Source organism: Legionella stuttgartensis, assembly GCF_977063405.2.
In genome coordinates, this window is the sequence record NZ_CDRUHA020000064.1 from 1 (window position 1) to 44,627 (window position 44,627).

Sequence of the window (44,627 nt, forward strand, 5' to 3'; positions counted from 1 at the left end):
ATATCTTTAGAGAGGAGCCCCCATTTTAGCTTTAAGGTAAATGTCAGATCAAAGTGTGTACTTTGCGCGTACTTTGATCAATTTAAGCCTGCGCCATATTTCCGCGGTTTTATACCCCTGTCAACAAGCCGTTTATACCATGCCAGAGTTACTGGGTTAAGGTACGCTTTTCCCTGATTCAGAATATGTAAAGTTCCATTTTTTATATAAGGTTCTGCGAATTCTTTGGTTAGTACTCCATAACCAAACTCGGCAATAAATAATTGAGCAATACTTTCTGTATTATTCACAAAATGTCGTTCCGACTGAATTCCATCGGATAACCTAAATTTCTTTAGATAAGAAAAAGTCATTTGATCCGAACTATCAAAATCGATTATTTTTTCATTACGAATAATTTCAGATAATTTGCGATGCTTCCAGTTTGAAGAGCAAACTAATAAATAATGCTCTGGGGATAAAGGCTTACTTTCCATTTCTTGAGTAACTTGTTCTGGCCTTATTAAAACAAAATCCACTGTACCAGATTTCAAAGCAGGGGTAAGATCAAAAGCATCATCGATTAAAAATGACCAATGCAACTTGGCGTAATTTTTTAAAATAGGTTGGCATTGGGGAATAATTCTTGAGCGGATGATACTGGAAGGTCCAGCAATCTTTATCCGCAAATCAGATAAGATACCAGCCCCCTGGATGTTGGCAAGCACCACGCTTCCCATTTCAATGATTCTCTGGCAATAACGGTGCAACTGCTCACCCTCTGAAGTTAACAGCATGCCTCGGCGACTGCGGATAAAAAGAGTAGTTTTCATTTTTTGTTCCAAGAGACGCAAACGTTGCGTTACTGCAGTTTGCGTTAAAGAAAGTGATTCTGCAGCAGCATGAACTGTCCCTTTGCTAACAATTGCTTCAAAAGCCACTAATTGGGGGTCAAGTAATATCAAAATAATTCATCAAAGATAAAATATAATAAATTATACGAATCATCATATCTCCTTTACAATATTTAAAGAGAACAAATGTAACCTTTATATTTTTTATGTCGAAAAGGTTCAAAAGCAGGAGTAGATTATGTCTAAGCTGAAATACGCAAGTAGTCCAAATTACGCAAACGCGCACTCGGTTTTATTCAGCGTAAATACAAAGTGCGCGGGAACCGCACCTACATTTTCATCAACATCGGATCGAAATGTATTTTCTGCGGATTTTATCCGAGAGGTTGATAACAGATTATATTCACTTCCAGAAAATTTTAAATCAGGTAACCAACTTTGGGATGAAGGTCACTTGGCCATACCGGAACCTGTTCTTTCTGAAGAAATCAAATTGGTTTGTTCAAAATTTGGTACGCTGATAAAAAATAATAAAAAGCCCATTTGCCTTGGTGGGGATCATATTATCAAATTTGCTGCATTGAAGGCATTAGATGAAATTCTACCAGGTCAGTTTGGCGTTATTTATCTTGATGCCCATCCTGATTGTGAAGCCCAAGATGAACTATCCTATAGCTCCATTCTACATCATGGCTTCTTGTTGCCTTCATTAACTCCGCGCCAGGTGATGCTCATGGGTATAAGACAATTCACTGAAAGTGAAGCTGCTTCTTTAGCTACATACAAACCAAATATAGGCATTATCAGAGGTAGTGAATTTGCGCACGCTAATCTTAAAACGATGACCAAAAAAATTATCACGCAATTCGCTGGTCTTAAGTATCTTTATTTTTCAATCGATCTTGATGGATTAAGCCCCTCTTGTGCGCCAGCGGTCGAAAGCCCTTATCCTGGAGGCCCTAGTGTAAATCAAGTGATCTATTTAATTCATCAATTAAGGAAGCATTTCAGTTATATCGGTATGGATATTTGTGAATTGATTCCAAAACTAGATCATAATCATATTACAGCTTTATCAGCGGCACGGATAATTAAAGAATTCTATAGTGTTGCTTGCTGATTAATCCTAAAACTAGCCTTTATATCATTACTAAACGTTCTGATTGGAGACAAGATCTCTGTTATATTTGCTTGAATAATAATAGCTTAGAGAGGATTCATGAAAAGGGACGAGGAAATATTAGATGAGTTCTTTAAATATTATGAAGAACAAAATAGTAGAGATAGAAACTATTGTATACCTAAGTTTTCAGAATCAAAAACTAAAAATGGTCTTTATCATGGATTAAACCAAAATGAGTTAGAGACTTTACTAAAACAATTACTAAATTAGTTAATCTATTGGTTGTTGTAAGAGAGCTCGTAAAGGGAAGGGCGAGACAATTATATTAAGTCTGATTACTGCGAATACTAGACATTCGACTTAGCATAACAAGAATAGCTGAACATTCTATTAGAATATCAAAGGGGTTTTTGCGGGTTTATTTACCGACAATTAATGACAACTAAAGACAAAAAATTGCAATTGCCGATCTACATTTAGCCTAGATTTTATATGGTGTTTCATAGTCTTTCATTGTTTTTACGGATCTGCCATAACTCCTAGTATCGGGTTCGATTCCCGACGCCCTACCAATTAAATTCCTGATATTGTATAAATAACTATCTTATCCTCTTTATAAAAAGTTTATCCGGTCTTATTTATCAGTTTAATTAATAATAAACGTAGTCATTAACGAGTCAATTAGATTTATTAACCCGCTATAACTCTATTTTTCATATTCATTTGATAATTCAATGAGCTTTCTAGCCTATAATTAATCATCTGGTTTTTTTTAATCGATTTAAAGTGCGATTAAAAATTATGGGAGCGTATTTTGTTAAAAAAACATGAAGATACCTCTTTGAACGAGGATAGTAAAAGCTTACCGAAGGTGAACTATTTATGGATAGGTCCCCCAAAAATTGATCCTTCAGGAGAAAATAAGTTGGGATCTGATGTTGCGGATGTTATTGAGGTCTCAAAAAAATGCGCGAATAAGATTTACTATTATTGTCTTGATGAACATGTTCAACATTATCAGGATTTATTCAAAAAAAAGGATTGCACCGTAGAAGTTAGATCAATAGATCAATACATAGCCAGGATGCAAAAAAATGATGATCCTTATATTATTAAAATAGCAAATAAAATGGCGGAAGTTAGAAGAGAGCTTTTAACGGAACCTCGCAATCGAATTGTAGATAGAGTGGCCTTTAAAGATGCTTTCTCCTTATTCTTACTCGCAATTGAAGGCGGATATACTTTAGATACAAGCGTCGGACTTGCTGACAAAATAACTCACGTTACCTTTCCACTGGAAGATAATTTTAAAGCACCTGTTGGTAGGGATTACGAATCATGGATGTTATATGCATCACCTACTAAGTTAGATCAACCCAGAGTCGCACTTGATAGTTATTTATCAAGATGGGATTCTGTACAACAGATAATACGTGAAAATTTGGATGATATTCACAGAATTGCTACATTTCATCATAATAATGCATCCTTAATAATTGATTCCATTACAAAGGGATTACATTCAATACCCAGTAATAATTTGGATAAATGGAGATTTCAATTTGATAAAACCAATACGAGTTTAGCCAGATTATCTGGTTTCCCTCTTACAAAAATGTATGGTAATAGCCATAGACCATATCTTGAAATTAGAGAAATCTTATTGAAAAGGGTCACGGAGTATCTTAAACAACCTCGTGAGCATCAAGAAAATCGGAATGAACTCATTTCTAACATAGAAAAAGAGCTCGATAACCTCAGAAATACAAATGGTGATGACTATCGAAAGATGGTTAGCTTAAATGCAAAAATACATCAGGTTTTCGAAGCATTAAAAGAACTAGACCGCTGTTTTGAAAAATTACCCAAGGACAATAGCAAAATTAGGGATCATGTGGACAAAGGATATCATCAATTAAAAAATTACTTGCAAGAAAAAAACCAAAGCTCAGATGAAAATCCACAAATGATTATGGACCAGTTTAGAAAAAATATACGACAAGTTTCCCCAGATGTTAAAAAACAATTAGACAATATTCTTTTGGCAAAGGCTCATGAAGATTTAGCCAGTAAAAGAGACATAAATCATATTGATGAGAATGGTATGTCTTTAATCCACTTGGCTGTTTTAGCTGAAAGACCAGCTATGATTAAAGCACTTTTACAAAAGAAAGCGGATCCGGACAAATTAGATAATGCTGGAAAAAGCGCACTTCATCTCGCAGTCAACAGCGGCCATCCTGATCTTCTCAGAGCCCTCTTACCTAAAATAAATGGCGCTAATCCTAATGTAATGGATGGTGATGGGATGGTCCCCTTGCATTATGCTATTCAATTGAAGAAACATAAAATTGTCGGTTTTCTTTTGAAGCGACATGCTAATCCTGATATGCAAGACAAACAAGGACTTACTCCCTTACATTACGCGATAAATTCAGGTGATATGCAACTCTTTAACGAAATAATCGATGCGCTAATTAAAGAAGGACGAGGGCTTAATACTCCCGATCAAAACGGGTGGCCACCCTTAGTATATGCATTAAAAAAAGGCAATCGTGAAATGCTTGAAACCCTTTTAAAAAAAGGTGCGAACCCGAATTTTGAAGATAAAAGTAACTTAACCATTTTCCAACATGCAATTAAATCAAATCAATTGGATTTTTTCAAAACACTGGTTGAGTTCGGGGCAGATCCTAATATGTCAGGAAAAGGAATGTCTCCATTACATTATGCGGTTTTCTTCGGTTCTCTTGCTTCAGTAACATCCCTATTAGACGTGGGGGCTGATCCTAATACTCGCAGTAAAGATAATAGAACTCCCTTGCATGTAGCCGCATCCCTTGGAAAAGAAGAGGTCGCAGAATTGCTGGTAAGGAGAGGAGCTAAAATAGATGTTATTGATAATAATAAGAAATCTCCAGTAAATTATGCAAACTCCAAAGGATTTACGTCTATAGCTGAAATGCTTATTAAATTTCAAGAACAAAAAAATGAAACTCCAGTTATTTCTGAGCAAGAAAAGTCAAAAGATTCAGCTGCTGTTGTTCTAACTACTGTATCTCAAAGTCAAAAAGGTTTTTTTCATCATTCACAAGAGCAAATAAGCTCCAATCCAATACAAGAAGTTAAATTGAGAGAAGAGCCTAAAAAGTAATTGAACTAATGACCTTTAAGGCTGATTATTGCAACAAGTAGACTTTAAGCAGAAAACTGACGCGAAGAAGTTCAACATTTGAAAAATTAATTTTGTAGTCTCATAGATAGCAGTGTTCGCATATTAAGCGAAAGTTGAGGAAGAATCTTGAGTTATGCTATCGCTACCCAGGCTTGTCAGAGTGAATTCGTCAGTTCAATTTCCTTGGCCTCGGGCTTTTTACTATCCGAGGAAAATAATTGAAAAAAGCGCCCATATTGCTGCATGCTTGTTGCCATTCTATTGGAGGCTTCATGACAAAGAAGAGCAGTCAATAGGCAGATAGCCAAGCTGAGGTTTACCTTGCGACTCATTAGAAAAGCAAAGAAGCCAGTGAACATTCCTAGGACAATACAAGTAGATGCGCTCGTTTTTTTAATAGATTTAGTGGCGATCTGCTCCTGCCTAACAAGACTTGATTTTGTAGACTGTTGTCCATGAGGCTGGCCAATTAAATAACTCAGGTTGATTGCCATTAATGGGCTTGGTACCGTTTTGATTTCCCAATCAAAGTTATTATCTTTTAATTTAAAAATAATTTTTCTTAAATCCTTCTCGGAATAGGTACGTAAATTGGAGACCAAACCGTCCCAAAAATAAATAATTGGTACCACAGGAATGACGTAGGTCCAAAATAATCGAGTTAAAGAAAAAGGTTTAATAAAGGGAGTCACTGCCAATAGATGTAAGGTACCTGGGAGCATACAAAATACCCTAAACCAAGTTCGCTCGGTAAACTCCAGAGCTGCGATCGGCTGATTATTATCCAAAGCATTTTGGAGAATTGCCTGTACTTGTTGCGGTTTGAAATGATGTAAAGATGCAAATAGAGTTCTTAACCCCTTTAAGTCCTGCGGAAGCTCCGTTGCATCAATGGATTTAGTTAAATATTTTACCTCAGCTAAGTTCTTATTAACCCTTTGAGCATTCGCTTGATGAGGAAATTTATCCGTTAAATCTAGAGGAATAGGATAACCTTGCTCTTCTAGATACTCCCTCAGCAAGATCGCCGGCACCCCGCTTCCTGTGCAGAGGTCGACGATTTTTTCGCAATGATGGGTCTCTATTACGTCCTTAATGACAGGAAAACTGGGATTATAAATACCCATTCTGGCAATAAAACCTAAATAATCTCGCATAAGATCATGAAAAATACCAGGAATCGCTAAATCGCCAAATTCGAATAAATCAAGACGTGGAATGGAGATAAAATCCTCAAATTTGCTTCGCATTTATTTTTTCTCTCTGAGATTTGGTATGGGAGAAAAAATACAAGAAATAAGCTGGGAGCAATTAGGGGAATTATTCCCCTATTTTAATTGAGGATTCAAAGATTTTTTCTTTCAGCTGAGCAAGTGAATGACAATCTAATTTTTCGCGAACAGCTTCAAGATAATGTTCAACAGTACGCGGAGAAAGCTGTAAAACCCGAGCGATTTGTTTGATAGATAGTCCCTTCGATAAATAAAAAAGACATTCTTTCTGACGCTTTGTAAGCTGGGAAATAGGAATGGAATTAGTCAATGAATCCGTGGGAATTTCCATTTGATTAAACTCAATGGCGATGCCAATAATCCCTGTAACTTCACGGGTTGATGCTGAGCGCAAGGGTAATTTATAACTAATCGCTTTACCTAGATCGCCATTAAGTAACTTACCTGTTTCGATAATTATTTTAGGTTTTTCATATTTAATAACCTGTAAATCATTTAAGCGAAAATCAGGGGCAGAATCGGACCAACATAAATCAAAATCGGTGCATCCAAGGACCTTTTGACTCTTATCAAAACCTACACGCTGAGCAAAAGAATCATTACATCCTAAATATTCACCTTTTTTGTCCTTCCAAAAAAAGAGAGTAGAGAAATTGCTTAGCCCTTCATATTTCCACTCATAAAGTTGTTCTGGATCAACGACTGACATAAATTGTTGAAACAGCATTAACATTATCTCTACCTCCTTATAGCCAAGGTCTAAAGTTTTAATTTAAGATTGACAAATTTGCAAGCGAATAGCTAAGCCTGATTTGTTGTCATCCCTACTTCAATAGCATACTCAGCTTAAATTTTTCTTACACCTCGAGTCGTAAATGGTTTTTTCTATTTGATTCAGATAAATAGAGAGCACCATTTGCAATAGGGTGTCAATATCGTTACTCATGGAGTTATAGCCTATTGAAATGCTGTCATTAGTCACGCATGTTTGCTGAAAGTCTAGCCTTATCTGGCACAAGCTGTTCATTATAGCTCTTTATCTCAACACTAACCGTTTGAGTGTTCGCGCTAAAAAAGTTTAAAGCTTGTGATGGATAAGATTATTTCATTGGCGTTCCTTGATGAAAAATCATACGCCATTGGTTATCTCTTAAGCGCCAAATAGATGATCTGGCAGCGTATTTAATTTCAGAATTTGGTGTATCTTTAATGGCACTAATATAGGTGAGTAAAATCAGGTCATCAGAAATTTGATGAGTTTTGAATGAAGAACCTGAGCGTTTAGATTGATCATTGCTCTTAAGCCAGTCCACGACCGCTGTCTTATTATACTCATTTGCACTACTTCCAATTTCAATAAACTCATCATCAATCAGATCAATCAAGGTTGATAAGGTGTCAGTCTTATCTAACAGTTTTTTTTCTTGTTGAATAATTTTATTAATTATTGAATCTTCCATATCTATTCAGATTATTAAAGGATGACGTACTCCATAGTAACATAGAAATTTCTTAGGTTAATGTTCCCGAATGTGCAGATGATTTTGTTAAATGGTTAAATAAGAAGTAATTCTCCAAGAATTAATTTTCAAAAATCCGAGTTTCCTAAAAAAGTTCGGATTAAGTCTAAAATAACCACCGTTTTGTGAACGCTTAAAATGTGTTCTAATTTTGAACTTTAATGTGTTTTCTCAGTTTAATAAACAGTTTCAATAAATTGTTGTTCATTTGAGCCCTATTGATGGTGTAAATTGAACTGAGTAATTAAGTTCTCATAAATCAGAATTTCTCTAGTGAAATTGATGAGTTCGGTTTGTATTTGGGGGTGACGAGCAAATGTACCGAAAAGGAACTCTAAGCATTTTGTTAATTGCACATAAAATAATTAACATTTAAGTTAGGTGAAAGTTGATTAGACAAAAACGGCTCTTCAATGTTCCAAAAAAGAATTGATGCACCTAAGTATTCTTTTGAAAAAGAATAGAAATCATAAAAATTATAAAAATCACCTGTTTGTGGGTTTTTATAAGTATAATCAGGCTCTTGAATTGCTATAGCCGTTAATACTTTACCATTATATTTATGAAAAAAAGGATAGCTATTCTTCATCTGCGAATCTTTATAAGGTACAACATCTGGACCACCTAAACCGATGTGATACTTCATTGCGAAAGTAAATAACCTACTCATATAAAGATGATCATCATTCCATTCTCCTGGAAAAAAATTGACATATTGGATAACCCTGCTTTTTTTAAAGGATTTTTTTAAGTAACGAATATTATTAATTACTGAGTAAAAATATTTATCAGATGTGAAGTCCTTTGGCATATGGTTTGGGTCAAAATCAGCTGATGTTTCTGGTAAGTTGATACCGTAAACTCTTCCATCAAATTGAGATGCTAATTTTCGTATTAATAATTGAAAACGATTTCTTACGGCAGGATCCCATGTGCGTGCAACCCACCCTGTAGTAATGGGTTTTCCTTCACCTGGAAAATCATACTGCATTTCTACTCCACCATGATACACACTTTCTTCGCGGATATAGTCAGGAACGTTAAATACGTCTGGAGTAAAGGATCGGTCTTGTATTTGGATAAAAAGTTTTTTATGTTCTTTATTAAGAAACTTTAAATCCTTTTCAATTTTGGAAAAATCATAAAAACCTTTTTTAGGTTCTAATTGTTTCCAAGAATAAATTATTTGTACTCCATTTATGCAATTATTTTTTAGTATGTGTTCAGATGAACTTGCCTCGTTTCCTCCTAAAAACAAAAATAATTGCGGCAAGTCATCTTGTGCTAAAATGGTGCCACTAGACAATGATAAAAACAAAACAAGTAAAATCTTTTTCATTCTCTGAGTACTACCTTAAATCAAAGTTGTACTATTTTATCCTTCAAAGATAAGGTCGATCAAAGCTTTATTTTGAGTACATTCTATTGATAGAAAACATTACCCTTAAAACGTTTCTATACAACTGTATTTAGTCGAACGTTTGCAGAAGGGTTACTGCTTAGAGTGTTTTGTTCGGAATTAATATTATTTTCAGATGCAAAAAGCCCACCAGCATATAAGTATGCAGTCACATTTTTGAGCGCTTCTTGTGGAGATGGTGCACTAGACATGCGTCGCATGATGTCGATACTAGTTGAAGATTTCTGTCGGATTTGTTCCATTGATTGATTACAACATTGGCTTAATTGATAAGAAATTTGAGAGATACTGTGTTTATTATCATGGATTGCTCCTTCTACTCTTGCTGCAATTTCATTAACAAGAATGTCTCCCGGAGCTCTTATAAAAATCCGTACTGCCATGCTAAATACAGCATTAGATAATCTACTTATCGCATGTCCGATACGGGTTAAATCTTTAATTATTTTATTTTTCAATTCATCCCAAGGTCGAGAAGAAAACGTTATAGGACTCAAAAGACAGCGTGCCACTAATGGAATGTAATCGAAGATAATGGTTAACGTTTGATTTAAAGAAGTCTTTTTTGTAGGGGGATAGAGTAAGCAGGATAATCCTTTTATAAAATTTTCTTTATCTTTGATGTCATTAAATAATTCTTCAATCGCCATCATGAGCAAACGTTTTTCTCGATATGATAAAGATTGAAGTACATCTTGTCTTGTTAAGAGAAGTTGAAGCGCCTTTACTTGTAAAAATAGCTGAGGTGTCTTATTTTGCCTTAGGTTTTGCTCTGGTAGATGAGACTTAAAAGAGTCAATTTTTTTTATAGGCAAATCAGTGCCTAAAGGTTGATTAATACCGATTATATTTTCAAGCATTTGAGTGACTTGAAGGTATTTAACCATATCATTATTCATTATCAGGGTTGATGTATTTAAAACAGGCTGAGGAATAATAGTAATTACTGTATTTTGTAAAAGGGAAAATATTTGGGTGTATATTTGGGTTACCAGTGGCATTGCTGTTGGAGCGAGGATGGAAAGCACGGCTCCAAGCTGTAATACCAAAATTAGATTTGTTTTAATGGGATCTTTTGCGAGAGCAAAAGTAACTCCCTCATCCAAGACTGTTTTTACTTTATCAAAGATTACATTTACTAGGTCATGCCATTCTCCCGAGCTAAGATGGTAGGGGGCACAGGCGACGTCAGGACTTGTTATTACTATAGGCCTAGTATTTTGAGAGCAGTTTTTTTGAGCTTTTATGATGCTCTTTTCTTGTGTTATCAAAGAATCAAGTTGTTTTATGTTTTCTTGCTTTATTGCTGTAAGAGAATCGCTAATATCCGATAAAATTGCTTGGCATTGAGTCGTTCGATTGCTTTTTTTGAACTGTATTTTTGCATCTAAAAAAAGGTCATAAAAACCAAAACCTAAACGGTAAAGTATACCTAAGAATGTATTACCTACATCTTTTAATAAATTAACCGCTAATAAAGCGAGTTTTCGTCCACTATTCGACCCAAAACTGGTTTGCTTAAATGAACAAGACTCGAGAAGTTCTTTAACTAATGGTATTGTACTATTTTGGTTCTTTTGAGGAAAAAGTAATGTACTTAATGAAGCAATTTTTAGAAGGTCAAAAGAGAAAAGGGCAGTAAGGAAAGAGATAGGTAAATCTATAATTAAATTTATAAGGAAAGATGCTACTCCAAAGATAGCTTGCTTGAGTACAACTAAAGTCCCGCGGAAAATATCTTTAAATACATTAGATAAAGAAAAATTGTTCCATGTTGCTTTATTAGAGAGATTAGAAGGGCTTAGCTCTATTTTCCCTAATACATAGCGTTCCTCTCGTTTTTGAATACCGTGATTTGATAGTTCATTAATTGCATAAATGAGAGGTTTTATTTTTTCTTCATCAAGTCCGGAGAAATCAACAGCAAGTGTACTGCCAGTATCATTAAAGTTTCCCTGGTGCTCGAGCAAAATAGGATTGTGTGGATCCACTTCATAATTCTGAATTGCTTTGAGTGCCTCTTCGCAGGCATTATTTAAGTCACCTCTGAAAAAGGATTTTGCTTTGCGGCTGTAGGTAAGGTTTTGATTCAGTTCTTGCGTTTTTACAATAATTGCCATACCCATATCTTTTACATGAGTAAGAATGGATTCTGAGCCCGTTGGTCTTAAGAGCACTTTAAGTTCTTCAAAAGATGCATTATCAATGGTTACGGATAACGCTTCTAATCGTGTACATAGCGCCTCATAGAGCTGGTCCATTTTATTAAGTGCATTTGTATCGAATGCACATAACGGATGCAATGTATTCCGATGCTTGGCTTTATATTGAGATAATTTTATTAGGAGGTTTTTAATTGTAGACTGAATGGCTATTTTTTGATGTTCATATAGATGTTCATTTAGCGTATTAGTTACACACTCTAAGGGCTCTAAAGCCATCAATAGGTCTTGAGAAAAATCCAGTAAGGACACTTTTTCTGTATGAAGCGATGTAAGCCTATGATTTTCATAGGCTCGTTTAAGAATGATTTGGCGGTATCCACCTAATTGTTTGATGGCTTGAGAAATAGGCGTTCCAGCTGGGATGAAACCAAATCGTTTCAATTGTTCTAAAGAGGGATGCTTGACATGGCAGATAAGCGATTTAAATGAACCATTCTTTTCTATGATATGGACCGCCTCGGTAGACGAAATTTTGATTTCCTTTTTAAAATAAATATCGATGTTACCAGAATAGGTTTGCCCAGGAATTTTAGAAATTTTAGCACTAACCAATGTGCTTTTGTTTTCTCGTTTGAATTGGTTTAGTTTTTTTTGTTGTCTCATTTTCGCTAAGTTGATGGTATCACTCATATTCATGTACCTATTCAGAGTAACTAAAGTATACGATTATTGATTATGTAACAAACTAACGGTCTTGGTTTTTTACTAATGGAAGTCATAATAATCAGTATGGTATTTCATGTCCATCTCCAAATAAACCTTGGAGATAGCGATTGAGATTATAGGGCCGCAGCACCTGGAGGTGGTGGAAGTAGCACGCCAAACTTATGAAACATTTCGAATTGATTTTTTGTTAGTAATTTGGTCGTAGCAGCATTATTTGCGATTAATTTATCCATAACTGAAGAAATGTCTTCCCAATGAGCTCCGGGTGTAGCTACTAAACCCATTAACTGCATATGTAACGCGTGTTTCTCCTTCATTAATGACTGCATTTGAGCGTGCATGTCTTTGAGCATCGCTTTAAATTCAGCACGGTGTTCCTCTGGAACTAATTTTGAGATTTTAGGAGAAGAATTCTGGCATCCATGTCCAGGAGGCATATGTGCGTTTGCAACAGAAACCCCGCCCAAAGAGCTTACTAAGGCTCCAATTACTAAGTATTTTTTTAAGTTCATTTTTTTCCTATCAAGTAATTCACAAGAAATGATAGGTGCTGAATGTAACGTGACTATGACATAGGGAGTTTGTTTTGTAACAAAATTGTTACATTTGAAGCCATTCTTCCAATTGCAACCTTAAGTTAATTAAAGATCAAAAATACAGGGCATGGAGAATAGAACGGCTTTAATGTAATGAAGGGCATGACCTCTAATTAATGGGCTTCAAATAAACCATCCTTTCGAAACCAAGATATTGGTCCAGGCGGGAATGTCGATAGGTCCACAGCCTTACATGAGCAACATTCTGCCGAGGCCGATATTCGTTGAGGAGCTCTGGAAGCGCGGTATGCATCAGTATGCAGACTTGATCTGCCAGAACTTATCTGGATAGTCAACTAACCAAGCCATTAAACCCGTCCGTAGCCTTTAGCCTTGTCATTAGCTCTACGTTAAATGGTTTCTTTTGTTATGAACATCGTTAAAAGAAAGGAAAGAGTTAATTCAGAAATTGCAAGAATAATTAAGTTATGATGAGTCCAGTCGATGAATTAAGAAAGATTACCCTGAAACAATGCTCTGAAAATAGGGGTAGAACTCGCTGAGTGGCAGGTCGCGCCCTAAAATCAAATAAAAAGCATGGAATCAATGATAAACACAGCAAGCCCAGATACTGATTAAATTTAAAAGCCTAAATTAAAACAGGATGCAACTTGTTTGAGGTGTGGGTGGCTGGTTTTCAAGCAAAGAGGCACATTGATTGATTAAGCGTAAAATCATCTGCGGTTTGCTTTCAGCGGTAAAGCTAAAAAAACGCCAATTACAGCCAGATGTATTATCTAAGGCATACTTCATGCCTGCTTTGAAATCTTGCATCATCCCTGTAACAATTTCATTAAAATAACGTGTGTTGATGTTTTGTTCTGGGTTTGTGTTGGTTAGAAAAGCCAGCATATCACTTACATCGTCTTTGATCTTATTAATATCTTGTTCTGAAATAGAGGTTCTTAGTGAATCACTCTCATCATTAGAAGTAACTAAATAAGAAACTGCCCATGCTGAACTCGCTAGTACGTCGGGTTCGCGTAGAAGTGTAAATTCTATCTGGTTATGATTGGTATAGAAATACAGCACTTCATATAATTGTAATAATAAGATACCAATAGTGGCTGTTTTTTCGTTTGGATCTGATATTTTAGGCAATTCATCAAGCGCAAATACATTTATAAGATAGATTATCTTTAGAGGGTGTACTGAGTCAAAGTTTATAGTTTTTGTTCTTAGGTAGTCGGTGAAAAACTTTTGCGCTTCATTTTTGGTTACTTCTCTATCTGCTTCCAGGAAGCGTTTGCACACTAACATGCCGCGATGATTGGTAAAGCGGAGCAAATATTGCAGTGCTTCATTCGGCAAATTATCAAAAGGATTTATAGCGTCGGCTCTTAACATTCTAGTTGTTTTCATTTAGTCATCGTTCAGGAATTGTTACGGTTTTTAAAGTGGAAAATATTATCATGATGGGTTGTTATTGTACAGCATGTGTGTCTCCGTAATCTACGTTGCTTCTTAAGTGCTACTTTTGCTCATCGAACAATACAGTAGTCTAGAATTTAGACACAACTTGGTATGAAATACATACTTGTGTTTGATGTATCAAAAAGTGAGTGGGATATTGCAGAAAAGCATTTTATATCTAGTGATGAAGGGGTCAGCTTATAAGACAATTTTAGAAAAACTTACGCCAGTAAATCCCTAGTTAGCGACTTAGATGAGCTCGTTAATCCTTAAGATAATGGATCAGGCGATAGAGCGGTTTTTTTCTTTGGTGACTTAATAACTCATATTTATATGGTCGGAGTGACAGGAATTGAACCTGCGACCCCTGCCTCCCGAAGGCAGTGCTCTACCAGGCTGAGCTACACTCCGTACTGAGTAATAAGTAGCCTGGTATTGATAAATTTCTGGCTTTGACATCCCAGGTTTTGCGCAGACTACTTTATACTGAACAAATTAATAGCTTCTTTGCAAAGCAAAATGTGCCAAATTGATAAGCGCTTCTTTATATTTTGAATCGGGTAATGTCACTAAAGAGGATAATGCTTTGTCGATTTCTTGTGCTGCTATGTTTTTGGTATATTCTATTGCTTTTGTTTCTTCCAGGGCGATAAGAATTTCAGGTAAGAAATCCAGGCTTCCTTGTTTCAGACTGCTCATGATTTGCTGTTTCTGCAGTTCAGTTCCATGTTGCAATGCGTGAATTAAAGGTAACGTAGCTTTCCCATCAGCTAAGTCATCTCCTATGTTTTTGCCTATAGTTTTGGCATCAGAACAATAATCTAGAGCATCATCTATAAGTTGGAAGGCATTTCCTAGATGCAGGCCATAAGCATAGAGGCTGTCTTGTAGTTCTTTAGACGCGTTGCTGATCATGGGGCCGATACAGGCAGCAGCTGCAAATAAAAGAGCCGTCTTTGCACGAATTACATCAAAATATTCTTCAAAGGTTAATGCAGGATTATGCCGATTGGATAGTTGTTTTACTTCCCCACAGCTGATCTCGAGTGCCGTTTTAGCAAAGAGTTTGAGTACTTCTGTATTACCGGAATCAACAATAAGTTCAATCGATTGGGTAAAGAGATAATCACCAACCAGAATACTTGCTTTGCTGCCCCAGATATCGTTTGCTGTTTGACGTCCTCTTCTCAATGTAGATTCGTCAATGACGTCATCATGAAGTAAAGTGGCTGTGTGGAAAAATTCAACCATCGCAGCCAGCGTAATGTGCTCTTTACCTTGGTAACCACATGCATTACTTGCTAAAAGAACCAACAATGGCCGTAGTCTTTTGCCGCCACTTTGTATTATATGGTGGGACATATCATCAATTAAGCCAATTTGCGATTCAATTTTATTAACAATTAAGGTATTAACTGCATTAAAATCGTCACTAATTAGCGCGCGTATACTGTCAATCGCCATTGTTTGTCCTCTACGATTCAATCAACAAATGCTAAGGTTTGCACATACAAATTGTCAAGTAAAACTCGGGGTTTAACTTGAACTTATACATTAAATCGGAAATGCATTACGTCCCCGTCACAAACGATATAATCTTTGCCCTCTAGACGTAACTTTCCGGCTTCTTTAGCACCTTGTTCGCCTTTACATGCGATAAATGCATCGTATGCTATGACTTCTGCGCGGATGAATCCTTTTTCAAAATCAGTGTGGATAACACCTGCTGCTTGCGGTGCGGTAGCTCCTTTAGGAATGGTCCAGGCTCTTACTTCTTTTACTCCTGCTGTGAAATAGGTTTGTAATCCTAACAATTCATAACCTGCACGAATTACTCGATGTAATCCAGGTTCATTTAATCCTAAATCTTCCATGAATTCTTGGCGATCCGCTTCATCCAACTCGACTAATTCCGCTTCTGTTGCTGCACATAGAGCAACAATACTGGCTTTTTCTTGTAAGGCTAAGTCACGAACTTTGTCCAATAATGGATTATTTTCATAACCATTGTCATCGACATTCGCAATATAGAGCACTGGTTTGGCGGTGAGTAGAAACAGGCGGCGTACAAGAGGTTCTTCTTCAGTACTTAATTCAAGAGTACGGACAGGAAACCCTTCATCAAGGTGAGCCTTGATTTTTTCCAAGGTTTTCATTTCAAAAATTGCTTCTTTATTACCGCTACGACTATTTTTTCCAGCTTTGAGAATGGCTTTTTCAAGAGTTTCCATGTCTGCTAAGGCCAGTTCTGTATTAATTACTTCGATATCACTTAGTGGATTTACATGACCTTCTACATGCACTACATCAGTATTTTCAAAGCAACGGACTACATGAGCAATGGCATCGGTTTCGCGAATATTAGCCAAAAACTGATTCCCTAAACCTTCGCCCTTGGATGCTCCTTTTACAATCCCTGCGATATCAACAAATTGCATGGTGGCTGGGAGCACTTGCTGTGGTTTTACTATTTCGCTCAAAGCATCAAGACGGGGATCGGGAACAGTAACTATGCCTACATTGGGTTCAATAGTGCAGAAAGGATAGTTTGCTGCTTCAATACCTGCTTTGGTGAGCGCATTGAACAGAGTTGATTTACCAACATTGGGCAAGCCCACTATGCCGCATTTAAATCCCATGAGTAATACCTCTAAATGTTAAAACTAACGTGAATTTCGGCATAAAAAGTAAAAAATAATGTTCTTCTTTTTATGTCGTTAAACGAACGTTATCCCATAAAAAAATGTGACGCACTTAATATGGGATCCATTCTAAATAATTTAGTTCGATAGAAAAGAATAAATTATCTTTTATACCGAACGCACCTTAAACTAAACTAACTGCTACTCTGCCAACTTATTCAAATCGATTGGGATTAATAACTTGCAGAGAAACAGGATCTAAACGTTCAATTGATTCATTGCTCTAGCTAAATCACCAGATAAGACTAAAGGCATTACCGCGATGCCTCTATCAATTGCATCATAAATTAATTGTCTGTCTTGTGCTGAGGGTTTACCGAGCACAAATTGATGAACTAAATCTCTATGACCAGGATGACCGATTCCAATTCGTAAGCGATGAAATTCTGGGCTACCTAGTTGGGCAATTATATCTCTTAAGCCATTATGACCGCCATGACCGCCACCTGTTTTAAGTTTAATTCGTCCTGGAGGTAAATCCAATTCATCATGTATAACCAGTATTTCTTCAGGTTGAATTCTATAAAATTGACTAATGAGTCGGGTAGGCTGACCGCTGTGATTCATAAAAGATATGGGCAAAACCAATTTACCTGCATGCTGATTTAATTCCAAATCAGCCAGTTCGGCTTGCATTTTTTTTTCCAATTTGAAAAAGACACTATGTCGCTGAGCTAAGGCAGAGACTAACCATCCACCGGCATTATGACGCGTATGTTCATAGGCTGAACCGGGGTTACGCAAACCAATGATAAGTTTTATAGCCATGATATAGCTCTTTGATAGGGGTCGTAATTTTGGAGCTTATGTAGCCTGGGTAAAGTACTGCTGTACCCGGGTTAAGTTTACACAAATTTCCCGGGCTCTGCTGTCGCATTACCCAGGCTACGTTTTACATTTTTCAATCAAACTTGAAGATTACTCTTCATTTTTCTCAGCGTTAACAGTGGGTACAGCAGAGGCTGGAACTTCGGTTGCTTCAGCTTCTTCCTCTTCTGTTACGTTTCCTCTGGGCATATGAATGCTAACAACAGGTGCGTCATGACTTCCATCAGTAACATCAACAGTCAGTTGTACCCCTTTAGGTAATTTTAAATGAGATAAATGAACAACATCGTCCATTTTAACTTCTGACATATCTACTGAAATAAACTCAGGAAGATCTTTTGCTTGGCAACGAACTTCTACTTGAGTCATGGTGTGGTTAATGATACCACCTGCTTTAATACCTGGAGCTTTCTCTTCATTGATAAAGTGGATGGGTACTAATTTAATCAGAATGTCAGTTTTAGAAACGCGTTGTAAATCCATATGCATTACAACAGGTTTGTAGGGATGACGTTGTAACGCTTTTAAAATAACATGTTCAACTTTACCATCAACTGTAATATCAAAAACACTTGAATAGATACTTTCTGTTTCTAGTGCTTTAACTACTTTGTTATGTTGAAAATGAATTGACATTGGCTTTTTATCCCCACCGTAAATTACAGCAGGTACTTTATTTTCAAGACGACGTAGGCGGCGGCTCGCACCTTTCCCCATATCCGTTCTTGCTTGTGCTTCTAAAAGGATGTTTGACATTATATACTCCAAAAATTTTTATAAGTTTTTGGTAACTATTCAGCACATTCATTCAAATATGGCTTTTGCCAAGATTAGATGTGATGAATCGATACGGTTCCTTTAAAATTTAATCCGCGACCAGATTAAACACCGGATAATGAATTAAAATATCCGGAAAGGGTGGCGAAGTATACAATATTTTAAAATGAACTTGAAGTCATAGTCATAATTTCATAGAATATGCGACTTTATTGAATTTGTGATAGCCAATCAGGCGAATTGGAGAAATATTATGTATGCGGTAATCAAAACTGGCGGTAAGCAATACACCGTGAAGGAAGGTGATGTGTTAAAAATTGAATTACTGCCTGAAGATGTTGGCAATGAAATACAATTTGAAGAAGTGTTAATGTTAGCTGATGGTGATAAAATCGTTTGTGGTACACCATTAGTTGCCAAGGCAATAGTGAAAGCTGAAGTGCTTGATCATGGTCGTCACAAGAAAGTTAAAATTATCAAGTTTCGTCGTCGTAAGCACCACAGAAAGCAAATGGGGCACAGACAATATTATTCGCAAGTTAAAATTACTGCGATAAGCAAGTAAGAGAGGATAGAAATGGCTCATAAGAAAGCAGGTGGTAGTACTCGTAACGGCCGCGACTCGAATCCCAAGTATCTTGGTGTTAAGCGTTATGGCGGTCAATTTGTTAATGCGGGTGAAATAATTGTAAGACAACGTGGTACACGTTTCCATCCAGGACCTGGCGTAGGTTGTGGTCGTGATCATACCTTGTTTGCCCTAGTTGAAGGTTTGGTTCAATTTGTTGTTAAGGGTGACAAAAATCGTAAGTACGTAACTATAGTTGCAGAAGAAAAAGAAGAAGCTGCAAACTAATTCGTACAGGAAACCATTATGCCGCTCAGAGCGGCTTTGGTGTTTATAACGTATTCCGGAATATGATTGTACTTAATTCAGGATACATGTTATACCCAAATGCAATGTCGCTATTTGACCCCGGCAACGGGGTTTTTTTTTATTTTGAGGTTGGTCATGAAATTCGTTGATGAAGCAGTAATAAAAGTAGATGCGGGCAATGGTGGAAATGGTTGTCTAAGCTTCAGACGCGAAAAATTCATACCCCGTGGTGGTCCTGATGGCGGTGATGGTGGTGATGGCGGCAGCGTGTATTTTGAAGCCAGTACGGATTTAAATACCCTGATTGATTTCCGTTATATGCGTCATTATAAAGCAGGTAATGGCCAGCATGGCATGGGAGGAAATTGTACCGGAAAAAAAGGTGATGATTTAACGATAAAAGTCCCTGTCGGCACTATGATTTATGATGTAGATACTGGAGAGTTGTTGGGTGATATTAAAGAACCAGGCGTACCCGTATTGATTGCTCAAGGTGGATTTCATGGTTTAGGAAATACACGCTATAAAAGTAGTGTAAATCGTTCTCCAAGGCAAACGAGTCCAGGAAGTCCAGGCGAATCACGGCATTTACGTATGGAGTTGCGTGTTTTGGCTGATGTGGGTTTATTAGGATTGCCTAATGCCGGAAAATCTACTTTAATCCGCGCAGTATCCAGTTCAAAAGCAAAAGTAGCGGATTATCCTTTTACTACGTTGCATCCAGGTCTAGGTGTGGTGAGTGTTTCTTCACACAAAAGCTTTGTGATGGCTGATATTCCAGGTCTCATTGAAGGGGCCTCTACTGGTGCTGGGCTTGGGCATCGGTTTTTAAAACATCTTTCACGTACCTGTGTGTTACTCCATGTAATTGATGTCGCTCCATTAGACGACAGTGATCCGGTTGCCTCAGCTAAAGCAATTATTCATGAATTAGCGGAATACAATCCTGAACTGTTGCAAAAACCTCGATGGCTGGTGTTGAACAAAATAGATATGTTACCCGATGCTGAGAGTCGTGAAGAAAGAATACAGACCATAGTAAAGGGCCTGGGCTGGGAAGATAAGGTATTTGCCATTTCTGCAATCAGTGGTGAAGGAACACAACAATTATGCTATTCATTGATGCAGCTGATTGATGAGATGAAAGAGTCTGAAGCATAGCCATTCTGCAGCATGTTCAACTACTGAAACACTCCGATAGGGGATGCTATGGGTTTCACGTCCTTCTTGAGAGTGATTGCTGTAGTCAATGATTACTTGTGTTGTCCCGTTTGTGGGTTGTTGCTGCCAATATTCTGCTAGGCCACTGATATGAAAATACAGCTTATTTTGATGTAAATCACTAAAATGTAATAAATGATGTGTATTGGGCCTGGTTAGCAATAATTGCAATAATCCCCCCGTTGCTTCATCAATTATAGTTATTGGTTCATTAATACTGGCAATTAATTCACGTAAGTGTTCTGACGCTTTTTTCTCTACAGAGCTAATAATGTGTGGTTCTAGGATTGGATCGACTATGTCCTTTACTTTATGCATCAAATTGGGAGTACAACGCACCTTAAATTCTATATAAGGTGATTCCAATCGATAGCCTGTATGACAATCAATACTTTCAAGCGCATCTTCTAATTTTTGGGCTATTTCACTTTCTGCCAAGCCAAAAATTCGCCACTTGAGTATTTGTTTGTGGCTGTGGGTAGTTTGCTGCAAGATAGGCAGTGCGTAATTATTAAACATTGGCAAACATTCACGGGGTGGACCAGGTAATAAAAAAAAGATTTTATTATTCCACTGATAATAGCACCCTAAAGCGCTTCCCACAGGATTGGGTAAAAGTTGGGCTTGTTCAGGAAAAAGGCATTGTTGTAAATTCCCTGCATTGAGGATTAGCTTTGCATCTCGTAAGCGCGTTTTTATGTGCTCAAGAGCTTCTGCATGTTGTACCAATGCTTCGCCTGTAAATTGAGATAAGGCAAAACGAGTGAGGTCATCTGTGGTAGGTCCTAGTCCGCCAATGATAATGATAATGTCATGCTTTTTGGTTAAGAACTGCAAGCAATTGATAATATCAACTTTTTTGTCACTGCAAGAAAGGTGCAGGCCTAAAGATAAACCTTCAGAGCTTAAGGCATGAGCGATGTCGCGACCATTGGTATTTAGGGTATCACCATGAACAATTTCATCACCGGTTGCTAAAATGGCTGCCGTCATTGTTTATTTCCGAAGATCATATTAGCTTGATTTTATAGCATAATTTGAAAAATCTGTAATAGTTATTGACATTTATTCTGAAATTGCCTAATAACTAGAAAAGGTGGTTTTTTTTAAGATAAATACTAGTTTGCGATTAATTTGTACGATCATTTGTATGTAAAGGAGAAATTATGGAATTTTCAAGCCGTTATGTAGCGCATATTCCTGACGCTCAAGGGTTTGTTAATTATTCTGCCGAAGAAAATAAAATCTGGAGTATTTTATTTGAAAGACAAATAAAATTAATACCAGGAAGAGCTTGTGATGAATTCATAACTGGATTAAAAACTTTAGCGATAAAATCTGAAAAAATTCCACAGATTCCCGATCTAAATCAAAGGCTTAAAGCTGAAACTGGTTGGCAAGTATCTGGAGTCCCGGCATTAATTTCCGCTCGAGAATTTTTTGAATTGTTGGCCACCAAACATTTTCCTGTAGCTACTTTTATTCGAAATGAAGAAGAGTTGGATTATGTTAAAGAGCCTGATATCTTTCATGAAGTCTTTGGCCATTGTCCCATGTTGACGGATAAGGTTTATGCAGAGTTTGTTTATGACTATGCCCAAAAAGTATTAACCTTCCCTGAATCAGATTGGCCCTTACTCCAACGATTGTTTTGGTTTACTGTGGAGTTTGGTTTAGTGAGAAGCGCACAGGGATTGCGAGCTTATGGCGGTGGAATACTGTCTTCTATCAGTGAAACAGTCTATAGCGTCGAAAGTGATATTCCGCTTAGAGTGGTTTTTGAACCAGTAGCTGCATTTCGGATGCCCTATCGCATCGATATGTTACAACCCGTTTATTTTGTAATTAATGATTATCAGGTTTTGTACGATTTTGTTTTATCAGACATAGGTAAACTTCTAGCTCGAACTCGAGAACTAGGTGAGTTTCCACCTTTTTTCAAAGTGGATCCAGATAACCCTAATATCCATATTAGAGCATGTTAATCTATGTATTGTAATGAACAGCTAGTCTTGTTAACATCGAGCAACCTAGTTTGTTCATTGGCTTTAAGGTCAAGGAGCATTATTTGATTAAAGTACTAATTGTTGATGACCATGCATTGGTTCGAATGGGTATTCGACGATTACTCGAAGATATGTCGGATGTAGAGGTAGTCGCTGATGCAGAAAGCGGTGAAGAAGCTTTGGCATTGGTAAAAAAACATTCACCTGACGTGGTCCTTTTAGATATGAAAATGCCTGGGATTGATGGCTGGGAAGTAACACGTCGTCTAAAAAAATCCAATCCACATATTAAGGTTATAGCTGTAACCGCGATGTGTTCCGATCTGTTACCTACTCGTGTTTTGCAATTAGGCGCTATGGGGTATCTGACGAAAGAATCGGGTGCCGAAGAAATGGCTGCTGCAATACGTAAAGTTGCCAAAGGAGAAAAATACCTTAGTGCTGAAATTGCTCAGAAAGTTGCGATTAATAGCTTAGAAGAAGTACAAGGTTCACCCTTTGATGTATTATCTGAACGTGAAATGCAAGTGATGTTGATGATTACCAGTGGCATGAATGTGCAAGAAATTAGTGATAGACTTTTCCTTAGCACCAAGACAATTAATGGCTACCGTTATCGAACATTTGAAAAATTAGGTATTAAAAATGATGTGGAGCTTACTTATTTAGCACTCAAACATGGAATTATAGAAAATCCCATCGACTTGACGTCAGAAGATTAAAGGCCCTAGTGTAGCCTGGGTGCAGCGTCTGACTTTCCTCCAAAAATTTTTATTTTGAGTAAGGAGCAGGTGCAGCAGCACTGCACCTATAATACTTTTTAAACCAAAATTATTGCTATTATTACATGAATATTTCTACAGAATTAGCGTTGTTTCTGACAAAGTTACCTAATGAGCCCGGAGTTTATCGAATGCTTGATGAAGCGGGTCATCTTCTTTACGTAGGTAAGGCTTCCAATCTGAAAAAGCGGGTTACAAGCTATTTCAACAAACAAAATACAGGGATTAAAACCCGTTCTTTGGTGAATCAAATCGTTTCTATAGAAATTTCCGTTACGCGTAGCGAAACAGAAGCTTTATTATTGGAAAGCAATCTGATTAAAACATTAAAACCCAAATACAATGTTTTATTACGTGATGATAAATCTTATCCATACATTCATCTATCCAATCATCCTGACTTTCCGCGTATAGAAAGCTATCGTTCTAAAAAAAAACCTCTTTCAGGTGATTTTTTTGGTCCTTATCCCAGTAGTGCCGCGGTAAAAGAAACCATAGTCACTATTCAAAAAGTCTTTAAAGTCCGGAATTGTCGAGACAGTTATTTCAATGCACGATCAAGACCTTGCTTGCAGTACCAAATTAAAAGATGTACTGCACCCTGTGTCAATTTTATAACACCTGAAGATTACAAACGATCAGTGCAGGACGCTATGCGATTTTTACAGGGTAAATCTCAATTAATTCTTGATGAGCTTGCTAAGCGAATGGATAAAGCTGTAAACGAATTAAATTTTGAAGAAGCAGCACTTTTGCGCGATCAAATTAAAAGTTTGCGATTGGTGCAAGAACAACAGGGGGTTTTGCAATTACGTGGGGATGCAGATGCTATTGCAATTGAACTTAGCCCTGGTTTTGCATGCGTCCAATGTGTGACCATTCGTGAAGGTCAAGTATTGGCAAGTCGTAGCTATTTTCCATCAGTCCCTCAAAAAGGTCTAGAAGATGAACTCGACATGGACGATTTGTGGCAACAAACTTTTGATGCATTTATTGGATTTTATTATTTAGACGCCCCAGAGAAGATTCCTGCTTTAATCATTACGAATCAGAATTTGGTGGATCACCAGTCTTTAGAAGAAGCATTATCACAACAGCGTGGGAAATTGTGTAAAATTCAAGTGAATCCTCGCGGAATTAAGTCCCGCTGGATGGATTTTGCACGAAATAATTTACGTGTTTCAGTAGCCGAATATGTTACGAAACATTCCACAATGAAATCTCGTTTCCTAGAGTTGGAGCGGCTTTTGGGTCTAAGTAAACCCATTGAACGCATGGAATGTTTTGATATTAGTCACACTCAAGGTGAAGCGACTGTTGCATCCTGTGTTGTGTTTGATCATGAAGGTCCTAGTCCTAATGACTATCGACGCTTTAATATCGAAGGTATTACTCCAGGAGATGATTATGCCGCAATGGAACAGGCAATTACCCGTCGCTTTAAGCGTTTAGTGGAAGCTCAATCTTTACCCGATGTATTAATTATTGACGGAGGCAAGGGACAAGTCGCGGTGGCCCAGAGAGTTCTTACGTCCTTAGGTGTTTCAACGGTTACCTTGTTGGGAGTGGCTAAAGGACCCTCACGGAAAGCGGGATGGGAAAAATTGATTTTAGTGCACGAAGCAAAAGAATGGACGTTACCTGATGACTCAAAAGCCTTGCATTTGTTACAACATATTCGTGACGAAGCCCACCGCTTTGCTATTACGGCCCATCGTAAAAAAAGACAAAAAAAGAGATTGGAATCAACGCTTGAGGATATAGAAGGAGTTGGAGCCAAACGAAGACAAGCATTACTGCATCGTTTTGGTGGGATACGAGAGCTTGCTAAAGCTCCATTAGAAGAGATTGCCAAAGTTTCAGGAATTAGTGAGCATTTAGCAAAGCGTATTTTTCAATTTTTTCATGGCGAAAACATATTGCCATAAAGCGGTTGTAATCTGGGTACAATGCAGCAAAACTGGGCTCTATTCCTGTTCGAAACCCCAAAAAATCTCCCTATTGAATCTCAGTTATCGATTAATGACGCGGAATATTATTCATAACCCTAGCAAAAACTCTAATATTCGTACTAAACTTATTTTAGATATGCTCGAATAATAATTAGAATAAATTGATATTTAAGCACAAATCTTGCATGTAAAAATAAAAAGTAAGGTGAGAGGGGGGCATATGTATAAATTACTTTCAGCTGCATTGATGATGCTCATGGTTACCATTGCGAATGCGGGTAACTTTTATGGCACTGGATTATGTGGATACCCACAATACGACTGTATTAAAGTAGAGTCGGGGCAAAGCTGGGATACCTTATTTCCAGATCCGAATCAACGCGATATTGTGCAAAGGGTCAATCGGACCTATAACCCTTTATGGACTGGCAAGATTATCGCAGTTCCAAAAAACTTAGCTTATCTCTCCGTTTTTGATGTGGCACCGTTCCCATTAAAAATTCCGAATGAACATCAAAAACAAATTATTGTTGATCAGGATAAATTGGCTTTTGGTGCTTATGATGCCGAAGGTAATCTGGTGAAATGGGGACCGATTTCATCTGGAAGAGACCGATGTCCTGATGCCAATCGTTCTTGCCGCACTTTAACCGGAATTTATCGGGTTTTCAGTAAAGAAAATGAAAAATGTGTCTCCGATGTCTTCCCTATAGGCAAAGGTGGCGCAAAGATGCCTTTTTGCATGTTTTTCCATAAAGGGTTTGCATTACATGGTTCAGATGATATTCCTGGAGTAAGAGCAAGTCATGGATGTGTGCGGATGTTCACTCAAGATGCTAAATGGTTAAATCAAAGCTTTGTTGAGTTATCAAGTGAGCGAAATAATTTTACGGGTACAACGGTTATTGTACGTCCAATAAATGACAGTGAGTGAGAAATATAATGAACACAATAAATAAAATCACTTCAATTTCATTGATGCTGTTCTTAGGACTCATGTCTGCACAACTTGAGGCAGCCAAACCCAAAAAAAATGACCCTCAAGAGGCGCAAGCCAAGGCGGAAAAAGAGGAGGCAAGGTTTCCTATAGGATGTAAGCCGGTAGGGTATAAGGAAAGTTTAAAAGTATTATCTCTTTATCCAGGGAAAGAGGGTGCTTTGCAATCTTTGTATTTCTTCTTTAATAAATCAACCCAAACGGTCAGCTTGTACCAAATGCGTGATGAGAATAGTCAGTATACAACTCGATATAATCATTCTATAGGTGGTCGACAATGGGCGGCATTAGCTACAGGGGAACCATTAGTCAAATTTATTTGTACAGCGGGGGATGGTAAAACTTCCTATGGAAAAATTATTGATTGTGCTGATACGATAAAAGTATGTGAATACGTTAATGTTAAATTTGGTTTGAATAATAAAGGTAATTTTTGGATAGTCGATGGCACAACGAGAAATGGGGCCGTTAATGAAGTAGTGCATTATGGCATAATACCTGGGGTATAAATCTGAAAATATAATGATAAAAAATCAGGTTAAATTGCCATGCAAAGAGGGAGAATTTTCATGAAATCGCTAGTACCTTGGGTATGTTTATTCGTTGCATCAGCTAGCCAAAATACTTTTGCTGATGACTTTAGTGCTTATCGATTAGGGAATTATAATAACGCGATAGAGCCTTTGATGACTCAATCAGGGAAAAATGCAGTCGCTGATTACTATTTAGGACGGATTTATCTATATGGATATGGCCAGTTAAAAAATAGTTTGTTAGCAATACGTTATTTTACTCAATCCGCACAAAAGGGATATCTTCCTGCAATCCAACTGATGGCGAAATACACTTTATTGCATGATAAGAATCCGGAGCAAGCTTTTGTCTGGTTTAAAAAAGCAGCCGATGCAGGTGATGTAGACGCCCAAATGTTTACGGCAGCCGCTTATATGTATGGAGTAGGGGTAAAGAAAAATAGCGATACGGCAACTCGCTATTATATTAATGCGGCAAAAAGTGGTAACTCTCTTGCACAATTTACCTTAGCAAAGAATTTTATTGATAGTCGTAATTCATCAAATCGTAAATTAGGCCTTATTTGGTTAAATAAAGCAGTTGCTAATGGCAATACTCAAGCCATAACTCGATTGGGTGAGCTTTATCTTGAAGGGCAGCTGGTTGATAAAGATGAAAAGAAAGGTGAGGAATTATTAAATCAAGCTGCAGCGCAAGGTTTTGCGCCTGCAATGGTGGCTTTAGGGGAATTGGCTTTAGAGCAAAATCAAAAAGAACAAGCTTTGCAGTGGTTTAATAAAGCAGGTAATCAGTCAAGTGATGAAGCATATTTAGACTTGGCTCACGTTTATTTACAACAGAAAAGCCCAATTTATGATACCAAAACTGCATTTATGTGGACCTTGAAGGCCGCTCAGAATGGATTGCCCAAAGCGAAACGTGAGTTAGCCGAAATGTATCAAAAAGGAATAGGCGTTGATGCGGATCAAAATTTGGCAAAACAATGGTTGGCTCAGGCGAATCAAGATGAAAGTGCAAAAAATCAAGAAGCCGCATTAGCGCAAGCAGCATTGTGGTTAAGTAATGGCACCACCGATAAACTGGAACAAACCGATTTTCAAATGAAAGGAATACTTAGTGCCTGGCATAATCCTGCAGTATTAGGAGATTTTGCTTATAACCAAGCACCTCAGCTGAAAAAAATAATGCGACAGTCTATTTTCCAGCCTCAATTTGAATTAGTTCAACCTAATGATGTACCAATTACCAGTTATTACGATGCACTCTTGAGTAAAATCCCAAGCTTCCAGGCAAATCAATGGACCTATCCTCTTTATCCTTTAGACCCGCAGCTCTCTGCTTTGGAAAGGGTCAATTCCCCTGTATTTGCTCAGTTGAACTTACCTGCTCCTTACATAGATGCTAATTATTATGATTATGATGATAATTCCCAAGCCAGCATCATGGATTTGTGGACTCAAGGTTGGCAAGCACAACTTAACTACATGTCGATGTTTAATCATTTATATTTCAGAGCCATATTAGGTGATGCTCAATCGCAGTTTCAAATAGGACAAATGTTTCAATATGGAATCGGTGTAGCACAAAGTGATTCTTCAGCCATTATTTTTTATCAAAATGCGGCACAGCAGCAACATTTGGGGGCTGAATACAATTTAGGACTTTTATATTTGCAGCATGCAAAGGATAAAAATGATTATCAGCTTGCATTAAATGATTTAACTGATGCAGCGTTTAAAGGAAACAAAAAATCTCAATATGTTTTGGCCAGAATCCTATCTCAGGGAATAACTGGTCCAGATGGCACAGTGTATATTCAGCCTAACCCTGAACAGGCAATGTCCATGTTATATCTGGCTGCAGCCAATAATTATGGCCCGGCAGAATATGAGCTTGCAGATAGTTTGGCGCGTCAAAATGATAGCGGTTTAAGTGTCAATGTTAGGAAGCACAGAATAGCTATGATTCGTCAATTGTATCAAGGAGCAGCAGATAGAGGTATTTCGCAGGCATTACTGCCACTCGCATTTTACGATGCTATGGATCAGGATAAGGCGAGACAATCGCAAGCTTTTCTTATTGCTAAGGAGCAAGCGGCTTCTGGCGATGAAAATGCCGCATTATTGCTGGGATTACTCTATGATCGGGGTGTCGGTGTTAAAGCGGATCCAGGACAAGCGATCACCTGGTATCAGCAAGCAGGACAAAACTCAGTAAGCGATTTTATCTTAGGAACTTATTCTGCAGAAGGGAAGGGTATTGCTCAAGACAAGACAAAAGGAATTGAGCAATTGCAGAAATCCGTTGATGATAAATTCTCTTATGCTGATTTTAATATGGCCGTGTTGCAAAAACAAAATGGACAAGATTTCTTACCTAATTTAATACGCTCCTATAAATTAGGAAACAGTCATGCAGGAATCGTTTTGGCTGATTTCTATTTGGCAGAAAATTCTGATCCAGAGAAAATGCAAGAAGCCAAACAAATTTATTCTGGTTTAGCCGAAAAAGGAGACCAGTATGCCCAATTGAAATTGGCTTTTATGCTGGAAAAAGGTTTGGGTTCCGAACCTAATCTGGCTGAGGCACAACGTTGGTATACTGCATCTGCAGAACAAGGAAATCCTCTTGCTCAGTATCTGTTAGGTCAGTTTTATCAATTGGGTGAGAATGGCGAGCCCGATTATAATTTGGCTAAGCAATGGTATGAGAAGGCTGCTTCTGTCCTACCAGAAGCTTCGGTTGCTTTAGGTTTTATTGATGAAACAGTCAATGATAATTATGCCCAGGCATTCAAAGCTTATGAACAAGCTGCTGCGAAAGGAGATGCTTTAGGGATATATGATTTGGCATTAATGTACTTATACGGTAAAGGAACGCCAGTCAACTATCAAAAAGCTAGAGATTTGTTTGTTGAAGCATCTACTCACCAAGTTCATGAGGCAATGAATCAATTAGGCGCAATTTATTTCAATGGCCTTGGACAATCCCGTGATACACAACAAGCTTTATCCTGGTATAAAAAAGCAGCGGCTTTAGGAAATGACAATGCTCTTTATCAATTAGGATTGTTATCAGAAACAGGAGTTATTACCAAACTTGATTTTAATGACGCAATTAACTATTACCAACAATCTGCAGATAAAGGGAATGAGAAAGCGATGTTGGCTTTAGCAAGAATGTATCATTATGGTGTGGGTGTTGATAAAAACCCCAAAATGGCTGCAAGCTTTTATGAAAAACTGGCTGCACGTCAAAATGCTTATGCGCAATATCAGTTAGGTACTTATTATTTGGAAGGTACAGCTGGGGAGCGCTCTCTTGTTAAGGGTAAGGAGTTATTACAACAGGCGAGCGATAATGGTAGCGTACAAGCGCGTAAAGTTTTACAAAGGATGGAAGCACAAAATCAAGCCCGTGTAAGCTTTATTGAGCCCGTGTTTATGAGTAAAGCTCCATTAATTATGGAGCAAAATGCAGATTTTATGTATCTGCAAGCATTAAATGAGTGGAATCAGGGAGATGAAATTTTATCGCGTATGATTTTACAACGTTTAGTGACTCAATATCCTAATTTTGTACCGGCTAAACGTGCTTTTGAGCGGTTGAACCAAGCAAAATTAGTCAGTATTTATGGTTAGTTAATTAATTCTTAAATTCCCGGGTGAAGTCAACATGCCCGGGAAGCTTTGTTTATCGTCTATGCGTCGCACGTCTTGTTATTCTCAATAAAAGCCTTCTTTCAATTTATTCTCCTTTATCTTGGGATAAAATCTTGCAAATTTTATAATTTTTACTCAAAATAGCTTTTGATTTATCTAGTTTTTTAATAGAAAGTCTAACAATTGACAGGAGTGTCACGATGAAATATACGATAACTTTTTGCGTATTTGATCATACTGTAGGAGGGAATCCTTTTTGGCATGGTTCATTTTTTCTATCGATGCTGGATGAAAGCAAACAATTGCTTGAGGTTGTTGAGACTTGGGGATTTTATGGTGTTACAAGTACTGGAGATAAACACAGTTGGTTCGAGCAATTCAAAAACAAATATCATTTAGATGTTGATTTCCAAGGCAATCATGGGATGTTAATAAATGAAGAAGTGCGTTTTATGGATCTGGGGCATGGTTTACATGGATACACTTTTGAGTTGGATGAGGATAATTTCGAATTATTACAAAAGAGATGTGCAAAAGCTGTAGCAGATCAAGAAGCTGCTATTAAAGAAATAATAGGTGATGGTCAAAATTTTAAAAGCGATCCATCAAAAAAAGGACGAGTTTATCCAGAAGAGGCATACTCCAGGCAAATTTTTGAAATCGAACAAATAAAAGCCAAAATTGAAGGACGCCCTTCAAGGCTTAAGCCGTTTGATTTTCATTTATCATTTGGTTTATCAGGACCTAGCCTGAAGAATTCCAATACTTGTAAAACTAGGGCAGTTTCCCTTTTGGAAGGAATATTAACTCAAGAACAACTCGCCCCATTTAAAAACTCCTCTTTACCACGATTGATTCCAGGTTTAGAACCTATTCTTTTACATAGCGAAGGTCCGTTACATACCCATAAAAAATCATCAGGTAAAGAAGTTTATTACCGAGATAAGAAACAGGATAAAGAGGTTAAATTATATTGGAGTGTGCCGCCCCAACGTTTTGATCAATTATCAGAGGATACTGAGAATTTATTTAAAATAGATGAAATGTATCGTGATGAAGTGAAATATATTGTCAGTCAGTTACAGCGTTCCGAGTGGTTAATAAGAAATGCGTCTTTACCTGAAAAATACAAAGAATATCAAGAGGATTTAATTCAGCGCATTGTTTCCTCTTATAAAGCTTTTGCCACTATTCACCCCAAGGAAGATGCTAAAATATCAGGTTGGCAAGGTTCGATGCTTAGTTTCTTTTCTATGCCTAGAAGTTGTGAAGAGAAAAAATTACAAAATAAAATCCGTCAGGCAAAAACACTTTTAAACTCTCTTTATATGGCCATGGTAGATGGATGGTCAATTTATGATGAGTATCCCTCTGAGACATCTACAATAGAAGATGCAGAAGATTATAACGTACTGGAAGCCTTAGCTTCTTATTTATCAACTGAAGACAAAATTAGTTTATGCAAGATACTCGGAAGAGCTTATTTGAAAAATGAAGAAACCTATGCGCCTTTGCCGGTACCTGTTGCTACTTAGCTTTGCTTATAACCGGGTGAGGCGCATGCCATAACCCGGGATATTTTAGTGGTGTAAGAAATGTCATTTTGAAACTTAGTAAAAGATCTTCGAGTGGTGGTATAACATAATAATAAAATTAATGCTCAAAACAGGAGCTCCTTCGTCATAAACTATTCTGGATGACGGAGTTCTTCAATTCTATCTGAGCCATTATGAGGGATCTCCCAAAGATATGGCAATAAACATAATGCTAAAATCAGGGATTCGTAAATTTTTCAGGGTGATAGAGTCGTGAACGATTACACGATTTCATTAGGAGATAAAGAAATCGAACCGGCATAGCCAGTTCGAATTTTCGAATTGAGTGATTAAGCAGCCATTGCCTTAACACGAGCTACTAGACGACTTTTAATACGAGCAGCTTTATTTTTATGAATTAAACCTTTACAAGCAGCTTTATCAATAACGGGTTGTGCTTTAGTGAATGCTGCATGAGCTGCTTCTTTATCACCTGATTCAACAGCTTTAATTACATTTTTGATGTAAGTGCGGAACATAGAACGTGCACTGGCGTTGTGTTGACGTAGTTTTACGTTTTGGCGAGCACGTTTGATCGCTGATTTAATATTTGCCACTTAAAAATCTCCACTCATTCAGATGGTACAAAAAGATGATGATCATGCACAATGAGTTAGAATTTGTCAATAGACTTCTTTGTTTCTAAAGCATAAATTGATTCACTCTATGGCGGTATGTGTCATTTCTGTTCAAAATCAAGGGGCAATATGAATTTTTAATCATCCCTCCAGATTCCGTTTAATGACCAATATTCCACATATAGAATTATGACAGTTGATTCATTTAGGATATTATAAGGTATTTGTGCCTTGTATAAAAATTATGTCAGCAACAGAAACAGAGATTATGGTACCTAAACGGCAGAGTTTATTACGTTCAACAACACTGGTTTCAGTAATGACCTTTATTTCACGTATTGTAGGTTTTGTACGTGATATGGTGCTTGCCAATTTTTTTGGTGCTCAAGCCGGGATGGATGCTTTTTTTGTCGCATTCCGTATCCCTAATTTTATGCGCCGTCTTTTTGCAGAAGGAGCATTTGCTCAAGCGTTTGTTCCGGTACTTGCTGAATATCAAAAAACGCGTTCTCCAAGCGACGTACGGGTTTTTATTGCGCGTATTTCCGGATATTTAGGGAGCATTCTTAGTGTTGTCACTTTAATTGGGATATTTGCAGCACCAGTGATCATCTTTTTATTTGCCCCTGGTTTTAGTCATGACAGTGACCGTGCGGTATTGGCCACGGAAATGTTGCGTATTACGTTCCCATTTTTAATGCTCGTTTCGCTAACGGCTATGGCTGGAGCGGTATTAAATACCTATGGTTATTTTGCAATTCCGGCATTTACACCTGTATTACTGAATATCAGTATGATTCTTGCTGCGATCTATTTATGTCCTCATTTACCAAGGCCTGTAGTGGGTTTGGCTTGGGGTGTTCTTATTGCTGGTATTGCGCAATTACTTTTCCAAATTCCATTTTTACATCAACGTAGTTTATTAGTAAAACCTCAGTTAGTCAGAAATGATGCTGGAGTGAATAAAGTGCTTAAGTTGATGATTCCCGCTTTATTTGGTGTCTCTATCGCCCAACTTAATTTAATGGTTGATAGTATTTTTGCTTCCTTTTTAAAAGTTGGAAGTGTGTCTTGGCTATATTACACCGACCGCCTTACTGATTTTCCATTAGGAGTCTTTGGTGTGGCGATTGCAACAGTGATTCTTCCTCATTTATCTCGGCGGCATGCGGAGCAAAGTATTAGCCAATATTCAAGTGCCTTAGATTGGGGATTGCGTTCTATTTTACTCATTGGAGTTCCAGCAGGGTTAGGTTTATGTTTATTTGCTATGCCTTTGATTGCGAGTTGCTTTGCCTATGGTAAATTCACTGCTTATGATGTGATTCAGACCCAAAAAAGTTTAATCACACTGGGAGCAGGTGTACCTGCTTTTATGATGGTTAAAGTATTGGCTTCTGGTTTTTATGCACGACAAGATATTAGCACTCCAGTTAAGGTGGGTGCGATATCTATGATCGTTAATACTTTATTATGTTCTATATTTATTTGGCATTTTGCTCATGCAGGTCTAACTTTAGCTTCCGCATTGGCAGGTTATGTTAATTGCGGGACTTTATTGTTTTTATTGATTAAACGAGGGGTATTCAAACCTTCACCTGGATGGTTAAAATACAGTATGCAATTACTCGTTGCGAATGCAGCAATTAGCATTTATTTAATTTTAATGAGTGGCACAGTAAGTTACTGGCTTAGTTTTTCCCCTGTAATGCGTTTAAGCGTACTATCCGCTCATGTAGCAATTGCAGTAATCATTTATTTGTTCGTTCTGGGGTTAACTGGGCTTAGACCTGCTCAATTTCGTGGTCAAGTGAAGGAATAAAAACATGCAAGCAAAGTTATTTTATGAGACGCAAGGTGAACGGGCTATTCCTCTTTATTTGATTTCGCAAGATCAATGGGAGGAGGAGCAGAGCATGCTTACTCCTGCGGTACAGAATTGCCTTTCCTTGCATCAATTTAAAGGAAAAATAGGTGATTCTTGTTTCATTCAGAATGCAGATGGTTTGATCGATAAAGTATTTATTGGTACCGGGGATGGGAATCAGATCCTGGCTTTAGCCAATGCGGCATTAATTGTTCCTGCGAATATTTATCAGGTACAAGGTGGATGCTCTCAAGAAGGAGCAATAAGTTGGGCTTTGGCGCAATACCGTTTTGACGCATATAAAAAGCAAGAAGCGCAACCACGTCTTTTAGTAGTTCATCCAGATGATTTAAATCCAATTTTGGCATTAGCCCAAGCTCACTTTTTAGTGAGGGATTTGATAAACAAACCAACAAGTGATTTAGGTCCAAAAGAATTAGCTGAGGTGGTAGAACAATTAGCAAAAACCCATAAGGCACAATTCAGACAATGGGTCGGTGATGAATTACTGAAGGATAATTTCCCAGCAATTCATGCTGTTGGGCGTGCTTCTAAATCAGCGCCTCGCTTGTTGTCTCTAACTTGGGGCGATGAGAAAAATCCTCGTATTACTCTAGTAGGAAAAGGTGTTTGTTTTGATAGTGGGGGCTTAGATATTAAATCGGCTTCGGGTATGCGATTAATGAAAAAAGATATGGGTGGTGCTGCCCATGTAATAGGTCTTGCTCAATGGATTATGGCTCGGAATTTACCTGTACGCCTACAAATGCTGATACCTGCGGTAGAAAACTCTATTGGTCCTGATGCATTTAGGCCTGGTGATGTTTTAACTATGCGTAACGGCTTAACTGTGGAAGTGCATAATACGGATGCGGAAGGACGATTGGTTTTGGCGGATGCCTTAGTAAAAGCATGTGAAGAACAACCCGAATTATTGATAGATTTTGCGACTCTGACAGGCGCTGCGCGTGTTTCAGTGGGTACCGAAATTGCCGCGTTGTTTACCAATAACGATCACTTAGCGGCAGAGGTCACAGCTGCCTCTTATAAAGTGGTTGATCCTATCTGGCGCTTACCTTTATTTGGTGCATATGAAGAGTTGCTTCGTTCAAATGTTGCTGATTTGGCCAACTCAAGTGATCACCCCTATGCAGGAGCAATTGTTGCTGGGTTATTTTTGCAACGTTTCGTAGCAAAATCGATACCCTGGATGCATTTTGATATTATGGCATGGAATTTGGGTAATCGGCCTGGAAAACCTGAAGGTGGTGAAGCAATGGGATTACATACGGTTGCAGAGTATTTGCTAAAGGTTTATGGATAACGTAATAAGTTGAGTTTAAAAGGAGATTTTGATGTTAATAACATTTCATACAGATGCCTATGAAGATATAACTTATTTTGCAGATGTGGCTAAGCGTCTGCTTTCTTTAATGGGACATAGTGGTACTATTCCTGGAGCAATCAAATCGGAAAATCTTCCTGAAGCGTTGGAACGATTACAGGCTGGTCTTACAAAAGAGAAAAAAGTTGACGAAAACGATGACGAAAATGAACCAGAAATCAGTTTGTCAAAGCGCGCTGTTCCTCTAATTAGTTTATTGCAAGCTGCAATAAAAAAAGATAAAGATATCCTTTGGGATTAATTCACTTCAGTATACAGCACAGCCGAACATTGTTTATCAATGTGAATCAATGAGTACCAGGTTCTGGCTGTGTTGTCTCAAGCCATAAGGCTAGTTATTTTCTCTCTTTCCCCTAAAAGTCGTTTATTTTGATTTTAAATTAATAAAAATCTTTTTCTCTCAAATCACTGTAGTTAAGTTTGCTTTTTACCCTTTTGATCAACAAATGATCAAAAGGGTAAAGAGTTGGCTATAATTTTGTTATAACTTCATTTTCTGGGAGCGGAGCATGGCTCACTCAACAGAATATCTAAAAGAAATAGCAGCATTAGTCACTAAAGCATTGGAAGATTACACTCCAACGGCAGACAGCCAAGGCGGTCAAAAGAAAATAGGGGGACCCAGAGGGTTTATGTTTAAACCGGTAGCACCACCTCGCAGTATTTGTCTTGAACCAATGGTACAAGGTAGTATGGGACTTTTAATGCATGGGATTGATTTCGCAGGCAATGGCTTTGAGAATCCAGATGATATCGATATTTTGGTGTCCTATGGCAAAGCTGCAAAAGAGGCACTAACCCAATTAAATTCAAAACTACAAAGTATAGGCAGCTCTATAACATTGCAAATTCCGCAGGGATTTAGTTTAGTTAACGATATTTATGTTATTGATAAATCGAATAAAAATCAAAAACTAAAAATTCAACTGGTCGATAAGGAAGATTTTGGACTGAATAAAATCCAACCAATAAAGGTAAATGGTGTACCCGTAATGCCACTAGGAGAGGCATTAATTAGTCTTGATTACCGTATCAAAATTCAGGGTGCACGACCTAAAGATCGGTTTGCTTATTTTACTTTTATAGAAAAATATAGTGAGGAGCTGCTTTCAGATACTAAAGTTAGACAGGAAGCAAAAGAATTTATTAAAAATTATTTAACACTAAGTCCAGATAAGCGTAAAGCGCTTGCATTTGAGCAACCAGGAAAAGAAGAAGAGGAAGAACAACAACAACCTCTATCGGTGTCCTTAAAGAGTTAATACTCAGGAGATATAAAACAGCATTAAATCTTAAATTAGAAATGAGTGGATTTTCTGACCTTATGGGTAGATTTGACCGTTCCGTTCTAAGCCTCTATCTGATGGGTATATAAATTACACCCGTTTACTCGATAGTCTCTGTAATGCTTGCGGCTCAATTCTTTATCTGACTCAATATTTATCACAATTTCTATAATACGTTTGAATTTAGAATAAAAATTGGGAATATGATCGGATAGATTGAATAAAATATCGTTAAATCCTCGAGGTTCTCCTTCATAACCTATTTGAATTGAAGGGGGTGGCTCTGGTCCTTCACCTTGCAAGTTATGTGGAATAAAGCTGTCTTCTTTAAATGTCCATAGCAGTTCATCAAGAAGCTCTGCATCCTGTTTGTTATTGCATAAGACATAAACCTTATGCCCTTTAGCATAAGCTTTTTCTAAAAGACGACAAGCGAGCAGCCAACGTGCATCATTTTGGTCGCTTGCTAATAAATAAAAATCAACGCGAATTGAGGGCATGGCGAATTATTTGAGTTAATAAGGGAACTGGTCTACCAGTGGCATTACGGTTTTTTCCGAAAATCCAGGCTGTACCGGCGATATCTAAATGTGCCCAGCGATACTTTTCTGTAAAACGAGACAAAAAGCACGCTGCGGTGACGCTACTTGCAGTACGATCAAAACCTGCATTGATCATATCGGCTAAAGGGCTATCCAGGGCGTCTTGATATTCATCATCTAAAGGCATTCGCCATACTCTATCATTACTTTCCTTAGCTGCATCCTCAATTAATTGTGCTAATTCTTCATCTTGAGTCATAAAACCGGATGCAACAGTTCCTAGCGCAACAATAATTCCACCAGTAAGCGTTGCAACATCAATGACAAATTTCGGTTGATAGCGCTCTGCGTAGGTCAATGCATCGGCTAAAACCAAACGACCTTCGGCATCAGTATTTATAATTTCTACAGTCTGTCCGGACATACTCGTAACAATATCACCTGATTTGACCGAGGTGCCACTTACCATATTCTCAGCACTGGCAATTAAACCAATAACATGAACCGGGAGCTTTAACAAAGCACAGGCCTTTAAAGTACCTAATACACTGGCAGCACCAGACATATCATATTTCATTTCATCCATTGCATTGGCTGGTTTGATGGATAATCCGCCAGAATCGAAGGTAATTCCTTTGCCTACTAGAATTATTGGAGGAGCATCATCTGCTCCTTTGTAATGTATATCAATGAGTCTTGGTGGTTGGGCTGACCCTTGTGCAACTGCTAATAAAGTTTCCATACCCATTTGGTGCATTTCCTCCGGGCCCATCACTTTGCAGCTCATGTTTTGTGCAAATTCTTTAGCTAACTGCAATGCTTGTTCACCTAAATAAGTAGGGGTACAGATATTAGCAGGCATATTAGCCAGATGACGAGTCAATTCAACACCTGCTGCAATTGATTGACCTAATTTTAATCCTTCTTCACTAGCATTTGGTAAATAAAAAGTTATCGTTTCTAATAGATGAGGCTTGGCTTTCTTCTTTTTAAAGTCGAGTAATTGATAGCGTTGATTATCCATTTGAACAATCATTTGCTCCAATTGCCAATTTGCTGAATATCGAGCTATTTGGGGCAAACATACTGTTGCAGAGCGAATGCGGTGTTTTATCAAAGCACCTGTAATCTCTGTTACTCTTTTTTTTAGCTGAGATGGGGTGAATTTAGTTTGTTCACCGCATTGAATGATTAATAAGCTACCATCCAGATCATGATGCCATTGCATATCGCCGGCTTCGGATGTTTTTTTAATAAGCCTACTAACTAAGTTATGATGCTCTTTACTCAGAGCAAAATCAGATAGTTCAGCATCAGAAAACACCCCAAGAACAAGACATTCACTACTCGATAAGTTCGGTTTTTGCGTCAATCCGTAATTCATTTTAATGATCCCTAATGCCTGGATTAGCCTGGGTGAAACGCAGTTTAACCCGGGAATTTATTAATTAAACCTGGGACTTCGCCTCACCCAGACTACATTTTGACTTGTAGTTTACCCAAACTAAGTTTGATTTTAAACAGGCATTCTACCTACAGTCTGTTAATGGTTGTGTTGGTACAACAATTTGGACATTGATTCCTTTAATCGTTGGGCTATTTATTGCTTTTTCAAGATATTCAATCAATGGAATATCAACTACTTTACCGTATTCTGACGACGCTTGTCGAAAATACAATTGGCCTTTATTTCGAATTGCAAAGCCTAAATGCGAAATATTTAATGCAGTACCAATTTTTTGGCTTAGATCCCAATTGGGTCTTACGATTTCGATGATTGCACCATTAGGGATTTGTTCGAATAAATACATATTGGGTTTATTCTGTTCGGAAAATAATGCAGTGAAGGGGATATATGGAACTTCTTCTGCAATGGTTTCCAATTTGGCGCCCTTCGTTTTTAATTCATCTAATCGTTCCTCTTCTTTTACTTTATCCGCATTTACTAATCTAATTGTTTGGACAGTTTTATAGGCATACCAATTGGGTTTATTAATAACTGCATCAGCAATTTTGGCTACGGGTTGATTATGTTGATCTTTTATAGTTAATGTAATGTCTTTGAGTATTCCATTGCGCTGGTTATTGTGATTCCAATCCAAGCCAGTGAAATGATTTCGTTGTAGATAAGAAACAGTTCCGTTTTTATAGCGTATATTTTTTATGCATTGTTGAAACGATGTGAGAGAATTTGAAACGGCTAATGACAAGACGGTATTTACGTAGGTATCACAGTCGAATGCATCAACACGATATTGAGGGAATTGATCATATCGAGCCTTTGGTCCTTCTCCTAAGGAGCCAAGTACATATTGTACCCCTAAAAATTGGCTACTAACCCAATCTATTCTATCTGGCATTGAACTATTCGGCATGCTGCCTAGTCTATGATATAGTTCTTCTATTGAGGAATTAGCTTGTTTTTCGGTACTATCTGAGTCAAAAGCCTGACTTTGAAAAGAAATGAGAAAACAGGCTATAACAGCCAGATGTTTTAAGGGAGTAAGTGTGTACTTCATGCGTTTTTTCTATCTAAAGCCAAATAAAGACAACATTTTAACCTGTTCCAAAGTGTGGAGGCAAGGATGCTCAATATAATTTGGCTAGGAATGATACTAATTTCTGTAGTCGTTGGGGTAATTGAAGGACGTATTGATGAGGTGGCTCGTGCGGTCACAGAATCAGCAAAACTAGGTTTTGAAATCGCTCTTGGCTTAGCAGGAATCATGTCCTTATGGCTAGGCATAATGTCTATAGCGAACGAATCAGGTTTGGTTGCTTTACTGGGAAAAATACTTCGGCCGATTTTAAGACGACTATTTCCTGATATTCCTACTGAGCATCCTGCAATGGGGGCGATGACTATGAATATTGCTGCGAATATGCTGGGTCTTGCCAACGCAGCAACTCCATTTGGGCTGCAAGCAATGAAAGAGCTGCAAACACTGAATCAACACGCAAAAATTGCCACAAATTCCATGTGTACGTTCTTGGCGATTAATACTTCAAGCGTACAATTAATTCCTGCTACAGCAATTGCTTATTTAGCTGCAAATGGCAGTACTAATCCTAGCAGCGTTATAGTCAGCTCATTGATCGCAACGGTCATTTCTACGTTGGTTGCTATTATTTCTGTAAAACAATTAGCAAAATTACCGATGTTTCGTGTTGAAGGGAAAAATAGCTTATGAGTGGGTTTGCCAATCAATTATCCAATTGGATGCTTTTAGTTTTTATTGTGGGTATTCCTTTATATGCTGCAGCAGTAAAAAAAATTAATGTGTTTGACGCATTTATTGTGGGGGCGAAACAAGGTTTTGATACAATTTTAAGTGTAGTACCTTATCTGATCGCTATGATAGTTGCTATAGGCATGCTGCGTGCCTCAGGTTTTTTTGGTTTAATGGCAAATCTTCTTGCCCCGCTTTTAGCTATGATTGGTATGCCGCCGGAAGTATTACCATTGGCTTTAATTCGACCTTTTTCTGGAAGTGCTTCAACGGGGATGATGGCAGAATTGATTCATCAATATGGCGGGGATTCGATCATTTCCAAAATTGCAGCAACGATGATGGGAAGTACAGAAACGACATTTTATGTTATTGCAGTATATTTTGGTTCTGTAGGTATTCGGCGCACACGACACGCTATTCCCGCAGGTTTATTAGCTGATCTTGCCGGAATCATTGCGTCAGTCATTGTTTGTCGCTATTTATTCGGGTGATAATCCCTAATTCGGTAGAACTTAATTGGGTGCTGCAATACCAGGCACCCACGAAGATTTGGCGTACGCCGAATCATGCCGTTCAGCATTAAATTATCCTATTTTTGTTTTTTTCTTGCCTTTACTTTTGTCTTTACGTGCATAATCTGTTTTCTCTAAAGATTTCATATGAGCAAACACATTACGCACCTTCGCTTTAAATTGAGCCATTTCGCGAGCAGGAACAGGGGATGCAGTAGGCAAATAAGTTGTTGTTGGATTTCTTGGTTGATTATGAACATGCAGTTCATAATGACAATGAGGACCTGTTGCTAGACCTGTTTGACCTACATAACCAATAACTTGGCCTCGTCTTATTCTGCTTCCTTTGGAAAGACCTTTTGCAAATCGAAGCATATGCCCATAAAGCGTGCTGAATGTCTTATCGTGTTTGATTTCAATCATATTACCGTAGCCATTGTGCCGACCAATATTAACAATTGTTCCATCACCGACCGATTGAATCGGAGTTCCTATCGGAGCCGCAAGATCGATCCCTTTATGGGCTCTCTTATAGTGTAATATTGGATGATATCTTGAAGTGGTAAAGGTCGAACTGATATGGCTAAATTTAATGGGATACCGTGAAAATGCTTTTTTAAAGCTTTCGCCTTTAGGAGTATAGTAGTCCCGCGTACCATTTCGACTAATATGGCGTACAGCCTGTGCAGTTTTGCCTTGATTAGTATAACTAACGGCAACAACATCACCTGTGCCCACCATTTTGTCTTCCACATATAATGTTTCATAAGCAATAGAAAATCGATCGCCACTACGAACAGAACGCGAAAAATCTATTTCTTTACGTAAGATAGTAGTCATTTGCTGAATTAATTTCCTAGGGATCCCTAACTGCTGGGCTGTGCCGAATAAGGAACCCTTGACTACACCTGTAACATAACGCTCTTGGGTTTTTACTTTTTTGGAGTCAATTTTTGTTTTATAAACCGCTCCATCCCTATAAACTGTAAGTGTTTGTATGGTGTTCATCGGGATAATTAATTTTTCCAACTTATTCTTATTAATTAAAAACTTCAGTTCTTGACTGGGTTTTATTGCGGTTAGTGCTTTAGAATAGGGATTTTTTTGCATAACCAAATGTAAATTTTGGGCAGTTAATCCAAGGCGCTTAAATATAGTAGCCATGGAGTCACCCGATCTAGGTCTGATCGTTTGCCATTCATTATCCTTGGTAATTTTCTTAACTGGTTGAACCGTTTTAACAGCGTTTTTTACAACAGTTTTAGCTGTTTCTTCTGTAAGATCGGGTTTAGACTCTTCAACAATTTGTTCTTCTTCATTTTGAAATGAATTTTCTTGGTAAGCTTCATCTTGATACTCTTCGGATTCATCCTCTTCGAGATTGGGTAGGGCAATAGATTGAGTTGTAGGTCCCTGATGTGAATGTGAAAACTTTTTTACAAGAAAATAGGGTAGTGAAAAGGCAATAACCAAGGCAAAACCCATTAATACCTTAGATGGATTGGATTTTTTATTTTTATTCGTTTTACTTTTTTCGATATATATATAAGGTTTTTTATCCATTGTTTGCCTATACATTGCCATCCGGAATCATGCTATTGTCTGCATTTATTAAATTTCGGGTGACAAATTATCTTAAAATCACCTTTTAGGTATGGCAGGAAATTGCCAACCGGGCTAAGATACTCGGTGTGAGAAGATAGGTCAATCATTTATAAAGGTTTTGATGTCATGATAGTTGAAGATTCAGTTTGTTCCGAGCTTGTAAGAGGCTGTGAAGAGGTCCTTCCTCAGCATGAATTGGAAAAAAAATTACAAAAAGGAACACCCTTAAAAATAAAAGCAGGCTTTGATCCAACTGCACCTGATTTGCATTTAGGGCATACTGTATTACTTAATAAATTACGGCAATTTCAACAACATGGTCATGAGGTCATTTTTTTAATTGGTGATTTTACGGCGATGATTGGCGATCCAACCGGGAAGAATGTAACACGTTTGCCACTTAGCCCAGAAACGGTCCTTAATAATGCGAAGACCTATCAAGAGCAAGTTTTTAAAATTTTAGATCCTCTTAAAACAAGAGTGGCATTTAACTCGCAGTGGCTTGGAAAATTTAATGCAACAGATTTAATTCGGCTGGCAGCAACACACACAGTTGCACGTATGTTAGAACGTGATGATTTTAATAAACGGTATACTACAGGTCAGCCAATCGCAATTCATGAGTTTTTATATCCTTTACTTCAAGGTTATGATTCTGTTGCACTTAAAGCCGATATTGAATTGGGTGGCTCGGATCAGAAATTTAACTTATTAATGGGACGTGAATTACAAAAGCATTATGGTCTTGAACCACAAGTTGTGATGATGACTCCATTGATTGAAGGCTTAGATGGGGTGAAGAAAATGTCTAAGTCACTGGATAATTATATTGGTATTAATGAGCCAGCATCCGATATGTTTGGTAAAATTATGTCAATCTCTGATGAATTAATGTGGCGGTATGTAGATTTACTGAGCTTTAAAACAGGAAAGGAAATCCAGGCTCTAAAAAAATCCGTACTGGACGGTACGAATCCTAGAGATATAAAAATTGATTTTGCTAAAGAAATCGTTGCACGTTTCCATGACCAAACGCAAGCAGAACATGCACATAAGGAGTTTGTAGAGCGATTTCAAAAGGGCATTATCCCTGAAGATCTAGAGGAACAAACCATAACATCGAAAGAGCCGCTTTCTTTGGCTCAATTATTAAAACAAATGAATCTAACTCAAAGTACTTCAGAAGCGATTCGTTTGGTAAAGCAAGGTGCAGTTAAGATAGATGGAGATAAAGCTGAGGACCCTGCAGTTGTTTTATCAACAAATAAGACCTATATAATACAAGTTGGTAAGCGTAGAATAGCCAAGCTGCATTTACAATAAACAGAGTGTCATCATTTTTTTTAAAAAAAATGAAAAAAGTGTTTGACACTGAGGGTGAAATCAGTAGAATACGCAGCACGCCTTCGGGGCAGGTTCATTAAGAAGAGAGAAGACAAACTGTGTGGGCACTTTGAATAACC

Annotated in this window: 37 protein-coding genes and 1 tRNA gene; 19 read left to right on the top strand and 19 right to left on the bottom strand. The window is 37.7% G+C overall.

Annotated features, from left to right (window positions below):
- Positions 1 to 77: 77 nt before the first annotated feature.
- On the bottom strand, positions 78 to 944 hold the full coding sequence (locus tag ACWTEW_RS23815; protein ID WP_454783465.1) for a LysR family transcriptional regulator: 867 nt from the start codon (positions 942 to 944) through the stop codon (positions 78 to 80).
- 127 nt (positions 945 to 1,071) lie between these two features.
- Here ACWTEW_RS23815 and ACWTEW_RS23820 point away from each other — a divergent pair, with 127 nt between their 5' ends.
- Both ACWTEW_RS23820 and ACWTEW_RS23825 read left to right on the top strand, forming a co-directional pair.
- A complete protein-coding gene (locus tag ACWTEW_RS23820) occupies positions 1,072 to 1,953 on the top strand; it encodes an arginase family protein (protein WP_454783466.1) in 882 nt (293 codons plus the stop codon).
- A gap of 817 nt (positions 1,954 to 2,770) precedes the next feature.
- Entirely contained in the window at positions 2,771 to 5,110 is a 2,340-nt protein-coding gene (locus ACWTEW_RS23825; RefSeq protein WP_454783467.1) for an ankyrin repeat domain-containing protein, read from the top strand.
- Positions 5,111 to 5,286: 176 nt separating this feature from the next.
- Here the strand turns inward: ACWTEW_RS23825 and ACWTEW_RS23830 are convergent, their stop codons facing one another.
- From ACWTEW_RS23830 to ACWTEW_RS23885, 12 genes are all read right to left on the bottom strand, one after another.
- Positions 5,287 to 6,381, bottom strand: coding sequence for a hypothetical protein (locus ACWTEW_RS23830; protein ID WP_454783468.1), 1,095 nt, complete (start codon positions 6,379 to 6,381; stop codon positions 5,287 to 5,289).
- A 70-nt stretch (positions 6,382 to 6,451) separates the two neighbouring features.
- The gene (locus ACWTEW_RS23835) at positions 6,452 to 7,096 is read right to left on the bottom strand and encodes a helix-turn-helix transcriptional regulator (RefSeq protein ID WP_454783469.1); all 645 of its coding nucleotides are present in this window, start codon (positions 7,094 to 7,096) and stop codon (positions 6,452 to 6,454) included.
- A 367-nt stretch (positions 7,097 to 7,463) separates the two neighbouring features.
- Positions 7,464 to 7,823 carry a nuclear transport factor 2 family protein gene (locus ACWTEW_RS23840; protein WP_454783470.1) on the bottom strand — a complete coding sequence of 120 codons (360 nt, stop codon included), beginning with the start codon at positions 7,821 to 7,823 and terminating at the stop codon, positions 7,464 to 7,466.
- 406 nt (positions 7,824 to 8,229) lie between these two features.
- The gene (locus tag ACWTEW_RS23845; protein WP_454783471.1) at positions 8,230 to 9,222 is read right to left on the bottom strand and encodes a hypothetical protein; all 993 of its coding nucleotides are present in this window, start codon (positions 9,220 to 9,222) and stop codon (positions 8,230 to 8,232) included.
- Between the two features lie 116 nt (positions 9,223 to 9,338).
- Entirely contained in the window at positions 9,339 to 12,158 is a 2,820-nt protein-coding gene (locus tag ACWTEW_RS23850; RefSeq protein WP_454783472.1) for a hypothetical protein, read from the bottom strand.
- Between the two features lie 149 nt (positions 12,159 to 12,307).
- The gene (locus ACWTEW_RS23855; protein WP_454783473.1) at positions 12,308 to 12,706 is read right to left on the bottom strand and encodes a hypothetical protein; all 399 of its coding nucleotides are present in this window, start codon (positions 12,704 to 12,706) and stop codon (positions 12,308 to 12,310) included.
- 678 nt (positions 12,707 to 13,384) lie between these two features.
- Positions 13,385 to 14,152 (bottom strand): hypothetical protein, encoded by a 768-nt coding sequence (locus ACWTEW_RS23860; protein WP_454783474.1) that lies wholly within the window; start codon positions 14,150 to 14,152, stop codon positions 13,385 to 13,387.
- Positions 14,153 to 14,537: 385 nt separating this feature from the next.
- Positions 14,538 to 14,614 (bottom strand) — tRNA-Pro (locus ACWTEW_RS23865).
- Positions 14,615 to 14,698: 84 nt separating this feature from the next.
- On the bottom strand, positions 14,699 to 15,667 hold the full coding sequence (locus ACWTEW_RS23870) for a polyprenyl synthetase family protein (RefSeq protein WP_454783475.1): 969 nt from the start codon (positions 15,665 to 15,667) through the stop codon (positions 14,699 to 14,701).
- 83 nt (positions 15,668 to 15,750) lie between these two features.
- Positions 15,751 to 16,842 carry a redox-regulated ATPase YchF gene (ychF, locus tag ACWTEW_RS23875; protein ID WP_454783476.1) on the bottom strand — a complete coding sequence of 364 codons (1,092 nt, stop codon included), beginning with the start codon at positions 16,840 to 16,842 and terminating at the stop codon, positions 15,751 to 15,753.
- Positions 16,843 to 17,103: 261 nt separating this feature from the next.
- Positions 17,104 to 17,673 (bottom strand): aminoacyl-tRNA hydrolase, encoded by a 570-nt coding sequence (pth, locus tag ACWTEW_RS23880; RefSeq protein ID WP_454783477.1) that lies wholly within the window; start codon positions 17,671 to 17,673, stop codon positions 17,104 to 17,106.
- Positions 17,674 to 17,823: 150 nt separating this feature from the next.
- Complete coding sequence (locus ACWTEW_RS23885) at positions 17,824 to 18,489, bottom strand: 50S ribosomal protein L25/general stress protein Ctc (protein WP_454783478.1); 666 nt, start codon at positions 18,487 to 18,489, stop codon at positions 17,824 to 17,826.
- Between the two features lie 274 nt (positions 18,490 to 18,763).
- Between ACWTEW_RS23885 and rplU the strand changes: the two genes are divergently transcribed.
- From rplU to cgtA, 3 genes are all read left to right on the top strand, one after another.
- Positions 18,764 to 19,075, top strand: coding sequence for a 50S ribosomal protein L21 (gene rplU, locus ACWTEW_RS23890; protein WP_454783479.1), 312 nt, complete (start codon positions 18,764 to 18,766; stop codon positions 19,073 to 19,075).
- Between the two features lie 12 nt (positions 19,076 to 19,087).
- On the top strand, positions 19,088 to 19,366 hold the full coding sequence (rpmA, locus tag ACWTEW_RS23895; RefSeq protein WP_454783480.1) for a 50S ribosomal protein L27: 279 nt from the start codon (positions 19,088 to 19,090) through the stop codon (positions 19,364 to 19,366).
- A 156-nt stretch (positions 19,367 to 19,522) separates the two neighbouring features.
- The gene (gene cgtA, locus ACWTEW_RS23900) at positions 19,523 to 20,548 is read left to right on the top strand and encodes an Obg family GTPase CgtA (protein ID WP_454783481.1); all 1,026 of its coding nucleotides are present in this window, start codon (positions 19,523 to 19,525) and stop codon (positions 20,546 to 20,548) included.
- On the opposite strand, the gene ACWTEW_RS23905 is transcribed toward cgtA, so the two are convergent.
- Positions 20,504 to 21,601 (bottom strand): competence/damage-inducible protein A, encoded by a 1,098-nt coding sequence (locus tag ACWTEW_RS23905; protein WP_454783482.1) that lies wholly within the window; start codon positions 21,599 to 21,601, stop codon positions 20,504 to 20,506. The two genes, cgtA and ACWTEW_RS23905, sit on opposite strands and share 45 nt — an antisense overlap.
- A 173-nt stretch (positions 21,602 to 21,774) precedes the next feature.
- Between ACWTEW_RS23905 and phhA the strand changes: the two genes are divergently transcribed.
- From phhA to ACWTEW_RS23940, 7 genes are all read left to right on the top strand, one after another.
- Complete coding sequence (phhA, locus tag ACWTEW_RS23910; RefSeq protein ID WP_454783483.1) at positions 21,775 to 22,593, top strand: phenylalanine 4-monooxygenase; 819 nt, start codon at positions 21,775 to 21,777, stop codon at positions 22,591 to 22,593.
- Between the two features lie 83 nt (positions 22,594 to 22,676).
- Positions 22,677 to 23,336, top strand: coding sequence for a two-component system response regulator LetA (gene letA, locus ACWTEW_RS23915; RefSeq protein WP_454783484.1), 660 nt, complete (start codon positions 22,677 to 22,679; stop codon positions 23,334 to 23,336).
- Positions 23,337 to 23,461: 125 nt separating this feature from the next.
- The gene (gene uvrC, locus ACWTEW_RS23920) at positions 23,462 to 25,324 is read left to right on the top strand and encodes an excinuclease ABC subunit UvrC (RefSeq protein WP_454783485.1); all 1,863 of its coding nucleotides are present in this window, start codon (positions 23,462 to 23,464) and stop codon (positions 25,322 to 25,324) included.
- 244 nt (positions 25,325 to 25,568) lie between these two features.
- Complete coding sequence (locus ACWTEW_RS23925; protein ID WP_454783486.1) at positions 25,569 to 26,282, top strand: L,D-transpeptidase; 714 nt, start codon at positions 25,569 to 25,571, stop codon at positions 26,280 to 26,282.
- A gap of 8 nt (positions 26,283 to 26,290) precedes the next feature.
- On the top strand, positions 26,291 to 26,854 hold the full coding sequence (locus ACWTEW_RS23930) for an endopeptidase IV (protein ID WP_454783487.1): 564 nt from the start codon (positions 26,291 to 26,293) through the stop codon (positions 26,852 to 26,854).
- 60 nt (positions 26,855 to 26,914) lie between these two features.
- Complete coding sequence (locus tag ACWTEW_RS23935) at positions 26,915 to 30,520, top strand: SEL1-like repeat protein (RefSeq protein WP_454783488.1); 3,606 nt, start codon at positions 26,915 to 26,917, stop codon at positions 30,518 to 30,520.
- A 221-nt stretch (positions 30,521 to 30,741) separates the two neighbouring features.
- Positions 30,742 to 32,076 (top strand): hypothetical protein, encoded by a 1,335-nt coding sequence (locus ACWTEW_RS23940; RefSeq protein WP_454783489.1) that lies wholly within the window; start codon positions 30,742 to 30,744, stop codon positions 32,074 to 32,076.
- Positions 32,077 to 32,426: 350 nt separating this feature from the next.
- Here ACWTEW_RS23940 and rpsT read toward each other — a convergent pair whose 3' ends face one another.
- Complete coding sequence (gene rpsT / locus ACWTEW_RS23945; RefSeq protein ID WP_454783490.1) at positions 32,427 to 32,693, bottom strand: 30S ribosomal protein S20; 267 nt, start codon at positions 32,691 to 32,693, stop codon at positions 32,427 to 32,429.
- A gap of 265 nt (positions 32,694 to 32,958) precedes the next feature.
- Between rpsT and murJ the strand changes: the two genes are divergently transcribed.
- The 4 genes from murJ (at position 32,959) to ACWTEW_RS23965 (ending at position 37,248) form a co-directional block, all read left to right on the top strand.
- A complete protein-coding gene (gene murJ, locus ACWTEW_RS23950; protein WP_454783491.1) occupies positions 32,959 to 34,536 on the top strand; it encodes a murein biosynthesis integral membrane protein MurJ in 1,578 nt (525 codons plus the stop codon).
- 4 nt (positions 34,537 to 34,540) lie between these two features.
- On the top strand, positions 34,541 to 35,905 hold the full coding sequence (locus tag ACWTEW_RS23955; protein ID WP_454783492.1) for a leucyl aminopeptidase family protein: 1,365 nt from the start codon (positions 34,541 to 34,543) through the stop codon (positions 35,903 to 35,905).
- 31 nt (positions 35,906 to 35,936) lie between these two features.
- Positions 35,937 to 36,227 (top strand): DUF1840 domain-containing protein, encoded by a 291-nt coding sequence (locus ACWTEW_RS23960; RefSeq protein WP_454783493.1) that lies wholly within the window; start codon positions 35,937 to 35,939, stop codon positions 36,225 to 36,227.
- Positions 36,228 to 36,495: 268 nt separating this feature from the next.
- On the top strand, positions 36,496 to 37,248 hold the full coding sequence (locus ACWTEW_RS23965) for a hypothetical protein (protein WP_454783494.1): 753 nt from the start codon (positions 36,496 to 36,498) through the stop codon (positions 37,246 to 37,248).
- 86 nt (positions 37,249 to 37,334) lie between these two features.
- Here ACWTEW_RS23965 and ACWTEW_RS23970 read toward each other — a convergent pair whose 3' ends face one another.
- From ACWTEW_RS23970 to ACWTEW_RS23980, 3 genes are all read right to left on the bottom strand, one after another.
- Positions 37,335 to 37,772: a DNA polymerase III subunit chi gene (locus ACWTEW_RS23970; RefSeq protein WP_454783495.1), complete on the bottom strand. Its 438-nt coding sequence runs from the start codon at positions 37,770 to 37,772 to the stop codon at positions 37,335 to 37,337.
- Positions 37,753 to 39,198, bottom strand: a complete 1,446-nt coding sequence (locus tag ACWTEW_RS23975) for a leucyl aminopeptidase (RefSeq protein WP_454783496.1) — start codon at positions 39,196 to 39,198, stop codon at positions 37,753 to 37,755. The genes ACWTEW_RS23970 and ACWTEW_RS23975 overlap by 20 nt, the downstream gene beginning before the upstream one ends.
- A gap of 145 nt (positions 39,199 to 39,343) precedes the next feature.
- Positions 39,344 to 40,333, bottom strand: a complete 990-nt coding sequence (locus tag ACWTEW_RS23980; RefSeq protein ID WP_454783497.1) for an N-acetylmuramoyl-L-alanine amidase-like domain-containing protein — start codon at positions 40,331 to 40,333, stop codon at positions 39,344 to 39,346.
- A gap of 66 nt (positions 40,334 to 40,399) precedes the next feature.
- On the opposite strand from ACWTEW_RS23980, the gene ACWTEW_RS23985 reads away from it, so the two are divergent.
- Together ACWTEW_RS23985 and ACWTEW_RS23990 are read left to right on the top strand one after the other, a co-directional pair.
- Positions 40,400 to 41,005: a nucleoside recognition domain-containing protein gene (locus tag ACWTEW_RS23985; protein ID WP_454783498.1), complete on the top strand. Its 606-nt coding sequence runs from the start codon at positions 40,400 to 40,402 to the stop codon at positions 41,003 to 41,005.
- Entirely contained in the window at positions 41,002 to 41,538 is a 537-nt protein-coding gene (locus tag ACWTEW_RS23990; RefSeq protein ID WP_454783499.1) for a spore maturation protein, read from the top strand. The genes ACWTEW_RS23985 and ACWTEW_RS23990 overlap by 4 nt, the downstream gene beginning before the upstream one ends.
- Before the next feature lie 93 nt (positions 41,539 to 41,631).
- Here ACWTEW_RS23990 and ACWTEW_RS23995 read toward each other — a convergent pair whose 3' ends face one another.
- Positions 41,632 to 43,122, bottom strand: coding sequence for a M23 family metallopeptidase (locus tag ACWTEW_RS23995; protein WP_454783501.1), 1,491 nt, complete (start codon positions 43,120 to 43,122; stop codon positions 41,632 to 41,634).
- A gap of 168 nt (positions 43,123 to 43,290) precedes the next feature.
- On the opposite strand from ACWTEW_RS23995, the gene tyrS reads away from it, so the two are divergent.
- Positions 43,291 to 44,487 carry a tyrosine--tRNA ligase gene (gene tyrS / locus ACWTEW_RS24000; protein WP_454783500.1) on the top strand — a complete coding sequence of 399 codons (1,197 nt, stop codon included), beginning with the start codon at positions 43,291 to 43,293 and terminating at the stop codon, positions 44,485 to 44,487.
- Positions 44,488 to 44,627: the final 140 nt, after the last annotated feature.

Bases quoted from the DNA above. Each gene is read 5' to 3' on its own strand.
- ACWTEW_RS23845 (WP_454783471.1), bottom strand. From the start codon at position 9,222: ATGAAAAAGATTTTACTTGTTTTGTTTTTATCATTGTCTAGTGGCACC.
- ACWTEW_RS23990 (WP_454783499.1), top strand. From the start codon at position 41,002: ATGAGTGGGTTTGCCAATCAATTATCCAATTGGATGCTTTTAGTTTTT.
- murJ (WP_454783491.1), top strand. From the start codon at position 32,959: ATGTCAGCAACAGAAACAGAGATTATGGTACCTAAACGGCAGAGTTTA.
- phhA (WP_454783483.1), top strand. From the start codon at position 21,775: ATGGAATTTTCAAGCCGTTATGTAGCGCATATTCCTGACGCTCAAGGG.
- ACWTEW_RS23960 (WP_454783493.1), top strand. From the start codon at position 35,937: ATGTTAATAACATTTCATACAGATGCCTATGAAGATATAACTTATTTT.
- ACWTEW_RS23850 (WP_454783472.1), bottom strand. From the start codon at position 12,158: ATGAGTGATACCATCAACTTAGCGAAAATGAGACAACAAAAAAAACTA.
- ACWTEW_RS23940 (WP_454783489.1), top strand. From the start codon at position 30,742: ATGAAATATACGATAACTTTTTGCGTATTTGATCATACTGTAGGAGGG.
- ACWTEW_RS23830 (WP_454783468.1), bottom strand. From the start codon at position 6,381: ATGCGAAGCAAATTTGAGGATTTTATCTCCATTCCACGTCTTGATTTA.
- ACWTEW_RS23870 (WP_454783475.1), bottom strand. From the start codon at position 15,667: ATGGCGATTGACAGTATACGCGCGCTAATTAGTGACGATTTTAATGCA.
- ACWTEW_RS23935 (WP_454783488.1), top strand. From the start codon at position 26,915: ATGAAATCGCTAGTACCTTGGGTATGTTTATTCGTTGCATCAGCTAGC.
- ACWTEW_RS23855 (WP_454783473.1), bottom strand. From the start codon at position 12,706: ATGAACTTAAAAAAATACTTAGTAATTGGAGCCTTAGTAAGCTCTTTG.
- pth (WP_454783477.1), bottom strand. From the start codon at position 17,673: ATGGCTATAAAACTTATCATTGGTTTGCGTAACCCCGGTTCAGCCTAT.
- ACWTEW_RS23955 (WP_454783492.1), top strand. From the start codon at position 34,541: ATGCAAGCAAAGTTATTTTATGAGACGCAAGGTGAACGGGCTATTCCT.
- rpmA (WP_454783480.1), top strand. From the start codon at position 19,088: ATGGCTCATAAGAAAGCAGGTGGTAGTACTCGTAACGGCCGCGACTCG.
- ACWTEW_RS23905 (WP_454783482.1), bottom strand. From the start codon at position 21,601: ATGACGGCAGCCATTTTAGCAACCGGTGATGAAATTGTTCATGGTGAT.
- rplU (WP_454783479.1), top strand. From the start codon at position 18,764: ATGTATGCGGTAATCAAAACTGGCGGTAAGCAATACACCGTGAAGGAA.
- ACWTEW_RS23980 (WP_454783497.1), bottom strand. From the start codon at position 40,333: ATGAAGTACACACTTACTCCCTTAAAACATCTGGCTGTTATAGCCTGT.
- tyrS (WP_454783500.1), top strand. From the start codon at position 43,291: ATGATAGTTGAAGATTCAGTTTGTTCCGAGCTTGTAAGAGGCTGTGAA.
- ACWTEW_RS23835 (WP_454783469.1), bottom strand. From the start codon at position 7,096: ATGTTAATGCTGTTTCAACAATTTATGTCAGTCGTTGATCCAGAACAA.
- uvrC (WP_454783485.1), top strand. From the start codon at position 23,462: ATGAATATTTCTACAGAATTAGCGTTGTTTCTGACAAAGTTACCTAAT.
- cgtA (WP_454783481.1), top strand. From the start codon at position 19,523: ATGAAATTCGTTGATGAAGCAGTAATAAAAGTAGATGCGGGCAATGGT.
- ACWTEW_RS23885 (WP_454783478.1), bottom strand. From the start codon at position 18,489: ATGTCAAACATCCTTTTAGAAGCACAAGCAAGAACGGATATGGGGAAA.
- ACWTEW_RS23840 (WP_454783470.1), bottom strand. From the start codon at position 7,823: ATGGAAGATTCAATAATTAATAAAATTATTCAACAAGAAAAAAAACTG.
- ACWTEW_RS23925 (WP_454783486.1), top strand. From the start codon at position 25,569: ATGTATAAATTACTTTCAGCTGCATTGATGATGCTCATGGTTACCATT.
- ACWTEW_RS23975 (WP_454783496.1), bottom strand. From the start codon at position 39,198: ATGAATTACGGATTGACGCAAAAACCGAACTTATCGAGTAGTGAATGT.
- ychF (WP_454783476.1), bottom strand. From the start codon at position 16,842: ATGGGATTTAAATGCGGCATAGTGGGCTTGCCCAATGTTGGTAAATCA.
- ACWTEW_RS23995 (WP_454783501.1), bottom strand. From the start codon at position 43,122: ATGGATAAAAAACCTTATATATATATCGAAAAAAGTAAAACGAATAAA.
- ACWTEW_RS23860 (WP_454783474.1), bottom strand. From the start codon at position 14,152: ATGAAAACAACTAGAATGTTAAGAGCCGACGCTATAAATCCTTTTGAT.
- ACWTEW_RS23930 (WP_454783487.1), top strand. From the start codon at position 26,291: ATGAACACAATAAATAAAATCACTTCAATTTCATTGATGCTGTTCTTA.
- ACWTEW_RS23965 (WP_454783494.1), top strand. From the start codon at position 36,496: ATGGCTCACTCAACAGAATATCTAAAAGAAATAGCAGCATTAGTCACT.
- ACWTEW_RS23820 (WP_454783466.1), top strand. From the start codon at position 1,072: ATGTCTAAGCTGAAATACGCAAGTAGTCCAAATTACGCAAACGCGCAC.
- ACWTEW_RS23985 (WP_454783498.1), top strand. From the start codon at position 40,400: ATGCTCAATATAATTTGGCTAGGAATGATACTAATTTCTGTAGTCGTT.
- ACWTEW_RS23970 (WP_454783495.1), bottom strand. From the start codon at position 37,772: ATGCCCTCAATTCGCGTTGATTTTTATTTATTAGCAAGCGACCAAAAT.